A 57671-nucleotide genomic window follows, 5' to 3' on the forward strand; every position below is an offset into this window, starting at 1 on the left:
TCCCTTATATGATAAAGAAGGTAGATTGACTCACAGCCTCGATCCATACTATCCCCAGACGCAAGGTAAAGGTAAAACCGAAACCATAAAAAAATTTATACAACAACATTACAAAAATACCGGGCCAATATTAGTTGCTGGCGATAGCGAAGGAGATCAAAACATGATGTCCGACTTTAATGACACAAAGTGTGTTCTTATTATTAATCGGCTACGCGCATCTGACACTATTATCGGTGAGTTATCAGCTAAAGCCGTTCGTGACTATAATAAAGATGATGCAAAAATATTATTACAAGGAAGAGATGAAAATAAAGGGGAATTTTTATCATCACAAAGTAGCATACTGATGGGCACTAATAACGAAGTATCTTTACCATAGGTATCGACTTACAGCAATGCCTCTTACTTGAAACGGGGGCATTGCTAGTGAAATGATATTAATTACTTTAAATATAAGATCATGACCTTGTCATAGTACATTATTTATAATAACGCCTTACATTGATACTTTTAAAGGATTAAAAACCATAATACTGCGCAGTATAATCAAACATTCCTTTTTAAGCATGAACATATTAAATCCAGCAACTTTAATAACAACATTCAAGTTATGACATAAGCACTCTATACAATATCCATTGTTTTGTCATCAAAACCTGAGGTCAAAGAATAACCATTTTCATCCAGATTATTAAACACATCCAAAATTCCGTTAGTTGTATAAACCAACAAATGTGTAAATACTTCTATTTTATTATTTTCAATAACCAAATAATCCACACCAAGTTTTACCGATGATATCCTATTATTTAGACATCCACTGATTTCTTTTGGACTATTTGTCACCCAGCGAACTTGATTATACTCAATCGAAAACGGAAGTGTTAGATCATTACTTAACCATAGTTCATCAAATTTAGACCAGGCAATAGAGATTACCTCACCACCATCAAAGTAGATTCTTATGGGTAAATCATTCCAGGGTTCCCAGTCATCAAAATAAATCTCGGCCGTTTCATACTTGATAATTTTTTTACCAAGCAATTTAAAAAAACAAGTATATATATTGTTAACTTTATTCATACCTTGAGCCTCATATCCTGAAGACTTAAAACCAGGCTGATATTAAAACATACTCATCCAGACACGCTGGCCTTTACAATCATCTTAACGAATTTTTGGACGTCCCATTCTTTAATATCTGAAACTTGCCCATCGCCGATTTCGATCAAACGAAGATTGGATGAAGCTGTCTCAACCATATCTATTGAGAAAAAAGGGGAGCTTATATGCTTCGCTATTTCATGAACAATAGCAGGGATAACATCATCAGCAGAGTAGACATTTCCATAGAATGAAAAATATCTACGTTCTGTTTCGGGTTTTAGGTCCTCAACCTTTCTAAGCACGACACCACCCTCTATTTCTCCGCGATATTGTTTAATATGGGCTAAAATCCCCTGTATTTCCTCGGCATTTTTCGCTATCGAACCACGCGATGTCGTAAGTGATTTAACATAGTCTTTAACAAAATATGAAGGCCATTTTAATCGGGATGTAATTTTTTCGAAATCATCATTCTCAGTAAGTAAAATAGTTTCAGGTGTATAATCACTACATGTTCCGTACCAGCCCGTAATATAGTGGCAAGAAGCGTAATCATCAGGAGAAACTAACATTTCCGCACTATGGCTTTTAACAGTATTGTATAATGTTTTATATTCTTTCTGTTTAAGCATCCAGCCTCGCCAAATAACTGGCGCATGCGCCTCAAGGTTTCCTGAAAGTTTAATTTTGCTATCTAATAAATGCTGTGATGATAGCAAAACACATTTTACTCCGTTATCACTTGCACAGTTGAATTCATCCTCATAATTTTCATCAACTCTATTCAGATTAAAGTAATCACTTGGGTAAATTATTTGCATGGAACCTATCCTTTTCTCAATATTTGTCTATATTATGGGTAACGTAACACTCTATTGGCAGTAATGTATATTTATATACTCCCCTGTTTATCTGCTCGGAGCGTGTTAAATGACTCAACGCCGGGAGGATTATTCACTGACGTCTTTACAGAGCCCACTTCGAAATGCATTAGCCCTCACCTGAACGATGAGTATTTGAAAGGATATTTATTGAGCAAAGGACGGACTTTAGATGTAAAAAAAGCCCGTATAAACGGGCTTTTTTGTACTACTTTATGCACTATAAAATCAAAACCATTCTTCAAGCTATTGATTTTATTTAGAATTTGGCGGAAGCGTAGAGATTCGAACTCTAGAACCCTTTCGGGTCGCCGGTTTTCAAGACCGGTGCCTTCAACCGCTCGGCCACGCTTCCAATGAGGCGCACTATAAACACCTCTGTTCCGGCTGTAAAGCACCAATTTATTCAACTGCCTTAAAATTAAACAAAAACGCGTTATTCGACTGAAATTCAGGCAGTTTGCGCAGATTTTCAGCGCAAAATGCCCTCTGCAGGTTAATGTTTTTTGATGTACATATCTTTGCTGTAGTAATACCCCAGCTTATCCGGCGTAAATCCGCCTACCCATGGCTTGACCAGATGGGTGCGCACGTAGTGATAGACCGGAATGGCCGGGACATCCTGACCTAACAGATCCTCCGCCTGCTGGTAGAACTTGCCCCGTGCCGTCGTGTCAGAAGCTTTTGCCGCATTGCGCAGCGCCTCATCGTAGACCGGGTTGCTGTACTGGCTGGTATTTTCACTGTCGCCGGTGCGGAAGTTGTTGAGAAACGTCGCCGCATCGTCATAGTCAGCGATCCACGCGTAGCGCACGGCGTCAAAATTATGCGTATGCATGGCGTCGAGCATCGTTTTCCACTCCTGGTTTTGCAGCTTCGCCTCCACGCCAAGATTCTTTTTCCACATCGAGCTGGCGGCGATGGCAATTCGCTGGTGCGATTCCGACGTGTTATAGAGCAAATTAAAGACCAGCGGGTGGGACTCGTTATACCCGGCCTCGCTCAGCAGCTTTTTCGCTTCGGCGATACGCTTATCGCGCGGCCAGCTGGCGTACTCGGGATTGTGCAGCTTCACCCCGCCGATGTCAGGCTGGCTGATAAGCCAGGCCGGACGCTGCCCCTGCCCCATCACCTTCTCCGCGATAATGTCTTTATCGAGGGCCATATTGAGCGCCCGTCGCACGCGGGGGTCGTTAAACGGCGGCCGGGTGGTGTTGAATTCGTAATAGTAGGTGGCCAGCTGCGGCGAAACATCCAGCTGATCGCCCATGGTTTTTTTGAGCTGGGCAAACTGATTAATCGGCACCGTATAGACGATGTCGATCTCCCCCGCCTTATAGCGGTTGACGTCGGCAGTTTCAGAACTTATCGGCAGGTAGGTCACCTTATTGATGACCGTATGCGCGTTATCCCAGTAGCGCGGATTGCGCTCGGCCACAATGCGCTCATTCACCACCCACTGCGACAGCTTATAGGGCCCGCTGGTCACCATATGCTCCGGTTTGGTCCACTTGTCGCCGTAGCGCGATATCAGCACTTTATCGAGCGGAACCAGAGACGGGTGCGCCAGCATCGCCAAAAACGCCGCATTCGGCTGAGTTAAGGTCACCTCAAGGGTGGTATCATCCAGCGCCTTGACGCCCAGCGTCTCGGGCGCTTTTTGACCCTGCGCTATCTCCGCGCCGTTGACGATATGCATATTGCCGGGATAGCTCGCGTAAGGGGACGCCGTAAGCGGCGACACCAGACGCTGCCAGCTCCAGACGATATCCTGCGCCGTAATCGCCGTACCGTCGGACCAGGTCACTCCGGGGCGCAGATGGAACGTCCAGACGGTGTTGTCTTTATTCTCCCACTTCTCCGCCAGCCTGGGCTGAATTTCTCCTGCTGGCGAAACGCTGACCAGCCCTTCGAAAAGATCGCTGATAATGTTGTTTTCAACGTCGCTTTCCACTTTATGCGGATCCAACGACGACGGCTCGCTGCCGTTATTTCTGACCAGCTCCTGCTTCTCCGCCAGCACCGTTCCCGGCGGCACCTGAGCGGCCAGCGCCGGAATAGCCATGGAGAAAAGGCCGACGGCCAGTAGTACGCGTGTGATGTGATTATATTTTTGTGATTTCATATCCCTTGCCTTTGTTACGCTTCGTTTGTACCCTCTCCAGAGTTAGTCGCAGAATGGCATTAACGCAATATTTTTCAGTTAGTTATCAGATTTCGATCTGGCTTCAGAAGGCGAACAAATAAACATACCGCGCATTTTCATTTTTCTGGAATAAAATGCTGCATTCAGCCCGCATGCCTTGAGTAAAGATGGGTAAAAGCACTATGGCTTCGGCCTTGATTTTTTTATGCTTCGTTATTAATTACATCTGTCATAAGAGAGTGACTCATGGATCGTATCATTACATCGTCGCGTGACCGTTCATCGCTGCTTAGCACGCACAAAGTTCTGCGGAACACCTATTTCCTGCTTAGCCTGACGCTGGCATTTTCGGCCATTACGGCGACGGCCAGCACCGTGTTGATGCTGCCTTCTCCGGGTCTGATTCTGACGCTGGTCGGTATGTACGGCCTGATGTTCCTGACCTATAAAACGGCGAATAAGCCAACGGGTATCATTTCCGCGTTCGCCTTTACCGGTTTTCTGGGCTACATCCTGGGGCCAATGCTTAACGCCTACCTGTCTGCGGGCATGGGAGACTTAATCGGCCTGGCGCTGGGCGGTACCGCGCTGGTGTTCTTCTGCTGCTCGGCCTACGTGCTGACCACCCGTAAAGATATGTCCTTCCTCGGCGGCATGCTGATGGCGGGCGTGGTGGTCGTGCTAATCGGTATGGTCGCCAACATTTTCCTGCAGCTGCCGGCCCTGCATCTGGCTATCAGCGCGGTGTTTATCCTGATCTCTTCAGGCGCGATTCTGTTTGAGACCAGCAATATCATCCGCGGCGGTGAAACCAACTACATCCGCGCGACCGTTAGCCTGTACGTCTCGCTGTATAACATCTTCGTCAGCCTGCTGAGCATCCTTGGGTTCGCCAGCAGAGACTAATTCTCTCCCCCGGTCGTTCTGAGGCCCCGCTTATGCGGGGCCTTATTTTTTGCTACACTGCCGCCATTTTCAGCGGTATGTGAAGAATCATGTTTATCTTTGACGGTAATGAAATAGAAACCGATAGCGAAGGCTATCTGAAGGACACAACCCAGTGGAACGAAGCGATGGCGGCCGTTATCGCCGAGCAGGAGGGCATCAGCCTTTCCGTTGAGCACTGGGAAGTGGTGCGCTTTGTGCGCGACTTTTATCTGGAATTCAACACCTCACCGGCGATTCGTATGCTGGTGAAGGCGATGGCGAACAAGTTCGGCGAAGAGAAAGGCAACAGCCGCTATCTCTACCGCCTGTTTCCGAAAGGCCCGGCTAAGCAGGCGACGAAAATCGCCGGTCTGCCCAAGCCGGTAAAGTGCATCTAATACAAAATGGCGAATTTCTGCCACTCTCTGGTGGGCTGATGGGGCTCGGTCAGAACCCTGTCAACTCGCGCGCTGCGCGGCCCGCCGGCTTTCAGCCAGGCGATGAGCTTCTCCACCTGTTCAGCCTCTCCGCAGGCCAGCACTTCCACGCCGCCGTCGTCGAGGTTGCGCGCGTATCCGGTTAATCCAAGCTGCAGCGCCTCGCGCTGGGTCGAATAGCGAAACCCGACGCCCTGAACGGAACCGTAGACCCACGCCATCGTGCAAACCGTTGCCATATTCTCTCTCCTTTCCGGACAATGACTCACTACAGAGGATAGCAAATTCTTTCAGCGTACATGCTTTGGCAGTACGCCGTAGTGCTGGCGAAAACGGGCGGTAAAGCGCGATCCGCACTGGTAGCCGCTGTTTTGCGCAATTTCGCCAATGGGCCGCGACGTCGACTGTAATTGTCCCAGCGCGTAGGCCATACGGACCTCTTCCACGATCTGGCGGAAACTGCGGGACTCCTGCTGCAAACGGCGGCGCAGCGTCGACTCTCCCAGAAACAGCATTTTAGCCACTTTCGCTACGCTCCACGCATCGCCAGGCGACAGCATAATAATTTGCCTGACCTGGCCGGTTAGATCCTCGCGCCGTTCGTTGAGCAGCGGCCCGGCGTATCCGGCCTGATACAGCGCCAGCAGCAGCCCCATCGCCTGATGATGCTGCAGTTCGCCGCTGAGCCCCTCCCGTACCGCCTGCAGGACGCTTTGCCACATAAACGACAGTTCCGCCCCCAGCGGCGCGCAAAGCGACGTCAGACGGCCAGCCTGTGGTTCGCTCATATAGCGATTCTTAAAATCCGCCAGCAGCTCCGGGGTTAATGAGAGCAGATCGGAGCAAAACAGCCCGTTTTCCGGCTGATTAATCACCTCGAGCTCAACCTCGGCGGGCAAAATGATCAGCTGCTGCGGCGTTGCCAGCATCTCGCTGGCGCCCTGCACAATCACTTTGCTGCCGCGGTTTACCCGGCAGATCGCAGGCGCGAACAGCGTGACGCGGTGCAGTTTGCATAATCGTCGGGTGGTAATTTCCGCCGCCGTTAACGCGTTATGGTGAAAATTAATGTTCCGCATCAGGCTGCCCTTATTTTATCTTCCGGCCATCGCCGTTATCTGCGCGCTGGCGATGGCGTGGCTATGTAACATAAATCCGACTAACGCCCCGCTGGACTCGCCGTCAATGGGCAGCGTCGGGATATCCAGCGCCCATACCGTAAAGCGGTAGCGATGCGGTTTATCGCCGGCGGGCGGACACGCGCCGCCAAAGCCGGCATAGCCAAAGTCATTGCGCCCCTGTACCGCCCCGGCGGGCAGTTTAGCGTTATTTTTGTCTCCGGCGCCAGCGGCTAAGCTTGTCGCCTGTTGGGCAATATTCACCACCGTCCAGTGCCACCAGCCGCTCCCGGTTGGCGCATCAGGATCGTAAGCGGTCACCGCGAAACTGCGGGTACCCGCCGGGGCATTTTGCCAGGCGATCTGCGGTGAGATATTGCCGCCGGTGCAGCCAAAGCCGCCAAACCAATGCCTCTGCGCCAGAGCGTCTCCTTCGCGCATATCCGCGCTGCTGACGCTAAACGGCGCGGCAATCGCCGTTCCACTTATCATGACCATTATCGCGGCAGCGACTTTCAATCCTGTTTTCATCGTATTTTCCTCCGTCAGGTGAGGAAATACTGTAAGATCGCGGCGTGATTTTTATTGTGCCAAAGCGCCTGCGTTTTGTGCCGAAACGCTCACCTGTCGATACCGGTGGAATGGTGCTTGCCGCAGCCACTTGTGCTAACCTACGCGCCATTTTTTCGGTGCCGACATTCCCGTTGCTTAAAGGTAGCCCATGACAGACTCCATTTTCCCCCGCTTAGTGTTAACCAAAGGACGCGAGAAATCCCTGCTGCGTCGCCATCCGTGGATTTTCTCCGGCGCCGTCGCCCGAATGGAAGGTAAAGCCCGTTCAGGTGAGACCATCGATATCGTTGATTCGCAGGGAAAATGGCTGGCCCGCGGCGCCTATTCACCGTCTTCGCAGATCCGCGCCCGCGTCTGGAGCTTCGATCGCGATGAAGCCATTGATAACGCCTTTTTCGAGCGTCGTCTTCAGCAGGCGCAAACCTGGCGCGAGTGGCTGGCAGCCCGCGACGGGCTTGATAGCTATCGCCTGATAGCCGGTGAATCCGACGGCCTGCCGGGCGTGACCATCGACCGTTTTGGCGACTTTTTTGTTCTGCAGCTGCTGAGCGCCGGTGCCGAATACCAGCGCGCGGCGATTGTCAGCGCGCTGCAAACGCTGTTCCCGAACTGCGCTATCTACGATCGTAGCGACGTCGCGGTACGTAAAAAAGAGGGGCTGGAGCTGGCGCAGGGTCCGGTTGTCGGCGAGCTGCCGCCTGCCCTGCTGCCGATTACCGAGCACGGTATGCAGCTGCTGGTAGACATTCAGGGCGGCCATAAAACCGGCTATTACCTTGACCAGCGCGACAGCCGTCTGGCGACGCGTCGCTACGTCGCCGATAAGCGCGTGCTGAACTGCTTCTCCTATACCGGCGGTTTTGCCATCTCCGCGCTAATGGGCGGCTGCCGCCAGGTTGTCAGCGTTGATACCTCCCAGGAGGCGCTGGACGTCGCCAGACAGAACGTTGAGCTGAACAAGCTGGACCTGTCAAAAGCGGAGTTCATCCGCGACGACGTCTTCAAGCTGCTGCGTAAATATCGTGACGCCGGGGAAAAGTTCGATGTTATCGTGATGGATCCGCCGAAGTTTGTGGAAAATAAAAGCCAGCTGATGGGCGCCTGCCGCGGCTATAAGGACATCAACATGCTGGCGATTCAGCTATTGAATCCCGGCGGCATCCTGCTGACCTTCTCCTGTTCCGGCCTGATGACCACCGATTTATTTCAGAAAATCGTTGCCGATGCCGCCCTGGATGCCGGACGTGATGTACAATTTATAGAACAGTTCCGCCAGGCTGCCGATCATCCGGTGATAGCAACCTACCCGGAGGGGCTGTATCTGAAAGGGTTTGCTTGCCGCATCATGTAACTTGAAAAATGGAGAATCGGCCCGCATATAGCAGGTAATCATGTCTCCCGGGAGGTGCTTATGATAGCCAGCAAATTCGGTATCGGCCAACAAGTTCGCCACACGCTTCTGGGCTACCTGGGCGTGATCGTCGATGTCGATCCAGAGTACTCGCTCACGGAGCCGGAGGAGGACGAAATCGCCGCTAACGACGAACTGCGTCTTGCGCCCTGGTACCACGTGGTGATGGAGGACGATGATGGTCAGCCGATTCACACTTATCTTGCAGAAGCGCAGCTGAGCAGCGAAGCCAGCGATGAGCATCCGGAGCAACCGTCGCTGGACGAACTGGCGCGAACCATTCGCCAGCAGCTGCAGGCTCCCAGATTGCGTAACTGATCTCAAAAACCCGCGTTGCGGGTTTTTTATTGCCCTTTATCTCTGCGCGGCATTTGACAGCGCCTGGCAAATCAGACTATTGAATTGTCCGTCACGCTGCTGTTGTTCACTCCAGCGGTCGTTTGCCCGCTTCATTGCGCGGGAAATCCCCTCGCTGGTAAGCGCAAGCTGCTGAAAAAAAGGCGCCAGCATCGTACCGCCGGGCAAAACCAGAGTTTTAAACACCGGACTCCCGTCAGCGTAACGGTACGTTAGCGCTTTTTCAGGCAGTATTGTTGGCGCAAAATACTGCTGCGCATAGCTGGCCCAGAAGTTCGCCGCCCCATAGCCGCGCGAGAAATTACTTTCACACCCGGAAGGCTCAGCCAGCGGCGAAACTCTTTTCTCCGGGGCTCTGAAGGCATTTTCCATCCAACGCGCCATTCCCTCCAGGTACCATCTCTGTTTAAAAACCGCGTAACCGTACTGGTATAAATGGAATAATTCATGGGCTGGCGTAACGTTGCGCGCGGGCTGCAGCCCGGCGTTAAGCACGATTTTTAAGCCGCAGGGCAGCGCCGTTCCGTCGCTCATCGTTTCCGCCGCCACGCGATCGAAGGCAAGGCCATGACCTTTAGGAAGCGCCAGCAGATAGAGGTTAATCTGTCGGGCCTGGGCATAAATCTTCTGCCGCAGAGGCGAGCGCAGGCCCAGCCGCGACGTGTAGAGATATTGCGCCGCCTGTAGCTGACGACCAATATCTTTTATAACGTCCGGCACGCCATCGCCGGTACTGTCCTGCGGATATCGCAGGGCATCTTTGCCCTGCAGGCTGTAGTAAATATGAAAGTCATCGACCACGTGCGTTTTTTCCAGACGATGCTCATGAAGCAGGGAGCCGGGAACGCAGCGCGAAACCTGCACGACATCGCGCGCCAGCAGCGGCGAACTGCAGCAGGACGCCAGCAGTAGCGCGATGACTCCCCTCATCGCCGCTCCAGGGGGCCAGGCAAAGGGAAAAGGCGCTGACGGTTATCCAACGTTAGCCGCCTGATGACGCTTTTTTTCCGGCCTGCTCTCCAGCTCCGTCCCGGTATCCAGCTGACGTTCGCTTGCCTGCCGCCATGCCGCCCATCGTCCGGCGATCGCGCTGGCGTAGTAGCGTTGCGCGTTGCGCAGCGCAGCCTGCTGCATACTTTGCTGTAGCGTCTTGTCGGAGATAACCTTGATCATCGCCGCCGCCAGCGCGCCCTCATCGCCGCAGGGCACCAGAATCCCCGCCTGCCGGTCCTGCAGGATGTCGCGCGGGCCATATTTAATGGCAAAGCTAATCAGCGGCGTACCGTATGCCATCGCCTCGACGGCGGAAATGGACTGCCCCTCCTGAGTCGAACAAAGCACCGTGCAGCAGGCCGTTTTATGCGCCTGCGCGATGTCGGAGGTGAAGCCGTTGATATGGATAGCCTGCTCCAGCCCCCACTCCGCCACCTGCGCGCTTAAGCTGCGCCGCAGCGGCCCTACCCCGTAAGTGTGCAGCTGCGCGTCGGGGATCGCCTTCACCACCTGACGAAACGCGCTCAGCAGTAAAGCGTGCTGCTTCTCTTCCGAGTAGCGCGCCAGGTAAATGACCGTTTGCGAAGGCGTCTTCTGCGGGTTCGCCGGTATAGCGCCGTTATCGAGATGGTTGGGGATCACCGCCATCCGGGCGGCCGGAAATCCCTCCTGCTGCAGGTCCTGCCACTGTTCATCGGTCAGGACAATCAGCTGGTCTACGAGTTCCGGCTGTTCCAGGATATGCCGGTATGAGCTTTTCAGCGCCCCGTTAGACAACTGATGATGGGAGTGGATAATCGCGCTCAGCGTGCAGGCCATACGCTGGGCGGGCCGTGAGCAAACGAAGCTTTTCCACGTTTTATTTTTATCGACGATAAAGTGCCAGCGCCCTTTTTCCGCCAACCGGGTTTCCAGCATCCACGCATAAAACGCCTCTTCCTGAGCAAAGCGTTTAACGTCCCCTCCCGGCAGAGCGATTTCAAGATGGCTTAGCTGCACGTTGCCCTTTTTTTCGTCAAAGCTTTTGCGCAGCAGAATATTGCCGGCGCGATCAATATAGTCTTCGATGATTCTCCCCTGCGGACGCAGCAGGAAGTTGTGTTTACCCACCGGTAGATCCGCGGTGGGATTCACGGCATGTCTGAGCTCAATATTGCCCACCAGCGGCGCCAGCGCAGAGATCGCATTCAGCTCAAGACAATCGCTTAGCCAGGCATAAAGGTTATAAACCGGCACCTCTTCGGGCAGCGCGCCGCGGGCTTTCAGCGCCTTAACCGCCGTGGAGAGTTCGGGATTCCACGTCGCGGTAATCAGCCAGGGTACGGTGCGCAGATGTTCGGTGAACAGTTTCGCCCGGCGCATGGCCGCCACCTCAATACCGTTGCCGACGTCACGCAGCGTCTCCAGCAAAAACACGGGGGTCGCGCTATTCGCCGGCTGCGTGTCGTCCTGCTGGAGCGGCGGCTTTTTTGCCGCTAAATGGTATTTCTGGTAGGCGATAAAGCCGGAAAGATAGTGCTCAACATCATCGATACGCACGCGGTAGCTGTGGTGGCGAATAAAGAAGCTGTTAACGATCCGCGCGGGATTTTTAAAGAACATCGCCAGCTCGGGCCAGAAAAAGCCGTTCAGCAGATAGCGGGCGCGGGCCTCCAGCGCCTGCCAGAACTTCTGCTGGTCAAAATCCGCCAGCAGATGACGATGCTCGGGCGAGGCGTCCAGCCGGGTCACCATTTCAGACGCCGCCATCATTAATTCCAGCAGCGTGGGATAGGTGGTGACGCGATGCAGCACGAAATCAAGATGATCGCGCACGTTATTCAGGCCAAAGCGAAAGTACTTCTCTTGCGGACGGAAGCGGGTCAATTCATTCACGCAGTAGCTCAACCAGTGGTCGTGATGCTGCCAGTGTTTATTTTTAATGAAATAGGCGAAGGCTTTCTCCACCATCTCCAGCCACTGCGGCGCGTTGGTCAGGCCGTACAGGCGCATCAGGGCAAAAGCCGCTTCGCCATCGTAATAAATGATGCGGAATTTGGCTTTCAGCGACAGATCGCGGCTATTTAATACATGAACAAACTGGCCGCTGAGCGGATCCTGCATAAAAGCAATGCCGGTCGCCAGCTGCGCCATCAGCGGTAGATATTGCCGGTCTCCGGTCGTTTCGGTGTATTTCACCAGCGCCAGGATGCTGACGGCGTTGCCGCCGAGCTTGATCTCATCGCCCACATCGCAGAGAAACGCCGCCTCGCGGCCATCGTCCAGCGTCCGCACTTCAATCAGCGTGTTAACCAGGTACGCAATCGCCCGGTCTATCGCCTGACGAACCGACAGCTGACGCGTCGCCTCCCAGCCCTCGATCAGCGAATAGGTCGAGCTGGCATGGCGCAGCGCGTTATAGGAGCGGACCGGGCGATCGAAACAGGGAAACCAGCCGTAATGGTAGAGGCCGTCTTGTTTTACCTGGCGGGCCAGATAATCGGTGCCTTTTTTAATCACCTCGGCCAGGCACTCGTCCTGCCACTCTTCCCCGATGACGCGATAGCCGGAACCCCGTCCGGTGTGTTCAATCACTTTTGCCCCAAAACGATCGCAGAAGACGCCCTGAGTTTTAAAGCGCCAGAGCGGCTGCTGCGGATCTTGCGGCCAGCTCAGCGTCTGCTTAAACCGCCGCTGGGCGTAGTTTTCCAGATTGACGCTATTCGGCGCCACGACGCCGTTATCCCCGTCATAGAGCAGCGCGTTACCGGTAATTTCTTGCTCAAGCATCGCGCAGCTAAACTGCGGATCAAACGCGAGGCCAAAGCGAAAATAGTTACGCTTGGTGACCATGAATTTTTCGTTGAGGGATTGCCAGCTGAGCTTTTCCACGCTGTCCACGATGTCAATCCGCAGCCACTGCGGTTCGCTGTCCTGTTTTTTACGCCACTCCTGCAGCGCTCTGGCCCCCGCCAGCCACGCGAGGTCAAAGCTGGTTCCGCTGGAGATATGAGTATGCGCGCGTGACTTACCATCGCTGACGCTGAAGAAGATGACCCATGCCGGATAGTCAGAGGGCAATTCGGTGGATTTTAATTTTTTCGCCTGAAAGCAGGCTTGTTGCAGTAAGTCACTTAGCGCCATCTTTCCCTCTCCGTATATTCAAGAATGCGTTGCATGTTTAAAAATTATTATTTCAACCCGTTTTGGAAATTGCGCTTATGTCTTTGCCCGGCACACTCCCCGGAGGCGGCGCTTAACGCGCCTTGTCCGGGCTACCGGCTCGCAGACGGCTGTGAATCCGTAGCCCGGCTAAGCGTAGCGCAAGCCGGGGAAGACGCTGCGCCGATATATCAGCCCGGCACAGGTCAGCCATCGAATTAACGTTCTCTTAATGCTTCTTTTGCCCGATTAAACGGTTTGACCAGATAATCCATGACCGTTTTTTCCCCGGTCTTAATATCAACGGTGGCAATCATTCCCGGGCCGATTAAAAAGCGCTTGCCGCTTTTATTTTCCAGGTAATCGTAGTCAGTTCGAATAAACACCCGGTAGTAGTAAATATCGGGTTTAGCTTCGTCCTGGGTTGTATCCGGCGATATGGTTTCCACCACGCCGTTAAGCGCGCCATAGATGGCATAATCATAGGCGGTAATTTTCACCAGCGCCTGCTGGTCAGGATGAATAAAAGCGATATCGCGCGGTGAAATCCGCGCTTCGATTAATAACCGGCCATCTACCGGAACAATTTCCATCAGCTCACCGTTGGGCGCAATAACCCCACCAATGGTGTTGACCTTGATATTTTTTACGATCCCCTGCACCGGCGAGCGAACGGTTAAGCGCGTGACCGAATCGGCGCGGCCTTTAATCACTTCCGCCAGGCTGGCCACGTCGGCATTGGCTTTTGACAGCTGTTCACGCGCGTCAACAAAATAGCGGGTATTAAGATCGATCTTTTTAAAACTGATATCCGCGACCTGCTGGCGAAGACGCAGCACTTCAACGTTGCTCGCCGCCCCGGTTTTCGCCAGCCTTTCGGTGATGGCCAGTTCGCTATTGACCAGTTTTAGCGACTCGTCCAGCTGGCGCGTCGATTTGCTCAACTGCTCCTTGCGGCTATGGTAGAGGCGAGTCTCTTCCGCCAGCAGCGCGGGCCAGGCTTTCAGGGAGTCGGGAAACGCCAGCGGCTGATTGTTGACCTCGGCAGTTAAACGAATGCTCGCCGCCAGCGAGGCGCGATATTTCGCCTGGCTTTCGCCGACGTTAGATTCGCTGCGGGTGGGGTCGAGGCGGGCCACGACCTGTCCGGCTTGTACCTTGCTACCTTCCCGCACGTTCAGCTCGGTTAAAATACCGCCGTCGAGGGTTTGTATTACCTGCTCCCGGGAGCTGGGGATCACTTTCCCGGTGCCCGTTGAGACTTCGTCCAGCACCGCGAACCATGCCCAGACGCCGCCCACCAGCAGCATCACGGCCAGCAGGAGAATCAGCCGCCGCGATTTTACGATCTGCGCTTCGTCTTGTTCGCTCTCCGGAAGCAGCGCCACCGGGTCGTTGTCGGCCAGTAAGGGAAATTTACTCATATATTCACCACCTGACCGCGGGCTTTCTCTTGTTCAAAGACCGTCGCTTTGGGTTTATCCAGCGCCAGCTGCCCGTCCTGGATAACCAGGATCCGGTCAACGATATTGAGCACCGCCGCTTTGTGCGTGGCGATAATCATCGTTCTTTCACCGGCCCACTGCGCCAGCTGTTCCACAAAAGCTTTTTCCGTTCGCTCGTCGAAAAACGAGGTCGGCTCATCGAGCAGGATAATGTTCGGATCGCGCAGCAGCGTTCTGGCCAGCAGCAGCGACTGCCGCTGGCCGCCTGACAGCCCCAACCCGCCTTCCATAACGACGTGTTCAAGACCAAGAGGCAGTTTGCGCACGAACTCCAGCGCGCCGCACAGGGTAAGCACCGAGAAGATTTCATCATCCGTCGCCGCCGGACGCCCGAGGATCAGGTTCTCGCGCAGGGTGCCGTGGAACAGCCGCGCCTCCTGGGTCAGCAAGGTGGCGTTGCGGCGAATATCGGCGAGGTCGATCTGCGGCAGGCTTAAATCATCCAGCCGCAGCTCGCCGGAGACCAGCTCGATGTTGCCCATCATCGCCTGCAGCAAGGTCGATTTACCGGCGCCGATTCGTCCAAGAACAGCGATTCTCTCCCCGGCTTTTATCGACAGTTGATTAATCCGCAGCGGGATGGCGGCGTCGTTAAGGCCGTAGCGGAATTCCGCCTGGCGGAACTCGTAGTTGCCGTGCAGCACGGCGCGGTGAACCCGGGGTTCGTCCTGCCCCCCTTCGACCGGCAGCGCCATCAGCGTATCGAGGCTGGCCTTCGCCGTTTTCACCTGCTGCCAGCGGGCAAGTACCCCGCACAGCGCGGTCATCGGCGCCACCATGCGGGTCGATAGCATCGATGCCGCCACCATCGCCCCGGTGGTGATGTCGCCATTAATCACCAGCGGCGCGCCGACCACTACCACCGTGGCGTACAGCAGGTTTTGCACCGACATTCCCCAGCTGACCAGGCCGTGGGTGAGCCTGCGCGTTTTGACCCCCGACTCGGCGGTAATCGCGATATAGCTATTCCACTGATGCAAGAAACGGCTTTCCGCCTGCATCATTTTGATGTCCTGCAATCCCTGGATGCTTTCCACCAGGATGGCGTTACGTAAGGTATTTTCGTGCTGGTTTTTATTGGCCAGCGCCGCCAGCTTGCGCTGCAATAGCAGGCCGGGGAGGATCATCAGGACCGTCGCCACCGGCGCAATCCAGCTTAGCCACGGCGAGACAATAAACAGCACCACCTGAAACAGGAGAAAGAACGGTAAATCCGCCACGATGGTCATCATCGTCGAGGTCATCATTTCTCGCACCTGCTCCAGCTCGCGGATTTGCGAAATAAAGCTCCCCGTCGAGCGCGGCACCGCGCTGTTTTTCAGGCGCAGCGCGTGGCCGAAGACCCGGTCAGAAACGCGAATATCCCCGCGTTTGCCGAGCAGATCCGTGACGTGCCCGCGCATAATTTTCAGCACAAAAGCAAAGACCGCCGCCAGCAATACGCCGCTGAACAGAACATAAAGCGTGGGATAAGACTGCGCCGGGATCACCCGATCGTAAACCTGCATCGAAAACAGAATTCCGCTCAGCGCGAGAACGTTGATAGCGAAAGACGCCAGCATCACGTGCATATAGGGGCGAATATCTTTCAGTACAATTTTGCGTAGCCAGTCCGGCTGAAAGCGGGCCAGATAGCTCTCGGTGCGAATATCCCTTTCCGGCGCCGCCGGGCGAAAAGCAATGGTCTTTTCAATTTCCGGCAGCAGGGTTTCCAGCGGGCAGTAGCTGAGCAGCGCGAGCTCCTTCACAAACCGCACCCCAACGGCGTTATTGACGTCAACGCTTTCAACCACGGCGATTTGGCCGTCGCGCAGCTGGATGACTAGCGGTAGCCGCCAGGCCGACATTTTCTGATCGGCGGCGGATAAAATCTGGCAGTTTAGCCCGGCGTGGCGCGCCAGGTGCCGAAGCGCCTCCGGCAGGGTTTTCTGCGTCGCCCACTCGGCGGCGGCATGCAGCGTTCCGGGCGAAAAGCTTTGTCGATAGTGGTTGGCAATAAAGGCTATCGCATTGGACCAGTCGATCAGATGCGGTATCCCGGCGCGTTCATCTTGTGGGGTCATGGGCGGATCTCCACGCCCTGGATATTTTGTTTTTCCAGCGCGAACACCGTGCGCATCTTGCCGGTGCTGAACAGGCAGTCCAGCTCCAGAGAGCGCAGTTGCGATTCCGTCAGGACCTGGCTAAATCTGGCCTGGTAAATTTCCTGATCGACGTTGAGCAGATCCAGCAGCGGGCGCGAACCGAGCTGAAGGTACTGATCCTGATACAGCGCCCGGGTTTGTTCGCCCAACGCCTGCTGGCGCTTCTGAATACCCAGCGACTGAGTCAGATTAACCGCTTCATCGCGCGAGGCGTTGAGCTTCTGGCTGGCGTCCAGTTGCGCGGTTTTGATCGCCGCATTCGCCGCCGCCAGGCTTTGCTGGGCGGCGTCGCGGGAGGCGGTCATCGCCCCGCCCTGATAGATAGGCATCTGCACTTTCACCCAAGCGGAATATTGCGTTTTATTGAGCACCGCGCTGTTGGCGTAGTTATCGTTGAGGTAGTGGGTAACTTCCGGCTCAAGGGAAATCGTCGGCAGCATTTGCGCGTTGGCGTTATCCAGCTGCGCCTGCGCCTGGCCGGCCTGGGCCAGCGCCGCTAATACCGCAGGCACTGAGCGGTAATCGATTTTGACTACCGCGCAGGCGGCATCCATCCCCTGCGGGACGTCATCCGTTACCGTGGCGATTCCGCCGATGCCAATGTAGGTCGCGAGCGTGGCTTTCCAGCGCTCAAGGGCCGCCTGATATTGCAGGAGCGTGGATTGCGCGCCTTCCACGCGAGTGTCGGTCTGCACGACGTCCGATAAAGACGACGCCCCCGCATCGTTGCGCTGGCGAATAAGATCGCCAATCTGTTTGAGCGACTCGACCTGCGCTTTGGCGATGTCCACCAGCTTTTGATAGCCCTGAACCTGGACTACCGCCGCCGCGGTGTCATGAGCGACCTGATCGATGCTCAGCATGACGGTGGCCTGCTGTTGGGCAACGCCGGAGTCTGCGGCTCTGACCGAGCTGGACACTTTGCCGAAGTCGTAAAGCATTTGCGATACCGAGACGACCAACGATGGCGTATATCCGGCATCAGAATAGGTATTACTATAACCATTATTCATACCCGCACTAACTTGCGGGTAATATTTGGCTTTCGCCACGTCGACTTTCTGCGCCATCTCCTGGAGTTTACTCACCTCCTGGGTTATAGATGGATGCCAGTTTACCGCATTTTTTACCGCTTTTTTAATATCCAGCGGGCCGGATATTCGGCTTTGGCTATTAATAATCTCTTCGTTATACCCCGCCACCAGTTGGCTATCGGTTAAGCGCTGGCTGCTAATATCATTCGGCATCAAATATGAATTTTCCGCATGAGCAAAAAACGCCGGATTCAAAGAAATAAAGAGGGCTGTATAGCCGCAGGTTATGACATTCCTTTTTTGTTTAAATAGACGCATCAAATTTACCCTTCAGAAAACACGCACTGAAAAAACGGATATAATCATTTCCGCATCATTATTTTTATTAAATGATAGTCGGCTATCTCCCGGTTCACTGACCGATTCATTCCTCCCCTATTAAATAACCTCGACGGCGCGTCCCTGCGCCATCAGCGTTATAACGCCTGTTAGTTGGAGTTATTCGTATCAATCAGCTCGTTGAGCGAATTGATATGCACCCCTTCCAGCGTAATTAAGGTTGTTGATTGATGGTCTCCGGCCCCGCCGTCGCGGTCGATGGATACCACCGTGTTATTGCCAACGTAGCTCAGGGTCACATAGTTGCCCAGGCTGCTGCTGTTACCATCCCAGTCAACCAGCAGCGCCGACACATCGATATGATCCCCTTGCGCAACCGAGAAATCCTTCCAGGTATCGCCGCCGTTGCCGCCGCTATTGTCATCAGCCAGCAGGTTGTAAACCACCGTGTCGGCCCCGATACCCAGGGTGAAGGTATCGTCATAAGCGGTGCTGTGAATATCGTCGCCGTTCACGCTGCCGGTAATCTGCGGATGCAGATCGATGGTCAGCGTCGCCGCGGAAGAGCCGCCATTGCTGTCGTTCACCGTGTAGGCAAAGACCTCCTTATGGGTGATTGTCGACACATCCAGACCTGCATTCAGACTGTAGGTATAAGAACCATTATTCGCCATCGTCAGGTTGCCATAGTCACCGTAAATTGTGACGCTGGTTGCGCTTACGCTACTACCGTCGCTGGTGGTGATACTGCCGTTGCTGTGGAAGGTCCATGATTCGGCACTGCCAGAGGAAGTATGTCCGGCGACGGTGTATGAGGCATACAGCACGCCATGGAAATCTTCCGTACCGCCCGAGTTGTTTCCGTTCTGGATATTCCCGCTGACGTTGGTTCCTGCCACCGTATAATGCGTTGCGGTATCGATCGTCGTACCGGCGATCGTTGCACCTACCGTATAGTTCGGTGGTGTGGTGACGAAATTATCCAGAGTGGCAGTAGCTTTAGAAGCCAGGACCATCTCGTAATTTCCTTCGCTCAATGCCACACCCGTTAGCGTTAGCGTATCCGTAGCGCTAGCTGTGGCGCCGATAATCGTGGTCAAGCTTTCTGTCGGCGTCCCTTGCCATACCAGGACCTTACTGCCATCGCTGAGTACGTGATAAATGCTGACCGTGCTGTCAATCCTGACGGTATTGACCACTGAGCCACTCGCGGTGTAGTTCACATTCACCGAGAGGGTATCCATTTCGCGATCGGCCCCCACGCTAAAGTTAATCAACTTACTCGCTGATACTCCGCTCCCGCTCGACTTACCGCTGGTGTTCAGCCCCGTGGTGTCAATCGCCGGAACATTCACCGTTGCCAGCGCCGTTGCCACGTTCAGCGCAACCACGTCATTCACCGCCAGCGAAGCCGGGCTGTCGATATCGAACGTCAGCGTCGTGCTCGCCGTGTGGCCCAGACTGTCGGTTATGGTGTAGGTAAAGACCTCCGATTGGCCGACGCTATTCACTCCGCCATAAGGCTGATAGGTATAGCTACCGTCGCTGTGAATGGTCAGCGATCCCCAGGCACCGGCTATCGTCGTTCCGCTGCTGGTGACCGCCACCGGATCGGCGTCGATAACCGAGGTGGCGGTGACGCTGGTCACCTTAATATTTACCCCGGAGTCCGCCACGTCGCCGTCGCCATCGCTTTGCAGGACGTTCCCCGTCAGGCTGTCGGTGTGATAGCCCTCAGAGTCGGTGACCGACACGTTGATAAAGGTGCCCAGGTTCAGGTCCAGCAACGCGCCCAACAGGCCGCCGGTATTCGGTGAAGAGACCACCGCCGTGTACGATCCTGAAGGTAACATTGAGGACCAGCCGCCGCCGCTGTAGCCCAGGCTGAGACCCAGTCCGTCAACATTAATATTGACGGCGTTGGTCAGAACCTGCACCACTTCGCCGGTCGCCTTATCGACGATTGAGAGATCCGCCGTAAAGGACGATGCCCCGCCCAGCAGGCTCAGCAACGTGCTCAAGGCCGCGCCCAGGCTCAGGCCAGTGCTCCCCGAGACAGTGAGCAGCACTTTTTCGTTCGCGCCGGCGGCGACGTCAAAGTCAAAACTATTGCCGTTAAGCAAACCTACATTGACGTTACCGAGTAACGAGACGCCGACCAGTTGTCCGACGGTACCGCTTTCGCCATTAAGATTATCGAACGTCGCGGTCAGGTCCGTCTCCTGCGCATCCGGATTGGCCTGCGCCGGTTCGATATTTCCTCCGATATTGATCGTCAGAGAAGTGGTCGATGTATTCCCCGCTGCATCGGTAATGGTGTAGCTAAAGACATCCGATTGACCGACAGCGGCTCCGCCTTTGGTCAACTGGTAGCTATAGCTGCCGTCAGAGTGAATGGTCAGTACGCCATAAGCCCCCGTGACGTTGACGCCAGCGCTGGTCACGGTCACTGCGGTCGATCCGTCAACGGAGTCCGATACCGCGCTGGTGACCGTGATGCCCTGGCCGCTGTCCTGCATATCGCCGCTGGCGGTGTTGTCCAGCACGTTTCCTTCAATGGCGCCGACGCTATAGCCAACGGAGTCCGTCACGTCCACGTTGACGAAGCTTGCTACCTGAGCCTCCGCCAGCGCGTTGATCAGCGATACCAGGGCGCCGTTACTTTCCGGTGCAGAGATAATCATGGTGTAGTCGCCCGCCGGCAGATTGGCAAAGGACGCCGTGCCGCTATAGGTGAGCCCGCCAAGCAGGCTCGCCGAGATAGAGACGCTGTTTTCCGCAATCGCCACGACTTCGCCGGTGACCGTATTCACCACCGACAGATCGGCGCTCAGGGTGTTTCCAGCCCCCAGCAGGTTGACGATGGTGGTCAGCAATCCGCTCGCCGTGAGCAGCGAGTTGCCGTTCACCGACACCGTCATATCCTCAACGGTTCCGGAACCCACGCTAAAGCGCAGATTATTGCCCGACAGCAGCGAGACATCGACGGTGCTGAGTAGCGTCAGGCCAACCAGTTGACCGCTGGTGCCGCTGACGTTATTCAGGTTTCCGTCCTGAGTCACCACATCCGGGCTGTTGCTATCCGGTACAGCCTCGATATCGCTATCGGAGTCGGAGTCGCTGTCTGAATCCGAATCGCTGTCAGAATCCGAATCGCTGTCGGAATCAGAATCGCTGTCGCTATCCGAGTCGCTGTCGGAGTCAGAGTCGCTGTCAGAATCGGAGTCACTGTCGGAATCCGAGTCACTGTCAGAATCGGAGTCGCTGTCAGAGTCAGAATCGCTGTCCGAATCCGCATCGCTGTCGGAGTCCGAGTCACTATCCGAATCAGAATCGCTGTCGGAATCCGAATCGCTGTCGGAGTCCGAGTCACTATCAGAATCCGAGTCGCTGTCCGAATCGGAATCGCTGTCAGAATCCGAGTCGCTGTCAGAGTCCGAATCGCTGTCGGAATCCGAGTCACTGTCAGAGTCAGAATCGCTGTCCGAATCGGAATCGCTGTCCGAATCCGCATCGCTGTCGGAGTCCGAGTCACTATCCGAATCAGAATCGCTGTCGGAATCCGAATCGCTGTCGGAATCCGAATCGCTGTCGGAGTCCGAGTCACTATCAGAATCCGAGTCGCTGTCCGAATCGGAATCGCTGTCAGAATCCGAGTCGCTGTCAGAGTCCGAATCACTGTCGGAATCCGAGTCACTGTCCGAATCCGAGTCGCTGTCGGAATCGCTGTCAGAATCCGAGTCGCTGTCAGAGTCAGAATCGCTGTCGCTATCCGAGTCGCTGTCCGAATCCGAATCGCTGTCAGAGTCGGAATCACTGTCAGAATCCGAGTCGCTGTCGGAGTCAGAATCACTGTCGGAATCGGAGTCGCTGTCAGAGTCCGAATCGCTGTCGGAATCGGAATCGCTGTCAGAATCCGAGTCGCTGTCGGAGTCGGAATCGCTATCGGAATCCGAATCGCTGTCAGAGTCGGAATCGCTGTCGCTATCCGAGTCGCTGTCCGAATCCGAATCGCTGTCAGAGTCGGAATCACTGTCAGAATCGGAATCGCTGTCAGAGTCAGAATCGCTGTCCGAATCCGCATCGCTATCCGTATCATCAGCCAGACCAATATTGATAGTCAGCGTCGTGGTAGCCGTATCACCATCCGCATCCGTAATGGTGTAGGTAAAGACCTCCGTTTGGCCGACAGAATCAGCGTCCCCGGTCGCGTGATAGGTGTAAGAACCATCGGCATAGATCACCAGCGTACCGTAGGCGCCCTCGACAATCGTTCCACCTGAACTAACCGTTTCCGCCGTTGCCCCCGGCACCGAAGTCGCAATGATGCTAGTCACGGTAATATCCGTACCGATATCACCAACATCCCCGCCAGCATCCGTCTGCAGGACGTTACCGCTGATAATCGCGGACTCGTATCCTACGGAATCGGTTACCGCAACATCCACCGCGGTCACCACGCTGATATTTGCCAGGAAGTTCACCAGCGTCGGCAGCAGTCCGGTATTCGTCGGCGACGAGATCACCACCGTATAGTTACCTTCCGGCAGATCGCTGAAGCTGGCGCCACCGCTGTAATCCAGGCTGACGCCTCCCGCCGTGATAGTCACCGCATTCGACGCCAACGCAACCACTTCGCCGGTCGCCGTATTCACCACCGCGAGATCGGCCTGGAAGGTATCGGTACCGCCCAGCAGAAGCAGCAGCGTATTGATCAGTGCCGCCGAACTCAGCGTTGTCCCGCCGGAAATATCCAGCACCACATCCTGAGTCGTTCCACTCGCGACGGTAAAGTCAAAGTTGTTGCCGCTAAGCAGCGAAACATCAACTACGCCAAGCAAGTTCACGCCAGTCAACTGGGTAATCGTACCGTTTACACCATCGAGATTGTCATGGTTCTCAGAGATCAGCGCAGTATTGGTATCCGCGTTGGCCTGCGGAATATCCGAGTCGCTGTCAGAGTCGGAATCGCTGTCGGAATCGGAATCGCTGTCTGAATCCGAGTCGCTGTCCGAATCGGAATCGCTGTCGGAGTCCGAATCGCTGTCCGAATCGGAGTCGCTGTCGGAGTCAGAATCGCTGTCAGAATCGGAGTCGCTGTCGCTATCCGAGTCACTATCGGAATCGGAGTCGCTGTCGCTATCGCTATCGGAATCGCTGTCGGAGTCAGAGTCGCTGTCAGAATCGGAGTCGCTGTCGGAATCCGAGTCGCTGTCGGAATCCGAGTCGCTGTCAGAATCCGAGTCGCTGTCAGAATCCGAGTCGCTGTCAGAGTCCGAGTCGCTGTCAGAGTCCGAGTCGCTGTCGCTATCCGAGTCGCTGTCAGAGTCTGAGTCGCTGTCGGAATCCGAATCGCTGTCCGAATCCGAGTCACTGTCCGAATCCGAGTCACTGTCCGAATCCGAGTCGCTGTCAGAGTCAGAATCGCTGTCAGAGTCAGAATCGCTGTCGGAGTCAGAATCGCTGTCAGAGTCCGAGTCGCTGTCGGAATCGGAGTCGCTGTCAGAGTCCGAGTCACTGTCGGAGTCTGAATCGCTGTCAGAGTCTGAGTCGCTGTCGGAGTCAGAATCGCTGTCAGAATCCGAGTCGCTGTCGGAGTCCGAGTCACTGTCGGAGTCCGAATCGCTGTCCGAATCCGAGTCACTGTCCGAATCCGAGTCGCTGTCAGAGTCGGAATCGCTGTCTGAATCCGAGTCACTGTCAGAATCCGAGTCGCTGTCGGAATCCGAATCGCTGTCGGCATCGGAATCGCTGTCCGAATCCGAGTCGCTGTCAGAATCCGAATCACTGTCCGAGTCAGAATCGCTGTCGGAGTCAGAGTCGCTGTCGGAATCCGAATCGCTGTCAGAGTCCGAATCGCTGTCGGAATCGGAGTCGCTGTCAGAGTCGGAATCGCTGTCAGAGTCCGAGTCGCTGTCAGAGTCCGAGTCACTGTCCGAATCCGAGTCGCTGTCGGCATCGGAATCGCTGTCCGAATCCGAGTCGCTGTCAGAGTCCGAGTCGCTGTCAGAATCCGAATCACTGTCCGAGTCAGAATCGCTGTCGGAGTCAGAGTCGCTGTCAGAGTCTGAATCGCTGTCGGAGTCAGAGTCACTATCCGAATCAGAATCGCTGTCGGAATCGGAGTCACTGTCCGAATCAGAATCGCTGTCTGAATCCGAATCGCTGTCGCTATCAGAGTCGCTGTCGGAATCGGAGTCGCTGTCCGAATCCGAGTCACTGTCGGAGTCCGAATCGCTGTCGGAATCCGAGTCATCGCTGAGATCGACAGTCAATTCAAATATCGGGGAACGCTCGCTGACGTTCCCGGCCTTGTCGGTCACCGTCGTGCTCAGGCTGTGGCTACCTTCGGTCAGCGCTCCCGGGGTAAAGCTCCAGCGGCCATCCTCGCCCGCTATCGCAGTGCCCAGGACGGTATCACCGTCATAAATTGTGACCGTGGCACCCGCTTCCGCCGTGCCGCTCAGGGTCGGCGTATCATCATCCGTTACGCTGCCGTTGTTGAGAATGCCTGTTTCTTCACCTGCATTATCAGTCACCTGCAGATCGCTGACCGGCACCACCGTAGTGTCCACCGTAAGTTCAAACGCCGGTGAACGCTCGCTGACGTTCCCGGCTTTGTCGGTCACCGTGGTGCTCAGGCTGTGGCTACCTTCGGCCAGCGCTTCCGGAGTAAAGCTCCAGCGCCCGTCAACACCCGCAATCACGGTGCCCAGCACGGTGTCGCCGTCATAGATCGTGACCGTAGCGCCCGCTTCCGCTGTGCCGCTCAGGGTCGGCGTGGTGTCGTTGGTCAGATCTCCGCTCTGCAGCGGACCAGTGTGCTCAGCTACGTCATCGGTTACCTGTGGAGCGCTGGCAGCGGGCGCAGTGGTATCTATCGTCAGCTCAAACGCCGGTGAACGCTCGCTGACGTTCCCGGCTTTGTCGGTCACCGTCGCGCTGAGGTTGTGGGTCCCCTCGCTCAGCTCCGGTAAAGTGAAGCTCCAGTTGCCATTCTCATCCACCACGACAGTACCTAGTACGGTATCGCCGTCGTAAATCGTTATTGTTGCCCCTGCTTCTGCCGTTCCTTTAATCTCTGGGGTCGTATCGTCGGTTACATCTCCAGAATGCAGAACGCCGGTGATGGGACCGACATTGTCATTCACCGTAATATTCTCTGCCGCGGTAGGTAACTCGGTATCTGAGTCGCTGTCAGAATCCGAATCGCTATCGGCATCGGAGTCGCCATCGCTATCAGAGTCACTATCTGAATCTGAATCTGAATCTGAATCGGAGTCGCTGTCAGAATCCGAATCACTATCCGAATCGGAGTCGCTGTCGGAGTCCGAATCGCTGTCCGAATCCGTATCACTATCGGAGTCCGAGTCACTATCAGCATCTGAGTCGCTTTCAGAGACCGAAGAGTGGTGGTCTTTGTTTGAGGTGCCGGCGAACATCGCCGCAATGCCCAGCAAAGCCGCGCCCGCCATGACCCAACCAGCAATACTTTGTCCTGCGCCACCGGTCGCGATGACTTCTGAAAGATCGCTAATCAGCGAATAGTGTGCTCCATCGGTACCCGCGCCTTCCAACCACCATAATGCGCCGGTCTCATCATCCATAAGAACCAAATCACTGTGCTGCCCATGCTCATCCACAACGAAAAAGTTTTTAATTGTAACGGTGTCACCGTTATGGAGTTTTAGAACAAGATCATTACCTTGGCGGGTATACGAACTTATATCCTCACGTTTAACGTGCAGGAGAACCACTGACTGCGTATTGAGATTAATTTGATTGCCATCAACGGTGTATTCAACACCTGTTTCTTTCACTGTCACATTTATATTTTTCATCAGGTTGCACCCTTGAGATGAAGACGCAGTCAGAGGTATGAGATAATTCTTAATTATGCACCTTATTAGATATACCAGTTCCCGGCGTCCCGCAAGGTTAAAGGAAAACAGATGATTTACATTCTGAAATAAATAAAAAACATTAAATTACAACCAGTTAAAATAATAAGCTTACATTTTAAAATGTTAATTAAGGCTATAATTAAAATCGTTACTCACGGTTATTACAATGAAGATAAAATTATGGATAATACATTTCCTATATCACCAAACCTGCTTTCAAGCGCTACCCGAAAAATATCTGTGATATTAGTCATATAAATGACATGAGAAAAAACAATTATTTTTTTAAACTTTAAAATATTTTACAAGGATTCCCCATGTATTTTCTATGGTTTATTTATAAAAAATAAATTATCTGTCGGAGAAGATTTTTCGTAATAAGGGAGATAAAGTCAGGAAGGTGTCCGTTAAACCCACAGAGATAATGTGATTTATTTTTAAATAAAGAAACGTTTCGATGTAGTTTTAATTAAAATTCTGCCCCTATATAACTTAATTAATATTGATAATAAAAAACCCCGTCAGGCGGGGTTTTAGGTTTATCGGGCTAGTCCCAATCGAGGGATCTCAATCGCCGGACAGCGATCCATCACCACGTTAAGTCCAGCATCCCGAGCGAGGACAGCAGCCTGTTCGTTGATTACCCCCAGCTGTAGCCACAGCGTTTTCGCACCGATAGCCACCGCCTCCTGGGCAACGCCCCAGGCCGCTTCCGAGTTACGGAAAACATCGACCATATCTACTTTTTCCGGCACGTCAGCAAGCGTGGCATATCCCTTTTGCCCCAGAAGAGTAGTACCTGCCACCTTAGGGGAAACGGGAATAACGTGATATCCCTGATCCAGAAGGTACTTCATCACCCGGTAGCTGGGGCGGTCAGGTTTGTCGCTTGCTCCCACCAGGGCGATAGTCCGCGTCGAGGTCAGAATACCTGCGATATCATTCTCTTTCATCATCATCCTCCTGCTATTTAGCCCAAGTGTATGCTAATCCGGATGAATCAGCATGAGTCCTGACCTACAGATGCGTCAAATTTTTTCATCCTGACGCTTGCAGCAACAATCACTTCCAGTAATCTGTCTACAGGCCAAAATGTGGAATGAAATGATGGAACTAACAACACGTACATTGCCAGCGCGCAAGCATATTGCACTGGTCGCTCACGATCACTGTAAAGATATGCTGATGAAATGGGTCGAGCGCCACCAGCAACTGCTGGCGCAACACACGTTATCAGCAACAGGAACGACCGGAAATCTGGTGTCACGCGCAACCGGGCTGGAGGTGCAGGCGATGCTGAGTGGTCCCATGGGCGGCGACCAGCAGGTAGGAGCGCTGATTTCAGAAGGTAAAATCGATGTATTGATTTTTTTCTGGGATCCGCTGAATGCCGTGCCGCACGATCCGGATGTGAAAGCGTTATTACGTTTGGCAACGGTATGGAATATTCCCGTCGCCACCAACGTTTCGACCGCCGACTTTATTATCCAGTCCCCGCACTTCAACGACCCTGTTGATATCCTGATCCCTGATTATCAACGCTACCTTGCAGAGCGTCTGAAATAAAACCTGCTGGCGGCCATGCCGCCAGTCATTATGGTTTTCTTGCTACCGGGACACCCAGCGCCTCTAACATTTCAACAAACGGCGAAGGTTGTTCTTTATTAAACAATAACCATACGCGCAGACGTGCGCGGGTGATGGCGACATACAGTAAACGCCTCTCTTCGGCATCGGGAAAATCCTCCGGCTGTGGTAATAGCGCCTGCTCCATAATCGACTCGCGCGCCGGTGCGGGAAACGCGTCATCCCCCTCCTGAAGGCCAAGAATAATGACGTAATCTGCCTGTTGCCCTTTGCTGGCATGAATAGTCATAAAATCGAGATGCAGATGCGGCCAGCGCGTAGCGGCTTTCTCCAGCACTGCCGGCTTCAAATGATGATAGCGAGCTAACAACAAAATCCGCTGTTCTCGTTTGACGTAACCGCTCATTTTATCAAGCAGATCGTCGAGTTTGTCCTGCGCTAATAACGTCACCGCTTTTTTGTCCCCTGCGACCAGGCTGTTTAGCGGTTTCGTTAACTGATGCGGATTTTGTTGGATAAACCCGTTGGCGACCTCTCCTATCCGACTATTAAATCGGTACGTCGTATCCAGCGCGCAGCAATCTCCTTCGCCAAAATAGTGATTAAAGGCCGTTGTTAAAGAGAGCTGAGCACCGCTAAAACGGTAGATAGCCTGCCAGTCATCGCCAACGGCAAACAGCGTAGTCTGTGTGTTTTGCCGACGTAACGCAGCGAGTAGGGATGCCCGCTGCGGTGAGATATCCTGAAACTCATCCACCAGAATATGCTTCCACGGGCTGACAAAGCGCCCCTTATCCAGAACATTAATCGCCTGATGAATCAGGCCGGAAAAATCGACGGCATTTTCATCTTTTAACGCCGTTTTCCACGCTTTTAGCAAAGGGGCCATCAGCTTGACGCGCTTGCCAAAAAGATCACGTACCTCTTCAGGCGCTCCGGCAATCATTTCCGCCTGCGAGCCGCCATGCATACGCATCAGGCTAACCCAGCGATCAAGGCGACTGGCAATACGACGCTGCAGCGTTTTATCCTGCCAAAAATCCCCTTCTGGGATCTGCCAGTCCATTTCTTCTTCCAGCCACAGTCGCCAGCCTTTCGCCTGCGCTTTTTTCTCCTGGCACTGCTGCTGCCAGCTCTGAACTAAGAGTTTTTGCCGCGCGGCGCTGTCGTTCTCCAGCTTGCTGATCGTCGGAGCTTTTTTACTGCCCTGCTGAATAATATACAGAGCCAGGGAATGAAAAGTGCGCGCAGAGATCTCTTCAGTACCCAGGCGCTCGCGGATGCGCTCATCCATCTCCTGCGCGGCTTGTCGACCAAATGCCAGGAGCAGAATTTGCTCGGCCGCCGCTTCGCCACGAGTCAATAGCCAGCCAGCGCGCGCCACTAATACGGAAGTTTTACCGCTTCCGGCACCTGCCAGCACTAACAACGAACGCTCGCCGTTCACCACTGCGCGCGCCTGAGCCGGATTCAGTGGCGATGATTCTACCGCGGCAAAAAAGCCGCGGTATTGTTCCAGCATTGATTCAGTAAACGTTTGATTATGTTCGAGCCTGGCTTTTTCGGTATTACTCAACCAACTCTGACATTGCCGCCATAACTCGCGGCAGTTATCGAAAGCATCAAGACGGGCTGTTGGCACAGGTAATCCGCCAAGCGCATGGCGTATTTTACGCTGGATATCGGTCACCTGCTGACGCGTCAACCACTTCCCCTCTGCGCTGGAACGCGCCACGTCAGCCAGCTGCTGGCGAAGGACATCAGCGGCGATATCGCTCATTTCCTCGCTCCACTGCTGCCAGAGCGTGTTCAAATGATGGTAAAAACGCTGGGTTTCATTCCATTCGGTGCCATGCAAACGCACAACTTTCTCGCCCGGCAGGATAAATTCCAGTTCCCCCCATACCAGACCACGCTTGCAATGAATTGATAATAACTGATTGAAAGGTATAAGATATTCATGACTGTCGCCGGAAACCTTTACTCCGGCATTAAGAAGTTGCACCCTATCATAAGGATGCTGAGCCATGCGCTTGCCCAATGTTGTCGCTCTAAGTTCCATATAATGTCGAATTTCAATCAGGTTGGATGTTTTTAAGTTTAACCGCCAGCGACCGGGTGCTCCAGCGTAAAAAACGCTACAATGGCCGGGCCTTATTATCCACGGAATTAAACAGAGGGTTTATGCGTACCGTTCTGAATATTTTAAACTTTATCCTTGGCGGATTCGCCACCACGCTCGGCTGGCTTCTGGCGACGTTGGTCAGCATCGTGCTGATCTTTACGCTACCTCTCACCCGCTCCTGCTGGGAGATAACAAAACTCTCTCTTCTACCCTATGGTAATGAAGCCGTTCATGTTGATGAACTCGATCCTCAGGGAAAGAATAGCCTGCTAAACGCGGGCGGGACACTATTGAATATTTTATGGTTTATTTTCTTTGGCTGGTGGCTGTGCCTGATGCACATCTTTTGTGGTATCGCACAATGCCTGACCATCATCGGCATTCCGGTTGGCATCGCCAATTTCAAAATCGCCGCTATTGCTTTATGGCCAGTAGGCCGTCGAGTCGTCTCCGTCGAGACCGCTCGTGCTGCGCGTGAAGCCAATGCGCGCCGCCGCTTTCAGTAACTGAATGGAACACAGAAATGCTCACCCCCCTGCTACGCCGCTATACCCGGAACAGCGCCTGGTTATATAACATCAGGATTTTTATCGCCCTCTGCGGCACGACCGCGTTTCCCTGGTGGCTTGGCGAAGTAAAACTCACGATTCCTTTAACGCTTGGGGTCGTGGCAGCGGCGCTGACCGACCTTGATGACCGCCTGACAGGACGTCTGCGTAATCTGGCCATTACCCTCGTGTGCTTTTTTATTGCCTCGGCCTCGGTGGAACTGCTCTTTCCCTGGCCGTGGTTATTCGCAGCAGGATTAACCGTTTCTACCATCGGCTTTATTTTGCTCGGCGGGCTGGGCCAGCGCTATGCCACAATCGCCTTTGGTGCCTTGTTAATCGCCATCTATACCATGCTGGGGGTAACGCTTTATAGCCACTGGTATCTCCAGCCGCTGTTTTTGCTGGCCGGGGCGGTGTGGTACAACTTACTCACCCTCGCAGGGCATCTTATTTTCCCCATCCGTCCCCTTCAGGATAACCTTGCACGCAGCTACGAGCAGTTGGCGCACTATCTGGAACTTAAATCGCGCCTGTTCGATCCGGATATTGAAGATGAAAGCCAGGCTCCTCTGTATGACCTGGCCATAGCCAACGGCCAGCTAGTGGCAACCCTGAATCAGACCAAAGTTTCCCTGCTGACGCGCCTGCGCGGGGATCGCGGGCAGCGCGGAACGCGTCGCACCCTGCAGTATTACTTCGTGGCGCAGGATATCCACGAACGCGCTAGCTCTTCGCATATTCAATACCAAACGCTGCGCGATCGCTTTCGTTACAGCGACGTGATGTTCCGCTTCCAGCGAATGCTGTCCATGCAGGCGCAGGCCTGCCAGAAACTGTCTCGTGCCATCCTGCTGCGCGAACCCTACCTTCACGATACTCACTTTGAGCGCGCTTTTATGCACCTTGACGCCGCGCTCGATCGCGTAAAAGCCAGCGGCGCGCCGGCAGAACAGATTAAGGCGTTAGGGTTTTTGCTTAATAACCTACGCGCAATTGACGCCCAGCTGGCGACAATTGAATCTGTCCAGACCACCGCGCAGTTCAGTAACAACACGGAAAACCTGCTGGCTGACGACCAGCCTGGCGGTTTTGGCGATGTCTGGCTGCGCTTACGCAGTAATATGTCCCCCGAGTCCGCCCTGTTTCGCCATGCGGTTCGTATGTCGTTGGTCCTGTGCGCTGGCTACGCTTTTATCCAGCTGACCGGGCTGAATCATGGTTACTGGATATTGCTGACCAGCCTGTTTGTTTGCCAGCCAAACTATAACGCGACTCGACACCGGCTGGCGTTAAGGATAATCGGTACTCTCATCGGCGTGGCGATAGGTCTCCCGGTGCTGCTTCTCGTTCCGTCCGTTGAAGGCCAGCTGTTTTTAATTGTTTTAACCGGCGTGCTGTTCTTCGCTTTCCGTAATGTGCAGTACGCCCATGCGACAATGTTCATTACCCTCCTGGTTTTACTTTGCTTCAACCTCCTGGGTGAAGGTTTTGAAGTCGCCCTACCGCGCATATTTGATACGCTGATCGGCTGCGCTATCGCCTGGGCCGCTGTCAGCTTTATTTGGCCTGACTGGAAATTCCGCAATCTGCCGCGAGTACTCGAACAAGCAATCAACGCTAACTGCCGGTATTTAGACGCCATACTTGAGCAATATCATCAGGGACGCGACAACCGCCTTGCCTATCGCATTGCGCGAAGAGCCGCGCACAACAGGGACGGTGAATTGGCATCAGTAGTCTCAAACTTATCAACTGAACCAAGAGCGGGCTCGCAAATTCGAGAAACCGCGTTTCGTTTGTTGTGCCTGAACCACACTTTTACCAGCTATATTTCAGCCCTGGGCGCCCATAGGGAAAAGCTGACAACGCCAGATATCCTGGCGCTGCTGGACGATGCCGTTTGTTATGTTGATGACGCGCTGCACCACTCGCCGGCCGATGAGCAGCGGGTACAGCAAGCTCTAGCAAGCCTGCAGACCCGGATACAGCATCTCGACCCCCGTGCCGAGAGCAAGGAGCCGCTGGTGCTTCAACAAATCGGACTGCTTCTGGCGCTGCTGCCAGAGATTTGTCGGCTACAGCGACAGGTTGAGATTCAACCTGAATAGGCCTCCCTCTCCTGCATCTGTTCCGCCGCCCACTCCTCAAGCTCCTGACGCTGTTGCGTTGGGAGCGTGGCCGCATGTACGCCGGCAATGGCTCCCTGTAGGCAATAAAGAATATTAACCGTTAGCGCTTTATTCATTTTCCGTAACCTCAGCCAGGCTTCTTTTGCCCCAATCTTACGCAGCGTTAATTCATCGGTGATGCCTGAATTAATCAACTGTAGCTCCATGTGAAAACTGATATTTGGCAAATTTTTCAATCTCCCGGAATGCCGCTGCCGATGTTTTTCATAGCGAGCGCTCTGTAATGACAGCGCTGATAAATGAAAAAGCATATTGCTATCCTGCCAAAGCCCTTCATCAATATGATAATACTTCAGCGCGACCAGACGACCATTCTTCTGCATTTTCAAAAGCGGGTTTTTATGCGCCACGCGGTACTCCGCGCTCTGCTCACAAACCCGAAGATAGATTTCCCCCTCGGCCATCATGGCAAATACGGTGTTGTCTATCGCCAGGCTATAGCCACCAAATAAGGGCCGACAGCTTATTTTTCCTAATGGAGTCAAACATGCCCGAAACTGATGGATCCTAAAACATACAAGTTTCTTCATGATTATTCCTTTGTTAATCATGTAAATAAGACATAAATTTGCTAACGGATCCGTTAATAAAGAAAATAAGTGACTTCTCTTCATGCGGCAACATGAATTATCTCTTTATTTTAATCAGCTTGTTTTTTTGCGAGCGGCTTTCAGAAAATAGCCTTTTGATGAAGTCAAAAGCAGGAAAAGTAAAATGCTTAATTAATATTAATCACATTAGAGCACAAAGTGTCAGGTATCTCTGGTCACTCGTAGACGGTTAACGTCATCATTTTTGAGAAAAATTTATCCAGGTAAAAAGCGCGACAACGATGAATTCACATGATGTACGCGCTGACATCCGACGCTATCGGCGCTTACTTACCCCCTGAGATGTACAAATTTCATCCAGAAACAGAGAAAATAGAGTTGATCTTTCACCCTGTCGCATATACTGTATATGCATACAGTAACCCACAGGCGGGATAGACTATGTTTACATCAGCTCACGCAAATCGTTCACCACTGACTTCTACTTCAGTACGTCGTCGCTCTCATGACGCTGCCGAACAGCCAGCTAACGGGCTGATCAGTGAAATAGTCTATCGCGAAGATCAGCCTATGATGACGCAGCTACTATTGCTTCCTTTATTACAACAGCTTGGTCAGCAGTCCCGCTGGCAGCTCTGGCTGACTCCACGGCAGAAGCTAAGCCGTGAATGGGTGCAGTCATCCGGTTTACCGCTGTCCAAGGTTATGCAGATCAGCCAGCTCTCCCCCGCTAATACCCTGGAGTCAATGGTTCGCTCACTGCGCACCGGAAATTATAGCGTCGTTATTGGCTGGCTATCAGAAGAACTGAGCATTGAGGAACATGAACGACTGGTTGCCGCTGCAGAAGAGGGTCACGCGATGGGCTTTATCATGCGCCCGGTAAGAAATACCGATCAGCCAGGCAGACAACTTTCCGGGCTAAAAATTCACTCAAATCTGTATCATTAACCGAGTTTAGGATTAATCCTGGAATTTTTTTTGCCCTGACGCGAGATGGGCTTTCTTGATGGGCATTTTTGTTAAAATGCTTGTCTGATGCGGCTTCGCGACTTTTTTTGCCCCGAACAAGTTCAACCGTATTTGTTAAACATAGCGTACACAACCCTTTTTTTTCATATGCCTGACGGAGTTCACACTTGTAAGTTTCGAACTAAGTTGTAGACTTTACATCGCCAGGGGTGATCGGCTTACGCTGCATGTATCAGCATAGTTAACAACAAGTCACGCCCCGGGTGAAGGATTTAACCGTGAGGTCTTCTGAACCTTCATGGCGAATTTTGGATGATAATGAGGCGCAAAAAATGAAAAAGACAGCTATCGCGATTGCAGTGGCACTGGCTGGCTTCGCTACCGTAGCGCAGGCCGCTCCGAAAGATAACACCTGGTACGCAGGTGCTAAACTGGGCTGGTCCCAGTATCACGATACCGGTTTCTACGGTAACGGTTTCAAAGGTAACAATGGTCCGGTTCGTAACGATCAGCTGGGTGCTGGTGCGTTCGGTGGTTACCAGGTTAACCCGTACCTCGGTTTTGAAATGGGCTACGACTGGCTGGGCCGTATGGCTTATAAAGGCAGCGTTGACAACGGCGCTTTCAAAGCTCAGGGCGTTCAGCTGACTGCTAAACTGGGTTACCCGATCACTGACGATCTGGATATCTATACCCGTCTGGGTGGTATGGTTTGGCGCGCAGACTCCAAAGGTAACTACGCTTCTACCGGCGTTTCCCGTAGCGAACACGACACTGGCGTATCCCCGGTATTCGCGGGCGGCTTAGAGTGGGCTGTTACTCGTGACATCGCAACCCGTCTGGAATACCAGTGGGTTAACAACATCGGCGACGCTGGCACCGTTGGTACCCGTCCTGATAACGGCATGCTGAGCCTGGGCGTTTCCTACCGTTTCGGTCAGGACGATGTTGCTCCGGTTGTAGCTCCGGCTCCGGCTCCGGCTCCAGAAGTGACTACCAAGCACTTCACCCTGAAGTCTGACGTTCTGTTCAACTTCAACAAATCTACTCTGAAACCAGAAGGCCAGCAGGCTCTGGATCAGCTGTACACCCAGCTGAGCAACATGGATCCGAAAGACGGTTCCGCAGTTGTTCTGGGCTACACCGACCGTATCGGTTCTGATGCCTACAACCAGCAGCTGTCTGAGAAACGTGCTCAGTCCGTTGTTGATTACCTGGTATCCAAAGGTATCCCGGCTAGCAAAATCTCCGCTCGCGGTATGGGTGAATCCAACCCGGTTACTGGCAACACCTGTGACAACGTGAAAGCTCGTGCAGCTCTGATTGACTGCCTGGGTCCGGATCGTCGCGTAGAGATCGAAGTTAAAGGCTACAAAGACGTTGTAACTCAGCCGCAGGCTTAAGTTATATCGTCAATAAAAAACCCCGCAATGCGGGGTTTTTTTTGGCTTAAATTCCGCGTTCAAAAAACAGCAGCGGAATCCCGGTGCCTGCATCGCTACTCTTTACCTAACAGCACCTGCAAATCATGCTTCAGGCTGGACATCTTGCTGGCATACTTCTCTTTATGCTCAGCATCCTCAATCAACTGCACGATAGTTTCCGACAGCGTTTTACCCCGTCTTTGCGCCAGACCTGCAAGGCGCTGCCAGACCACGAATTCAAGGTCGATAGACTTTTTACGCGTATGCTGATGCTCCGCGTTGAAGTGACGCTTACGTCGGGCGCGGATAGTCTGCTTCATGCGGTTCACTAGCTCTGGATTCATATGCTGCTCAATCCAGGTATTCACCAGCACGGGTTCATTTTCGAGCGTCAGTAATAAATCGACCGCGGCTTGCGCAGCGCTGGCTTCAATGTAGCGGGTAATAAGCTCACCTTCCCGATGCTTTTTTACCAGATAAGTCCATTTCCAGCCGCTTTCAAGATTTTCCAGTTGTTGATATTTCATTGCGATCTCAATGTGACCGTGTAACTCATTTCAGGATATCAGTTTTTTCCTGATGTGCTGAGAATAAATCATCTTTCGTGATGTTGGTAGATTCGTTATCACCACGACAATCGCAATCCCCCGTGTGCTCAGACGCTGCATAATGTATAATCGCGCGTTTTACATCTGACTAAAAAACAGCGACTTTGACCATTACGAAACTTACCCGAAACGACCTTGCTCCTGATACGGAAAGTTATCAGGCGCTGTTTGCACAAGCCGACCTGGCTCACGCAGAGGAATCCCTCTCAGGCGAACTGCAACCCCGTCTCTTTTATGCCCTGGAGCAGCTACTGGTCACTCCAGCCATTTCGCCATTTATGCTGGTTAAAATTCCGGAAGAACCGGAGTACCTGCAATGGCTAGCTAATGAAACCCGAACTTTACATCAACCGGCAGCAACGCTCTGTGGCGTTCACTATCAGGTTGATGGCGGAAAAATCTCTCTTACGCCAGCGCAGACTGCTGAAGATAATTTCGCCAGCGTTGCTCCGGTCGAAGCCGCTGACTGGATCGAAGCAGAGCAGCTGTTTGGCTGCGTGCGCCAGTTTAATGGTGAGATCACCTTACAACCCGGTCTGGTCCATCGCGCCAACGGCGGCGTAATGATTCTCTCCCTGCGCGCCTTACTGGCTCAGCCCCTACTGTGGATGCGGCTAAAAAATATGGTGGCCCGCCAGCGTTTTGACTGGCTGTCATTCGATGAATCTCGCCCTCTTCCGGTGAGCATCCCTTCTATGCCCCTGAGCCTGAAAGTGATCCTCGTCGGCGAGCGGGAATCCCTGGCTGATTTCCAGGAGATGGAACCCGAGCTTTCTGCGCAGGCTATCTACAGCGAATATGAAGATAACCTGCAAATTGCTGATGCAGAGACGCTGAAGCAATGGTGCCAGTGGGTCTGGCAAAATGCTCAACAGCTTGAACTTCCGGGACTGTCCGCTAACGCCTGGCCGCTGCTGATTCAGGAAGGCGCGCGTTATACCGGCGATCAGGAAACTTTGCCGCTGTGCGTTCTCTGGATTGCCCGCCAGCTTCGAGAAGCTGCCGCGTTCTGTGATGGTGAAGAGATTAGCGCCGAAGAGATACAAACCATGCTGGAGCGTCGTCTGTGGCGCGAGGGCTATCTTGCTGAGCGCATCCAGGATGAAATCCTGCAGGAGCAAATCCTGATCGAAACCGAAGGCGAATGCGTAGGACAAATCAACGCACTTTCTGTCATTGAGTTTCCGGGTCACCCTCGCGCGTTTGGCGAGCCTTCGCGTATCAGCTGCGTCGTGCATATTGGCGACGGCGAATTCATCGACGTTGAACGTAAGGCCGAGCTGGGCGGTAACATTCATGCAAAAGGTATGATGATCATGCAGGCGTTTCTGATGTCCGAGCTGGAGCTCGAACAACAGCTTCCCTTCACCGCCTCCCTGACCTTCGAGCAGTCCTACAGCGAAGTGGATGGCGATAGCGCCTCCATGGCCGAACTGTGCGCGCTGATCAGTTCGCTGGCCAATGTACCGATTAATCAGAGCATCGCCGTTACCGGCTCTGTCGATCAGTTTGGTCGCGTACAGCCGGTTGGCGGGCTCAACGAAAAAATTGAGGGCTTCTTCGCTATTTGCCAGCAGCGTGGGCTGACCGGTAAACAGGGCGTCATCATCCCCTCCGCCAACGTTCGTCATCTGAGCCTGGCGCAGGAACTGCAGCAGGCCGTTTCGGATGAACAGTTCTTTATTTGGGCAGTCGATGACGTGTCGGAAGCGCTGCCCATTCTGACCCAGCTGCTCTGGGACGGCGAAGGACAAACTTTACGGCAAACCATTCAGGAACGAATTGCGCAGGCGACACAGCAAGAGAGTCGTCATCGCTTTCCGTGGCCGCTACGCTGGTTAGGCGGTTCAGGTTCGAACTGATCGGACTTGTTCAGCGTACACGTGTTAGCTATCCTGCGTCCCGAACTCAAAATAAGGCTTACTGAAAACATGGTAGATAAACGCGAATCCTATACAAAAGAAGACCTTCTTGCCTCTGGTCGTGGTGAACTATTTGGTGCGAAAGGCCCACAGCTGCCGGCGCCAAGTATGCTGATGATGGACCGCGTCATCAAAATGAGCGAAACCGGTGGTAACTATGACAAGGGTTATGTTGAGGCAGAACTCGATATTAACCCGGACCTGTGGTTCTTCGGTTGCCATTTTATTGGTGACCCGGTAATGCCGGGCTGCCTGGGTCTGGATGCCATGTGGCAGCTGGTTGGCTTCTACCTGGGCTGGTTAGGCGGCGAAGGTAAAGGGCGTGCATTAGGCGTCGGTGAAGTTAAACTCACCGGCCAGATACTGCCAACGGCGAAGAAAGTGACCTACCGTATTCATTTCAAACGCGTGATAAACCGTCGTTTGATTATGGGCCTGGCGGATGGCGAAGTGCTGGTTGACGGGCGTCTGATTTACACCGCGACCGACCTGAAAGTGGGCCTGTTCCAGGACACTTCCGCATTCTGATAAGCAGTGACGCATTAGAAAAGGCGAAGCCCCCGCGCAGCGGAGGCTTCTTTTTAAAGAGACAGTCAGGCAGTTTGTACCCTGTCCTCCATGGCTTCTCGCCAGCCTCCTAGCCAATAAGACCTTTGGTTTAAGGTCTGGTAAGGACACATTTCCTTCGACCTTCCGGTAATACCGGCCTGGTACCCACGCTGATGTGCCCGTTCCAGGCGATCTCGTTTTTGTCTCTTCATGCCTCGTTTCCCTCATTCTTTGATCTGGTGGAAAAGAAAACAATGGTCACTTAATACGCAACCACGGTTAACGAATACCGCGAATCAGGGATAGCGTCAATGCGCAAAATTCACGCCATTGTCATATTTGTGAGCTACAAGAAAGTTCGTTTGTACAAAAACTGTGAACCAGCACAAGTAACAATCTGATGAGACAAACAAAAAAGCCGCTGCGATTTTCGTTCTCGCAGCGGCTTTTTACTCTTATGAATTTTACTTATGGCAGGCGGTTTAGCTCGCTGGCAATTGCGGTTGCTTCCTGAGTCCAGGCCTGAGCTAAGGTTTTCACCATCGCGTCGTAGCCATCCTCTTGCTGCTTAAGCTCAATATGGAACGGCCGCTTGATCAGCTGCCCCTGATGCTTCAACAGCCACTCGCCGCTGACGATTACCCGGCCATCGTAACGACCGTGAAAACCACTAACGGAGACGTTCAGCGTATCCTGCTCGCTACCCAGTGGTTGAGAAGCGACAACCCATCCCGGTAGCTGGTTGCTAAGGTTCGCCACCAGCGTCGTTCTCAGCTGTTGATCGAGCGGGCTAGCCCACAGATTGTTGTTGGCAATCACATACTGGACATCGGTGGTCTGATAAACCACCCCGTTACCGGCCAGATAATCTGGAATGCTCACCTGCTCGACCCACAGCAAATTTTTGCTTTGGTGGGCGGCGCTTTGCGCGCCTCCCTGCGCCACCGGAAGCTGATAGTAAGTTTTACTGTCGCCGCCGCTGCTGCATGCCGTCAGCGCGCAAACCGCCGCCGCTATTAGCCATTTCTTCATTATTTCGCTCCCTTCGGCTGCGGATCTTTTTTATCCTTCGCCTCAAATACCAGCGCATTGCTCTTATCATTGAGCGTTTTCAGTACCGGCTGCAGTTCACGAAGAACCTGATCGAGACGCTGCATATCCGCAACCATCTTATTGTATGCCGCCGATCCCGGCTGGAAGCCCTGCATACTACGATTAAGTTCACGCAACGTATTCTGCATATCGCCCGGTAGCTGCTGCATCGACTGACTTGACGTTATCTTGTTCAGACTATCCAGCGTCGCCTGTACGTGCTGCATCGTTTTTTCACTTTGCGCCAGCGTACTGGTTGCCTGCTCCAGCAGCGGGTTAATGGGCAGATTATTAATCTTATCCAGCGCGTCCATCAGGCGCTGCTGAATCTGCGCCAGGCCACCGCTCACGGTTGGAATAATCGGATAACCGCCAAACTCCTGGAACTTGCCGCGCGCTGGCGCTTTCGGGTAGAAGTCGAGATCGATATACAGCGCCCCGGTGACCAGGTTACCGGTTTTAAGTGAACCACGCAGTCCACGGTTCATCAGATCATCGATATGCTTACGAATGTCAGGATCGGCGCCTAATTGATTGATCAGGCGTTCAGGCTCAATCCGCACTTCGACCGGAATACGATAGTCGTCGTTTAAGTTCTGCTTCAGGCCAGGAATAAAGAACGGTACTTTACCCACGGTCCCAAGGCGGATACCGCGGAACTCAACCGGCGCGCCGGGCTGCAGACCGCGAATCGAATCTTTAAAGAACATTACGTAGTCAATATGCTGAGTAAACACCGAATCCTGAATGCTGCGCTGATCGTCAAACAGATGATATTCGGTTTTATTCGCCACCGGCTCACCTAGCGGCAGCCCTTCGGGAATATCAAAGCTGACGCCGCCGCCAAACAGGGTCGACAGCGATCCCATTTCAACGCGCATACCCGCAGCGGTTAGATCTACCGCAATACCGCTATCCTTCCAGAAGCGCACGTTATTGGTTACCAGCCGATCGTTAGGCGCGCTGATAAACAGTTGATAAGTAATGTTCCGTTTTTGCGCATCGAAGGTGCTGGTTTCTACTGAACCTACGCGATAGCCGCGGAAAAGCACCGGATCGCCGGGAGAAAGCTGACCCGCTTTACTGCTTTCCAGCAGGATACGAATACCTTTTGCATCAGGGGATGCCAACGGCGGTGAATCCAACAGCGGGTACTGCGCCGGGACAGAACCTTTGGTACCCGGCTGCAGTTCGATATAGGCGCCGGATAGCAACGTCCCCAGACCGCTAATCCCTTCACGACCTACCTGCGGTTTAACCACCCAAAATACCGAATCCTGGTGCAGCAGTTTTTCCATGCCTGAATTCAACCGGGCTTTAACTTCCACGTGGGTCAGGTCATCCGTCAGCGTTGCGCTTTCAATCACGCCGACATCAACGCTGCGGCTTTTGATCCGGGTTTTCCCCCCTTCAATTCCCTCTGCGTTAGTCGTAATCAGGGTCACTTCCGGCCCCTGGTGACTATAGTGATAAAAAAGAATCCAGGCGCCAATGAGCGCCGTTACTATCGGGAAGATCCACACCGGTGACCAGTTTTTCACCTTTTGCACCTTCGCTTCTCCGCTCTTATTTTCCATGCTGCAGTCTTTCCTCACGGCTTGAATCTGGCTCACGATCCCACAATAAACGAGGGTCAAACGTCATGGCCGAAAACATTGTCATTACTACGACCAGCGCAAACATCACTGCTCCTATCGCCGGATAGATATTCATTAATCCACCAATGCGTACCAGAGCGGAGAGGACTGCGATAACAAACACATCAATCATTGACCAGCGGCCAACAAACTCGACGACTTCATAGATCAGATGCATGCGCTCCGAGTCGCGCTCTCCCTTGCCGCTGGCGTTCCAGCATAGCCAGCCAATGGCAATCATCTTTAACGTCGGCACCATAATACTGGCGATAAATATCACCATAGCGACCGGATACGATCCTTCACTCCACAGCAGGATCACCCCCGCCATAATAGTTGAGGGCATTTTATCGCCCAGCAGGTCGGTAATCATGATCGGCAAAATATTGGCGGGCATGTAGAGGAGCAACGAAGTCACCAGCAGCGCCAGCGTCCACTGCAGGCTGTTTTTACGCCGGGCGGTTCCCCTGGTACGGCAGCGCGGACAAACGGCCTCATCCATAGGCAATACCGCCGTGCAGCATGAACACGAGCGTAGCCCCTGACGTAGACCGGAAACGCCGACTTTTAGCGGCTGTTTAATCGGCGGCATTGGCGCAATGTCATCCCATAACCAGCGGCGATCCACGCACTGGAACGTCCGCAGCTGTAACAGGCAGAACATACACCAGGGAATAAAACTCAGGCCAATGCCAATATCGCCGTAGGCCATCAGCTTAACGAAGCTGACCAGTACCCCGGCGAGGAAGATCTCCGCCATCCCCCAGGTTTTAAGGTGAAACAGGATCCGCGCCAGGAAGGCTTTCAGTCCGGAAGGCATGCCCACCCGGTTGACCAGCAGCAGTATCGTGACCAGGCAGAAAGCCGGCACCAGCTGTACGAACAGTAAAAAGAAAGTCCCGAGGCTGGCGTAATCCTCGGTAAACAGCACATTTGGAATTTCCAGTAGCTCAATTTCGCTGCTGATCCCCCCAACCTTCATATAGATGAAGGGGAAAAGATTGGCCAGCAGCAGCATGAACAACGCGACCAGCGCGTAGGCTGTGGGACGCTGCCGGGGCGCGTCCCATGACGTTGTTAATGTCGTTCCGCAACGCGGACACGTAGCTTTCTGGCGATGCTCCAGCTGCGGCAAAGCCACCAGCAGATCACATTGTCGACACAGGATATGCCGCGCAGCATGATGATGATCGCACATGAAAACTCCTCAGCTTATGCGCCGTTTTTTAATCCTTCGAGATATTCCCAGCGTTCGAAGGCGGTTTCCAGCGCCTGCTCCGCTTCACTCAGCTGCGCAAGCACCTGCTGCGTATGGTCATGCGATTGCCCAAAGAAAGAAGGGTCGGCAACCTGCTCCTGCAACTTCTGCAGCTGGGCTTCCAGCTCTTCCAGTTTCTGCGGCAGCTGCTCCAGCTCGCGCTGCAGGTTATAGCTTAGTTTGCTGGCAGCGCGTTTGACACTTTCTGCTTTCGGTTGAGCAACTTCAACAGACTTTTTAGAAACCGACTGCTTTTTCGCCAGATACTGGGCCTGCTGACCGCGGGCGTCATGATAGCCGCCGACGTATTGACCAATTTGTCCCGCGCCTTCGAAGATCCAACACTCCGTAACCGTGTTATCAACAAACTGACGGTCGTGGCTCACCAGCATCACGGTTCCCTGATAGCCGTCAACCAGCTCTTCCAGCAGTTCCAGGGTTTCGACATCCAGATCGTTTGTCGGTTCATCGAGAATCAACAGGTTGCTGGGCTTGAGGAACAGACGCGCCAGCAGCAGACGGTTACGCTCACCGCCCGACAGCGCGCGCACCGGCGTCATCGCGCGTTTTGGATGGAACATAAAGTCCTGCAGATAGCCCAGGACGTGGCGCGGCTTGCCGTTCACCATCACTTCCTGTTTACCTTCCGCGAGGTTATCCATCACCGTTTTATCCGGATCAAGTTCCGCGCGGTGCTGGTCGAAGTAAGCGACCTCCAGCTTGGTACCCACGTGAATGCGTCCGCTATCCGCCTGCAGCTGACCAAGCATCAGCTTCAGCAGCGTGGTTTTCCCGCAGCCGTTGGGGCCAATCAACGCAATTTTGTCGCCGCGCTGGATTTGGGCGGTGAAATCTTTCACCAGCACCTTGCCATCAACCTGGTAGTTGACGTTCTCCATTTCGAACACGATCTTGCCCGAACGCGCGGCCTCTTCGACCTGCATCTTCGCGCTGCCCATCACTTCACGGCGCTCACCGCGCTCGCGACGCATGGCTTTTAACGCCCGTACGCGCCCTTCGTTACGGGTACGACGCGCTTTGATCCCCTGGCGGATCCACACTTCTTCCTGCGCCAGCTTGCGATCGAACTCCGCGTTCTGCAATTCTTCCACGCGCAGCGCTTCTTCTTTATCCAACAGATACTGATCGTAGTTACCTGGATAGGTCACCAGCTTGCCGCGATCGAGATCGACGATTCGCGTCGCCATATTGCGGATAAAGGAACGGTCGTGCGAAATAAAAATAATGGTGCCTTTGAACATCTTCAGGAAACCTTCCAGCCAGTCGATAGTTTCAATATCGAGGTGGTTGGTCGGCTCATCGAGCAGCAGCACGCGCGGCCCGCTGACCAGCGCGCGGCCAAGGGCCGCTTTACGCAGCCAGCCGCCGGAAAGCGAGGAGAGCTCGGCGTTAGGATCGAGATTGAGCTGTTCCAGCACTTCATTAATGCGGCTATCGAGCTGCCACAGGCCTAAATTATCCAGCTGCTCCTGCAGACGCGCCAGTTCGTTCAGATTCTTATCACTCGGATCGGTCATCACCAGCTGCGAAACATCGTGATAACCCTTGAGGTAAGCCGCTTGTTCCGCAATCCCTTCGGCCACAAAGTCGTAAACGGTGCCGGTAACATTACGCGGCGGATCCTGCTGTAAACGTGCCACAACCAGATCCAGTTCATAGATAATGCGCCCGTCATCGAGACCCTGTTCACGATTGAGGATCTTCATCAGGGTCGATTTACCCGCACCGTTGCGTCCAACCAGGCAGACGCGTTCGTTATCTTCGATATGCAGTTCAGCATTATCCAGCAGCGGCGCATCGCTGAAAGAGAGCCAGGCGCCGTGCATACTAATTAAAGACATTCTTTATTCCTTTCAGGCTGCGGTAATCAGCCAGCAGTTGTGAATCTGACGGTTACGGGCAAAATCCTGAGACAGCGTTTTTTGCGTGATCTCCTGCGCCTTCAGGCCCAGCTGCGCCAGCCCGTCATGATCCATACGGAAACCGCGTTTGTTGTTCGAGAACATAATCGTGCCGCCTTTACGCAGCAGACGTTTTAAATCGGTCATCAGACGCAAATGGTCGCGCTGAACGTCAAACGCATCATCCATACGCTTGGAGTTGGAGAAGGTTGGCGGATCGATAAAGATCAGGTCGAACTGTTCGGTCGTCTCACGCAGCCAGCCCAGCACATCGGCCTGCATCAGGCGATGCGCGCGGCCGGTTAAGCCATTGAGGCGCAGGTTACGTTCAGCCCATTCAAGATAGGTACGGGACATATCGACCGTCGTCGTGGAGCGCGCGCCGCCAAGGCCGGCGTGAACGCTGGCGCTGCCGGTGTAGGAGAACAGGTTGAGGAAGTCTTTGCCTTTGCTCATCTGCCCCAGCATGCGGCGAGCGATACGGTGGTCGAGGAACAGGCCGGTATCCAGGTAATCGGTCAGGTTGACCCACAGACGCGCATTATACTCCTGCACCTCAATGAATTCGCCTTTCTCGCCCATTTTCTGATACTGGTTTTTACCTTTCTGCCGCTCGCGGGTTTTCAGCACCAGCTTGTTCGGCGCAATCCCCAGTACCGCAATGGTGGCGGCAATAATATCAAATAAGCGCTGGCGGGCTTTATGCGCGTCAACGGTTTTCGGCGGCGCGTACTCCTGCACCACCACCCAATCGGCGTAGCGGTCGATGGCGACGTTATACTCCGGGAGGTCGGCATCATACAGGCGATAGCATTCAATACCTTCCTGACGCGCCCACTTCTCGTATTTTTTCAGGTTCTTGCGCAGGCGGTTGGCGAAATCTTCCGCCAGCATCGCGGTTTTGCCGCCTTCGTTTTCTGCAAGATGGTAGTTCTTCTGGACGCAGTCGAGCGGGCCATTTTTCGCTTTAAACTGTTTATCAGCACGAAGCTGCAGGCAGCTCAGCAGATCCGGCGAGGCGCTAAACAGCGACAGGTTCCAGCCGCCAAACTGGTTATTCATAATCCGCCCCAGCAGGCTATGCAGGGCAATCAGCGCCGGTTCACTCTCCAGACGCTCGCCGTACGGCGGGTTGCTTATAACCGTGCCGTATGGGCCCTTCGGCAGCGGATTGCTCAACTGGGCGACATCTTTCACTTCGAAGGTAATCAGTTCGCCAATACCGGCGCGGCGGGCGTTACGCTGCGCGCGTTCGATAACGCGGGCGTCAACGTCGGAACCGTAAAAGCGCGACTCATACGCCGCCAGTCCCTGACGGGCGCGGGTTTGCGCTTCGGCTTTCACTTCTTTCCAGATAGCATCGTCATGCTGCGCCCAGCCGCCAAAACCCCAATGACCGCGGTGTAAACCCGGCGCACGATCGGTGGCCAGCATCGCCGCTTCAATCAGCAGCGTACCGGATCCGCACATCGGATCGAGCAGCGGCGTACCCGTGGCCCAGCCGGAACGCATCACTATCGCCGCGGCCAGGTTTTCTTTGATTGGCGCCATGCCGGTCCCGTCGCGGTAGCCGCGCAGGTGCAGGCCCTCGCCGCTGAGATCCAGGGAAATATGCGCGGTCTCTTTATTTAGCCAGACGTTAATACGCAGATCGGGGTTTTCGCGATCGACGTTGGGACGCGGCAGGTTCTTACGCGTAAAGCTGTCGACGATGGCGTCTTTAACCTTCAACGCCCCGTACTGGCTGTTACGAATCTCTTCGTTCAGCCCGCTAAAGTGCACGGCAAAAGTGGCATCCTGGCTGAAAATCTCGGTCCATGGAATAGCCTGTACGCCAAGATACAGATCCAGGTCGCTGTAGACGCTGCACTGCCCCAGCGGCAGCATAATCCGCGAAGCCAGCCGGCTCCACATCAGGCTTTGATACAGCAACCGCGTATCTCCCTGAAAATGGACCCCGCCCTGGACCAACTGGCAGTCCATCGCGCCCAGTCCTTCCAGTTCAGTTTTTAACAGCTCTTCCAGCCCACGAGCCGTACTGGCAAACAGAGAATTCATATCGTCACTTTTACTAAAAGAAAATTGGTGCGCATTATAGCCAATATGCGCCCCATGTCATAAAGTTAAAGGCTTATTTTTAAAGCCAGGGGCAGCGTATGGTCACCCTTTCGCGTCTTTTTATTCATCCCGTCAAATCAATGCGGGGAATTGGCCTGAGCCACGCTTATGCAGACATCAGCGGGCTGGCCTTCGATCGTATATTTATGGTGACGGAAACCGATGGCACCTTCATCACCGCCCGTCAGTTTCCGCAAATGGTCAAGTTTATTCCGGCGCCACTCCATGATGGTCTGCATCTGACCGCGCCGGACGGCAGCAGCGCGGTGGTCCGCTTCAGCGATTTCTCGACGCAGCAGGAGCCTACCGAAGTCTGGGGCAACCACTTTACCGCCCTGATTGCCCCGTCCGCGGTCAACCAGTGGCTAAGCGGGTTCTTTAACCGCAACGTTCAGCTCCGCTGGCTGGGGCCGCAGCTTAGCCGCAGGGTGCAACGCCACGATGCCGTTCCCCTCTCCTTCGCCGACGGTTTTCCCTATCTGCTGGCCAATGAGGCTTCACTACGCGATTTGCAAAAACGTTGTCCGGCCAGCGTAAGCATAGAACAGTTTCGCCCGAATCTTCTGGTGACCGGCGCGGCCGCCTGGGAGGAGGATACGTGGAAAGTGGTACGCATTGGCGAGGTCGTTTTTGATGTCGCTAAACCGTGCAGCCGCTGCGTATTGACCACCGTCAGCCCGGAGCGCGGGCAAAAGCATCCTGCCGGCGAGCCCTTAAGCACGCTGCAGCGTTTCCGCACGGCGCTGGACAACGGCGATGTCGATTTCGGCCAGAACCTGATCGCGCGAAACAGCGGCGTAATCCGCGTTGGCGATGAGTTAGAAGTACTGGCCCGCGGCCCGGCGAAGGCCTACGGCGCAGGCGATAGTGACGATACGCCGGCACCTGAAGCGCAGCAGAACGCGACGGTGGAAATAGCGTGGCAGGGAGTGAGTTTTACCGGTAATAATCAGCAAATCCTGCTGGAGCAGCTGGAACAACAGGGAATTCGCATTCCTTACTCCTGTCGGGCAGGAATCTGCGGCAGCTGCCGCATCCGGCTGGAAGAAGGGGAAGTCAGCGCGCTGAAGAAAAACGCGGTAGCCGCCGATGGCACGATTCTGTGCTGTAGCTGCGTACCGAAAACCGCGGTGAGGCTGGCGCCTTAAACCGCCTGGCCCAGGCTGTAGCTGGCGACGCCTGGCGCTGGCTGCAGTCTGTCATTCATAATTTTAATCACGTCGCCCAGCTGCATCACGCGCCCGGCAAGCGTCAATCCGGGCTGCGCTAACAGGCATAGCGCGGCGTTTTCGCCGGGTTCAACCACCAGCAGATTGACCTGCTGGCCAGTATCGCTGAGCCATGCGCTGGCGGCATCGCCAACGCCGGGCTGCCAGCTTTCTTCATGAGTATTGAAGTGCCAGCTTTTCGGCATTTGCGGTTTGAGAAAACGAATGGCGACCAGCGCATTAAGTACTAATTCTGCGCGCTGTTCTTTTGTTAATTCGAGGTCGCGGCATTTTTCTTCAAATGAGAAATAGAGCGCAGCGTCATCAACGCAAAATCCGGAAGGCGCGAAGGCGTCGGGCGTCAACATCCGTCGGGCAAAACGCGACCTGAATAACATGCCATTGGCCAGATCGAGCATCATACGGTCATGCTCTTCATCGTAATACCAGCGCCAGTTATCGTCAGGTTTGATCCGCATTTCTACCCCCGTCCTCTTCCACTTCCATCTGTAATAAACAGGTAAACTGCTACAGAATATTTCCAAAATTAAGAAAAGACTAAAATGTTTAAATAAGCAACAATGAAGGAATATAAAACAACCAGGGCTATAAATAAAGCCCTGGTGAAGTATCAGAAGGGGAAAAGATTAGATATGGGTAACAATTTCTTTAATCAGCGGCGGACCTTTAAAAATAAATCCGGAATAAATCTGCACCAGCGTCGCTCCGGCGGCTATCTTTTCCCGGGCGGCAATCACCGAGTCAATACCGCCGACTCCGATAATGGGCAGACGGCCATTTAATTCCGCAGACAGCATACGGATAATTTCCGTACTCTTTAGCTGCAACGGACGTCCGCTAAGCCCACCGGTTTCATCACAATGTTTCATCCCCTGTACCAGCGATCGATCCAAAGTTGTATTGGTGGCAATCACGCCATCTATATTATGCCGGACTAAACTGTCCGCCACCTGGATCAATTCTTCGACGGAAAGATCCGGGGCGATCTTCACGGCCACAGGAACATATTTCTGATGCTTCTCTTGTAGCTCACGTTGCTTATTTTTAATACCAGAGAGCAAATCATCCAGCGCGTCTCCGTATTGTAAAGTACGCAAGCCTGGGGTATTCGGCGAAGAGATATTAATGGCGATATAGCCGGCATAAGCATAGATTTTTTCCATACAAATCAGATAATCATCTTTGCCTTGTTCTACCGGGGTATCTTTATTCTTGCCAATATTAATCCCCAGAATGCCGTCAAAATGCGCCTTTTTTACGTTCTCAACGAGGTTATCAACACCGTGGTTATTAAAGCCCATGCGGTTGATCAACCCTTCAGCATCGACCAGGCGGAAGATCCTTGGCTTATCGTTGCCCGGCTGCGGGCGTGGGGTCACGGTGCCAATTTCAATGGAACCAAAACCCATCGCGCCGAGCGCATCAATGCACTCGCCGTTTTTATCCAGCCCGGCGGCCAGGCCCAGCGGGTTCTTAAATGTGAGTCCCATACAGGTCACCGGTTTTGTCGGCACCTTCTGGCGAACCAACATTTCCAGTGGGGTACCCGAAACACGGCGTAATTGTTGAAAAGTGACTTCATGAGCGCGCTCAGGATCGAGCTGAAAAAGGGCTTTACGAACGAAGGGGTAGTACATGAACTCTCCTGGATTCCCGGTGTGCAAACCGGGGGCGTATTATGTGCGATCCACCCCGGAAAGGGAATTGACCTACGACAAAAAATCTTACCTCCGACGCAAACGTTTACTTTCGCCCCTTCCGTTATGCACTTTCTGACAATCCAACGCCGGATAAATCATTTAGGGAAATAAAAGCGCTCTGTCACACTGCAGCTAAATGTTATCAATTATAGATAAATGCGAATATTTAGTTATAAGGAGTGAGTATGCGAGTCATCACACTTGCGGGCAGCCCGCGTTACCCTTCCCGCTCCAGCGCGCTTCTGGAATACGCCAGAGAGACGCTCTCCGCGGCGGATATTGAAGTCTGTCACTGGCACCTGCAGAATTTTGCCCCGGAAGACCTGCTTTACGCTCGCTTTGATAACCCCGCCCTCCATGCGCTGAATGAACAGCTTGCCGGCGCCGATGGGCTGATCATCGCGACCCCCGTCTATAAAGCCTCTTTTTCCGGTGCGTTAAAGACGCTTCTGGACCTGCTGCCGGAACGCGCGCTGGAGGGAAAAATCGTTCTGCCGCTGGCTACCGGCGGAACCATCGCCCATATGCTAGCGGTGGATTACGCCTTAAAACCGGTACTCAACGCGCTGAAAGCCCAGGAGATCCTGCACGGCGTTTTTGCTGATGATAGTCAGGTCACGGATTATCAGCATAAACCGCAATTTACCCCGAATCTGCAGGGTCGCCTCGACCAGGCGCTGGAAACCTTCTGGCAAGCGCTGCATCGTCCCAGCAGCCGCGCGCCGGCGCTGAAAAATTTACAGCGGGTTGCGCATGTTTAAAAACCCGCGTTGATGCCCCTATCCAGGCAAAACGGTCAAGAATAAAGGAACACTTTATGGCGACGCTTTCGCAAAAATTCCTGATCCGCGTAGCCCCCTGGCTTTTGCCGGTCGGCAGCGTGATCGTCTGGCAATTCGCCTCCTCCGTCGGTTGGCTATCGACCCGTATTTTACCGTCGCCGGAAGGAGTGCTAAAAGCCTTCTGGACGCTCTCCGCCAGCGGCGAGCTCTGGCAGCATCTGGCTATCAGCTCATGGCGGGCGCTTATTGGTTTTAGCATCGGCGGTTCTATTGGCCTGGTTCTCGGGCTGATTAGCGGCCTGTCGCGCTGGGGCGAACGCCTGCTGGATACCTCCATTCAGATGCTGCGCAACGTGCCGCACCTCGCGCTGATTCCGCTGGTGATTTTATGGTTCGGCATCGATGAGAGCGCCAAAATCTTCCTCGTGGCGCTGGGAACCATGTTCCCGATTTATATCAACACCTGGCACGGTATTCGAAATATTGACCGGGGACTGGTCGAGATGACCCGCAGCTACGGCTTATCGGGTTTTGCTCTCTTCCGCCACGTGATCCTGCCCGGCGCCCTGCCCTCCATTATGGTCGGCATCCGTTTTGCGCTCGGCCTGATGTGGTTAACGCTAATCGTGGCCGAAACCATCTCGGCTAACGCCGGTATCGGCTATCTGGCGATGAACGCCCGCGAATTTCTGCAGACCGATGTCGTGGTCGTCGCCATTATTCTTTACGCTATTCTCGGCAAACTGGCCGACTTCAGCGCCCAGCTGCTTGAACGCGTCTGGCTGCGCTGGAATCCGGCCTATCACCTTCAGGAGGCCAACGCATGACCACCGCGCGTCTTAATCCGGGGATCCCGCTGCTGCTTAACGGCGTAAGCAAACGTTACGGCAGCAAGACGATTCTGAATGAACTCGATCTTCATATTCCCACCGGGCAATTCGTCGCGGTGGTCGGGCGCAGCGGCGGCGGTAAAAGCACCCTGCTGCGTCTGCTGGCCGGGCTGGAAAAACCCAATGCCGGACAGCTGCTGGCGGGTTCGACCCCGCTGGCGCAAATCCAGGACGATACCCGGATGATGTTTCAGGATTCCCGCCTGCTGCCGTGGAAAACGGTGATCGATAATGTCGGCCTCGGGCTGAAAGGCCAGTGGCGCGAGGCCGCGCTCAGGGCGCTGGCGAGCGTCGGCCTTGAAGACCGCGCCGGTGAATGGCCCGCAGCGCTTTCCGGCGGGCAAAAGCAGCGCGTGGCGCTGGCTCGCGCGTTAATTCATCGCCCCGGATTATTACTGCTTGATGAACCGCTGGGCGCGCTGGACGCGCTCACTCGCCTCGAGATGCAGGATCTGATTGTCTCGCTGTGGCAGGAACATGGATTTACCGTCCTGCTGGTCACCCACGACGTCAGCGAGGCGGTGGCAATGGCCGATCGCGTTTTGCTGATTGAAGAGGGGAAGATAGGGCTGGATCTGCTGGTGGACATTCCACGTCCGCGGCGCACGGGTTCGGCGAAGCTGGGCGAACTGGAAGCGGAAGTTTTGAATCGGGTAATGCAGCGCGGTCAGAACGAGTCTGCGCCGCGCTTAGCCAGACACGGCTGAACCGCCGTCGTTTTTATAACATCCGGCCACAGCGCAGCTGCGCCATGGCCGGAAATCACATCACTGTTACGCCAGCGCTTTGCTGATTTTCTCGAACAGATCCCCGGAAAGATTCTCCAGACCTTTCAGCTGCTCCAGCGCCCCGCGCATCAGCGCCTGACGCTTCTCGTCGTAGCGCTTCAGGCGAATCAGCGGTTCAATGAGACGCGAAGCGACCTGCGGGTTGCGGCTGTTCAGTTCAGTCAGCATCTCGACCAGGAACTGATAACCGCTACCGTCTTCGGCGTGGAACGCCGCCGGGTTGCTGCCGGCAAAGGCGCCGATCAGGGAACGGACGCGGTTCGGGTTACCCATGCTGAACGAGCGATGATTCAACAGGCCGCGAACCGTCTCCAGGGCGTTATCCGCCGGGCTGGTGGACTGCAGGATAAACCATTTATCCATGACCAGACCGTCCTGGTGCCATTTGTCGTCATACTCCTGCATCAGCGCATCACGGCACGGCAGCTGGGCCGCTACGGCCGCCGCCAGCGCCGCCAGCGAGTCGGTCATATTGTCCGCTTGATGATACTGCGCGCTAACCAGTTTATCCGCCAGTCCGGCATCGCCAAACGCCAGGTAGCGCAGGCAGGTGTTACGCAGAGAACGCTTGCCGATATCGGCATGCTCAACGCGGTAGCTGTCGAGCTTATTGGCGTTGTAAACCGCCAGGAACTCGTCCGCCAGCTCTTTCGCCAGCGTGCGGGTCAGCGCTTCGCGCACCGCGGCGATGGCGATCGGATCGATAATCGCAAACAGCTCCGCCATTTCATTTGCCGAAGGCAGGGTCAGGATCTCCGCCGCCAGCGCCGGATCGATCTTCTCATCCAGCAGAATCGCACGGAACGCATCGGCTACGTGGATCGGCAGCGACAGCGGCTGCCCCTGCTGGTGACGGTTGACGTTGAGTTTGATATAGGTCGCCAGCAGGCTCTGTGCCGCGTCCCAGCGGGAGAAATCATTCCGCGCGTGGCGCATCAGGAAGGTCAGTTGCTGATCGCTCCATTTGTACTCCAGCTTCACCGGCGCGGAAAACTCGCAAAGCAGCGCCGGGACCGGCTGGAAGTAGACGTTGTCGAAAACAAAAGTCTGCTCCGCCTGGGTCACGTTCAGTACGTGATGCACCGGATGGCCGCCCTTCTGCAGAGGGATCACTTTGCCTTCGTTATCGTACAGCTCGATATCGAACGGGATATGCAGCGGCAGCTTCTCCGCCTGCTCTGACGTCGGCGGCGTGCGCTGGCTGATGGTCAGGGTGTACTGCTCCGTTTCCGGATTGTAGTCGTCATGGACGGTGACAATCGGCGTACCGGACTGGCTATACCAGCGGCGGAAATGGGACAAATCGACGTTGGAAGCGTCTTCCATCGCCTGGACAAAATCATCGCAGGTCGCGGCGCTACCGTCGTGGCGTTCAAAATAGAGCTGCATTCCTTTCTGGAAATTCTCTTCGCCCAGCAGGGTATGCAGCATGCGGATCACTTCCGCGCCCTTCTCATACACCGTCAGGGTGTAGAAGTTGTTCATTTCAATCACGCTGTCCGGGCGAATCGGATGCGCCATCGGGCTGGCGTCTTCGGCGAACTGCAGGCCGCGCATGGTACGTACGTTATTGATGCGGTTGACCGCGCGAGAGCCGAGATCGGAGCTGAACTCCTGATCGCGGAAAACGGTCAGGCCCTCTTTCAGGCTAAGCTGGAACCAGTCGCGGCAGGTGACGCGGTTGCCGGTCCAGTTATGGAAATATTCGTGACCAATGACGCGTTCGATATCCAGATAGTCTTTATCGGTCGCGGTATCGGTACGCGCCAGCACGTATTTGGAGTTAAAGACGTTAAGCCCTTTGTTCTCCATGGCGCCCATATTGAAGAAGTCGACGGCGACAATCATATAAATGTCGAGGTCGTACTCGAGACCAAAGCGGGTTTCGTCCCACTTCATTGAATTTTGCAGCGAGGTCATCGCCCATGGCGCGCGGTCAAGATTGCCGCGGTCAACGTACAGCTCCAGCGCGACTTCACGCCCCGAACGCGTTTTGAAGGTATCGCGCAGGACGTCGAAATCGCCGGCCACCAGCGCAAACAGATAGCACGGTTTCGGGAACGGATCCTGCCACTGGATCCAGTGGCGGCCGTTTTCCAGCTCGCCCTGGGCCACGCGGTTACCGTTGGAGAGCAGGAACGGGTATTTTGCTTTATCGGCGATGATTCTGGTGGTGAAGCGCGCCAGAACGTCCGGGCGGTCCAGATACCAGGTAATATGGCGGAAGCCTTCCGCTTCGCACTGGGTACACAGCGCTTCGCCGGACTGATACAGTCCTTCCAGCGCGGTATTCGCCGCGGGGCTGATTTCGTTGACGATGGTCAGGGTGAAATGTTCCGGTAAACCGCTAATGACCAGTTGGTTATTTTCTTCCTTGTAGTCGCTCCACGGTTGGCCGTTAACCTGCAGAGAGACCAGCGTCAGGTCTTCGCCATCCAGACGCAATGGCACATCAGACGTAGCCGCCTGGCGGGAGACCTTGCTCTCAGCCGTCACTACGGTTTTCGCGGCATCCAGGTCAAAGGTCAAATCGATATCGCTAATCAGATACTCCGGCGCACGATAGTCGTGGCGGTATTTGGCTTGGGGCTGTTGTGTCATAAAAAACCTTTAGCGTGTCCTGTAAAGTGTCGACTCAGTCTATTCCTGTTGCGCAAATCTCGCTATGCAGAATCTTCATCTTTTCAATGCTAAACATGAAAATTGCTACATTTTGATAACACAAGAGGCACGAAATGCGCTCGACCAGGCGCAAAGCTTGTGGTGTGATGCGTGTTCAATATATTAAACTAGGCCTCGCAAATGACCGTCAGCGTCGCCATCAGCCGTCGCCGCGGGACAGAGTCGGGTATTACAGGTATACTCCGCCTCCTTTTTACCGCTTTGGTTTTGATGGAAACGCTCCAGTGAGAGGATGCTACTGCGCACCATGACCCAATTCACTTCTCCTGTACTGCACTCGTTGCTTGATACGGATGCCTATAAGCTGCACATGCAGCAGGCTGTCTTCCACCGCTACAATGATGTACAGGTTGCGGCGGAGTTCCGCTGCCGTGGGGATGATTTGCTCGGCATCTACGCCGATGCGATTCGCGAGCAGGTTGAGACGATGCGCGACCTGAGGCTACAGGACGATGAATATCACTGGTTGTCGAGCCTGCCCTTCTTTGCGCCAGACTATCTTGAGTGGCTACGCAGCTTCCGCTACGACCCGCGCCAGGTTACCGTCATTAATGACAACGGCAAGCTGAATATCCGCCTTTCCGGGCCCTGGCTTGAAGTCATTATGTGGGAAGTCCCGCTGCTGGCGGTGATAAGCGAGTTGGTGCATCACTATCGCTCGCCGGAAATCAGCGTCAATCTCGCGCTGGACACGCTCGAGCATAAGCTAACTGACTTTAACCGCCTCACGGCTGATATCGATATGTCGGGCTTCCGCCTGATGGATTTCGGTACCCGCCGCCGCTTCTCGCGCGAGGTGCAGCAGGCCATTGTTCAGCGTCTTCAGCAGGAACCCTGGTTCACCGGCACCAGCAATTACGATCTGGCGCGTCGTCTGAATCTGACGCCGATGGGAACCCAGGCGCACGAATGGTTCCAGGCGCATCAGCAGATCAGCCCGAACCTGGCAAGCAGCCAGCGCGCGGCCCTCGCGGCCTGGCTGGAAGAGTATCCCGATCGGCTGGGGATTGCCCTGACCGACTGCATTACGATGGATGCTTTTCTGCGCGATTTCGGACCGGAATTCGCGACCCGTTATCAGGGACTGCGCCACGACTCCGGAGACCCGGTCGAATGGGGCGAGAAGGCTATCGCCCACTACAAAAAGCTGGGCATCGACCCGCTGAGCAAAGTGCTGGTATTTTCCGATAATCTCGACCTGACAAAAGCGCTTGATCTCTATCGCCACTTCTCCTCGCGGGTGAATCTGAGCTTCGGTATCGGTACGCGTTTAACCTGCGATATTCCCCAGGTGAAGCCGCTGAATATTGTTATCAAGCTGGTGGAGTGCAACGGTAAGCCTGTCGCTAAACTCTCTGACAGCCCGGGTAAAACAATTTGCCACGACAAAGCGTTCGTCCGCGCTCTGCGCAAAGCCTTCGATCTGCCGCCGGTTAAAAAAGCCAGCTAGGTCATATAAAGACAAAATGCGTCCGCCAAAACGGACGCATTTTTATTAGCCTCCACTTATCATCCCGAGACTTTATCAAGCGTTAAGAATCCCGTTCGCCCTGCATGGGATAATCGCGATGAACGAATCCCTCTTAATATCAGGCTCTCCCGCAGCAAAGAAGGCGATCTCCTTATTTATTTCCTAAAAGCCCCCTTTCTTGTGCGAAATCTACTTGTCTGATGGAAGATGACAGGTAACATAGATATCCCCCTGCTGAAGGGGAATACAGATTTTTCTATTGGACTAACAAGAGAGACTATTATGAGCGTTGTGCCTGTAGCCGACGTACTCCAGGGCCGCGTTGCCGTTGACAGCGAAGTCACCGTGCGCGGATGGGTGCGTACCCGCCGAGATTCTAAAGCTGGCTTTTCTTTCCTCGCCGTCTATGACGGTTCCTGCTTTGATCCTGTACAGGCCGTTATTAGTAATTCTCTTCCCAATTACAATCAGGAAGTCCTGCGCCTGACTACCGGCTGCTCGGTCGTGGTAACCGGCAAAGTCGTTGCGTCTCAGGGACAGGGCCAGAGCTTTGAAATCCAGGCCAGCCATGTTGAAGTCAGCGGCTGGGTGGAAGATCCGGATACTTATCCGATGGCGGCTAAACGCCATAGCATTGAGTATCTGCGTGAAGTTGCCCACCTGCGTCCGCGCACCAACCTGATTGGCGCGGTGGCGCGCGTTCGCCATACGCTGGCGCAGGCGCTGCACCGTTTCTTCGACGAGCAGGGTTTCTTCTGGGTTTCTACTCCGCTGATTACCGCTTCCGACACTGAAGGCGCCGGCGAGATGTTCCGCGTTTCAACGCTGGATCTGGAAAACCTGCCGCGCAACGACCAGGGCAAAGTCGATTTCGATAAAGACTTCTTCGGCAAAGAGTCGTTCCTGACCGTTTCCGGCCAGCTGAACGGCGAAACCTATGCCTGCGCGCTGTCTAAAATCTACACCTTTGGCCCGACCTTCCGCGCGGAAAACTCCAACACCAGCCGCCACCTGGCGGAGTTCTGGATGCTGGAGCCGGAAGTCGCCTTTGCTAACCTGAACGATGTGGCAAGTCTGGCGGAAGCGATGCTGAAGTACGTTTTCAAAGCCGTTCTCGAAGAGCGCGCTGATGACATGCAGTTCTTTGCCGAACGGGTTGATAAAGACGCTATCGACCGCCTGCAGCGTTTCGTTTCCGCTGATTTTGCCCAGGTTGATTACACTGACGCGGTCACCATTCTGGAAAATTGCGGTAAGCAGTTCGAAAACCCGGTGTACTGGGGCGTGGATCTCTCCTCCGAGCACGAACGCTATCTGGCGGAAGAGCACTTTAAAGCGCCGGTTGTCGTGAAAAACTATCCGAAAGATATTAAGGCGTTCTATATGCGCCTTAACGAAGACGGTAAAACCGTCGCCGCTATGGACGTCCTGGCGCCGGGCATCGGTGAAATCATCGGCGGCTCCCAGCGTGAAGAACGCCTGGACGTGCTTGACGCGCGTATGGCGGAAATGGGCCTTAATAAAGAAGACTACTGGTGGTATCGCGACCTGCGCCGTTACGGCACCGTGCCGCACTCCGGTTTCGGTCTGGGCTTTGAACGTCT

General features: G+C 54.1%; 43 protein-coding genes and 1 tRNA gene (2 of these 44 running past the window's edge). 18 read left to right on the top strand and 26 right to left on the bottom strand.

The window, feature by feature from the left end:
* Positions 1–382, top strand: partial view of a haloacid dehalogenase-like hydrolase gene (locus ACE3MN_RS17235; protein WP_024359666.1) — the final stretch only. The gene continues 911 nt to the left of window position 1, outside the view; only the last 382 of its 1293 coding nucleotides appear in the window; its start codon lies beyond the left edge, outside the window; the stop codon is at positions 380–382.
* Positions 383–627: 245 nt separating this feature from the next.
* On the opposite strand, the gene ACE3MN_RS17240 is transcribed toward ACE3MN_RS17235, so the two are convergent.
* From ACE3MN_RS17240 to ACE3MN_RS17255, 4 genes are all read right to left on the bottom strand, one after another.
* Entirely contained in the window at positions 628–1086 is a 459-nt protein-coding gene (locus ACE3MN_RS17240; protein ID WP_049086019.1) for a hypothetical protein, read from the bottom strand.
* Positions 1087–1139: 53 nt separating this feature from the next.
* Positions 1140–1931, bottom strand: coding sequence for an ATP-grasp domain-containing protein (locus tag ACE3MN_RS17245; protein ID WP_024359668.1), 792 nt, complete (start codon positions 1929–1931; stop codon positions 1140–1142).
* Positions 1932–2258: 327 nt separating this feature from the next.
* Positions 2259–2346: transfer RNA gene (locus tag ACE3MN_RS17250), tRNA-Ser, on the bottom strand.
* Between the two features lie 141 nt (positions 2347–2487).
* Positions 2488–4116 carry an ABC transporter substrate-binding protein gene (locus ACE3MN_RS17255; protein ID WP_049086018.1) on the bottom strand — a complete coding sequence of 543 codons (1629 nt, stop codon included), beginning with the start codon at positions 4114–4116 and terminating at the stop codon, positions 2488–2490.
* A 267-nt stretch (positions 4117–4383) separates the two neighbouring features.
* Between ACE3MN_RS17255 and yccA the strand changes: the two genes are divergently transcribed.
* The gene (gene yccA, locus ACE3MN_RS17260; RefSeq protein WP_004100829.1) at positions 4384–5043 is read left to right on the top strand and encodes an FtsH protease modulator YccA; all 660 of its coding nucleotides are present in this window, start codon (positions 4384–4386) and stop codon (positions 5041–5043) included.
* 89 nt (positions 5044–5132) lie between these two features.
* Positions 5133–5462, top strand: coding sequence for a sulfurtransferase TusE (gene tusE, locus ACE3MN_RS17265; protein WP_004131058.1), 330 nt, complete (start codon positions 5133–5135; stop codon positions 5460–5462).
* On the opposite strand, the gene yccX is transcribed toward tusE, so the two are convergent.
* The 3 genes from yccX to ACE3MN_RS17280 are packed head-to-tail and all read right to left on the bottom strand — an operon-like array spanning position 5459 to position 7150.
* Positions 5459–5740, bottom strand: coding sequence for an acylphosphatase (yccX, locus tag ACE3MN_RS17270; protein WP_004131057.1), 282 nt, complete (start codon positions 5738–5740; stop codon positions 5459–5461). The genes tusE and yccX overlap by 4 nt on opposite strands.
* Positions 5741–5791: 51 nt before the next feature.
* Positions 5792–6580 (bottom strand): helix-turn-helix transcriptional regulator, encoded by a 789-nt coding sequence (locus ACE3MN_RS17275; RefSeq protein ID WP_004871534.1) that lies wholly within the window; start codon positions 6578–6580, stop codon positions 5792–5794.
* Positions 6581–6595: 15 nt separating this feature from the next.
* Positions 6596–7150 carry a YbhB/YbcL family Raf kinase inhibitor-like protein gene (locus ACE3MN_RS17280; RefSeq protein ID WP_004871536.1) on the bottom strand — a complete coding sequence of 185 codons (555 nt, stop codon included), beginning with the start codon at positions 7148–7150 and terminating at the stop codon, positions 6596–6598.
* Between the two features lie 190 nt (positions 7151–7340).
* Between ACE3MN_RS17280 and rlmI the strand changes: the two genes are divergently transcribed.
* Both rlmI and hspQ read left to right on the top strand, forming a co-directional pair.
* Positions 7341–8543 carry a 23S rRNA (cytosine(1962)-C(5))-methyltransferase RlmI gene (gene rlmI, locus ACE3MN_RS17285; RefSeq protein WP_004871539.1) on the top strand — a complete coding sequence of 401 codons (1203 nt, stop codon included), beginning with the start codon at positions 7341–7343 and terminating at the stop codon, positions 8541–8543.
* A 60-nt stretch (positions 8544–8603) separates the two neighbouring features.
* Complete coding sequence (hspQ, locus tag ACE3MN_RS17290) at positions 8604–8921, top strand: heat shock protein HspQ (protein WP_004871541.1); 318 nt, start codon at positions 8604–8606, stop codon at positions 8919–8921.
* Positions 8922–8957: 36 nt separating this feature from the next.
* Here the strand turns inward: hspQ and ACE3MN_RS17295 are convergent, their stop codons facing one another.
* The 7 genes from ACE3MN_RS17295 to ACE3MN_RS17325 all read right to left on the bottom strand — a co-directional run bounded on the left by ACE3MN_RS17295 (position 8958) and on the right by ACE3MN_RS17325 (position 26973).
* Positions 8958–9890: a hypothetical protein gene (locus ACE3MN_RS17295; RefSeq protein ID WP_064411183.1), complete on the bottom strand. Its 933-nt coding sequence runs from the start codon at positions 9888–9890 to the stop codon at positions 8958–8960.
* Between the two features lie 42 nt (positions 9891–9932).
* On the bottom strand, positions 9933–13076 hold the full coding sequence (locus ACE3MN_RS17300) for a glycosyltransferase (RefSeq protein WP_064342418.1): 3144 nt from the start codon (positions 13074–13076) through the stop codon (positions 9933–9935).
* A gap of 236 nt (positions 13077–13312) precedes the next feature.
* Entirely contained in the window at positions 13313–14518 is a 1206-nt protein-coding gene (locus ACE3MN_RS17305) for an HlyD family efflux transporter periplasmic adaptor subunit (protein ID WP_004131043.1), read from the bottom strand.
* Complete coding sequence (locus tag ACE3MN_RS17310; RefSeq protein WP_004871548.1) at positions 14515–16662, bottom strand: type I secretion system permease/ATPase; 2148 nt, start codon at positions 16660–16662, stop codon at positions 14515–14517. Before ACE3MN_RS17310 ends, ACE3MN_RS17305 begins: the two co-directional genes overlap by 4 nt.
* Positions 16659–18095, bottom strand: coding sequence for a TolC family outer membrane protein (locus tag ACE3MN_RS17315; RefSeq protein ID WP_102650283.1), 1437 nt, complete (start codon positions 18093–18095; stop codon positions 16659–16661). Before ACE3MN_RS17315 ends, ACE3MN_RS17310 begins: the two co-directional genes overlap by 4 nt.
* A gap of 170 nt (positions 18096–18265) precedes the next feature.
* Entirely contained in the window at positions 18266–25957 is a 7692-nt protein-coding gene (locus ACE3MN_RS17320) for a BapA/Bap/LapF family large adhesin (RefSeq protein ID WP_375364117.1), read from the bottom strand.
* Positions 25958–26559: 602 nt separating this feature from the next.
* Positions 26560–26973: a CoA-binding protein gene (locus ACE3MN_RS17325; RefSeq protein WP_004871554.1), complete on the bottom strand. Its 414-nt coding sequence runs from the start codon at positions 26971–26973 to the stop codon at positions 26560–26562.
* A gap of 154 nt (positions 26974–27127) precedes the next feature.
* Here ACE3MN_RS17325 and mgsA point away from each other — a divergent pair, with 154 nt between their 5' ends.
* Positions 27128–27586: a methylglyoxal synthase gene (gene mgsA, locus ACE3MN_RS17330; RefSeq protein ID WP_024360052.1), complete on the top strand. Its 459-nt coding sequence runs from the start codon at positions 27128–27130 to the stop codon at positions 27584–27586.
* A 28-nt stretch (positions 27587–27614) separates the two neighbouring features.
* Here the strand turns inward: mgsA and helD are convergent, their stop codons facing one another.
* Entirely contained in the window at positions 27615–29669 is a 2055-nt protein-coding gene (gene helD, locus ACE3MN_RS17335; RefSeq protein WP_102650045.1) for a DNA helicase IV, read from the bottom strand.
* Positions 29670–29791: 122 nt separating this feature from the next.
* Here helD and ACE3MN_RS17340 point away from each other — a divergent pair, with 122 nt between their 5' ends.
* Both ACE3MN_RS17340 and yccS read left to right on the top strand, forming a co-directional pair.
* Positions 29792–30238, top strand: a complete 447-nt coding sequence (locus tag ACE3MN_RS17340; protein ID WP_004871560.1) for a YccF domain-containing protein — start codon at positions 29792–29794, stop codon at positions 30236–30238.
* 17 nt (positions 30239–30255) lie between these two features.
* Positions 30256–32391 (top strand): YccS family putative transporter, encoded by a 2136-nt coding sequence (yccS, locus tag ACE3MN_RS17345; protein ID WP_024360054.1) that lies wholly within the window; start codon positions 30256–30258, stop codon positions 32389–32391.
* On the opposite strand, the gene ACE3MN_RS17350 is transcribed toward yccS, so the two are convergent.
* The gene (locus ACE3MN_RS17350; RefSeq protein ID WP_024360055.1) at positions 32379–33002 is read right to left on the bottom strand and encodes a TfoX/Sxy family DNA transformation protein; all 624 of its coding nucleotides are present in this window, start codon (positions 33000–33002) and stop codon (positions 32379–32381) included. The genes yccS and ACE3MN_RS17350 overlap by 13 nt on opposite strands.
* Positions 33003–33464: 462 nt before the next feature.
* Between ACE3MN_RS17350 and sulA the strand changes: the two genes are divergently transcribed.
* Together sulA and ompA are read left to right on the top strand one after the other, a co-directional pair.
* Positions 33465–33974 (top strand): SOS-induced cell division inhibitor SulA, encoded by a 510-nt coding sequence (sulA, locus tag ACE3MN_RS17355; RefSeq protein ID WP_004131018.1) that lies wholly within the window; start codon positions 33465–33467, stop codon positions 33972–33974.
* Between the two features lie 353 nt (positions 33975–34327).
* Complete coding sequence (gene ompA / locus ACE3MN_RS17360; RefSeq protein ID WP_004871566.1) at positions 34328–35398, top strand: porin OmpA; 1071 nt, start codon at positions 34328–34330, stop codon at positions 35396–35398.
* A 95-nt stretch (positions 35399–35493) separates the two neighbouring features.
* Here the strand turns inward: ompA and matP are convergent, their stop codons facing one another.
* A complete protein-coding gene (gene matP / locus ACE3MN_RS17365) occupies positions 35494–35946 on the bottom strand; it encodes a macrodomain Ter protein MatP (protein WP_004871567.1) in 453 nt (150 codons plus the stop codon).
* Positions 35947–36131: 185 nt separating this feature from the next.
* On the opposite strand from matP, the gene ACE3MN_RS17370 reads away from it, so the two are divergent.
* Together ACE3MN_RS17370 and fabA are read left to right on the top strand one after the other, a co-directional pair.
* On the top strand, positions 36132–37889 hold the full coding sequence (locus ACE3MN_RS17370; RefSeq protein WP_049130857.1) for a Lon protease family protein: 1758 nt from the start codon (positions 36132–36134) through the stop codon (positions 37887–37889).
* Between the two features lie 69 nt (positions 37890–37958).
* Positions 37959–38477: a bifunctional 3-hydroxydecanoyl-ACP dehydratase/trans-2-decenoyl-ACP isomerase gene (fabA, locus tag ACE3MN_RS17375; protein WP_004131011.1), complete on the top strand. Its 519-nt coding sequence runs from the start codon at positions 37959–37961 to the stop codon at positions 38475–38477.
* A 65-nt stretch (positions 38478–38542) separates the two neighbouring features.
* Here fabA and rmf read toward each other — a convergent pair whose 3' ends face one another.
* The 6 genes from rmf to rlmKL form a co-directional block, all read right to left on the bottom strand.
* On the bottom strand, positions 38543–38710 hold the full coding sequence (gene rmf, locus ACE3MN_RS17380) for a ribosome modulation factor (RefSeq protein WP_004871568.1): 168 nt from the start codon (positions 38708–38710) through the stop codon (positions 38543–38545).
* Positions 38711–38966: 256 nt separating this feature from the next.
* Positions 38967–39530, bottom strand: coding sequence for a membrane integrity-associated transporter subunit PqiC (gene pqiC / locus ACE3MN_RS17385; protein WP_004871569.1), 564 nt, complete (start codon positions 39528–39530; stop codon positions 38967–38969).
* Positions 39530–41167, bottom strand: a complete 1638-nt coding sequence (gene pqiB, locus ACE3MN_RS17390) for an intermembrane transport protein PqiB (RefSeq protein ID WP_004871571.1) — start codon at positions 41165–41167, stop codon at positions 39530–39532. Before pqiB ends, pqiC begins: the two co-directional genes overlap by 1 nt.
* Complete coding sequence (gene pqiA / locus ACE3MN_RS17395) at positions 41157–42425, bottom strand: membrane integrity-associated transporter subunit PqiA (RefSeq protein WP_049130858.1); 1269 nt, start codon at positions 42423–42425, stop codon at positions 41157–41159. Before pqiA ends, pqiB begins: the two co-directional genes overlap by 11 nt.
* 14 nt (positions 42426–42439) lie before the next feature.
* Positions 42440–44347, bottom strand: a complete 1908-nt coding sequence (locus ACE3MN_RS17400; protein ID WP_024360058.1) for an ABC transporter ATP-binding protein — start codon at positions 44345–44347, stop codon at positions 42440–42442.
* Positions 44348–44359: 12 nt separating this feature from the next.
* Positions 44360–46465: a bifunctional 23S rRNA (guanine(2069)-N(7))-methyltransferase RlmK/23S rRNA (guanine(2445)-N(2))-methyltransferase RlmL gene (rlmKL, locus tag ACE3MN_RS17405; RefSeq protein WP_375364119.1), complete on the bottom strand. Its 2106-nt coding sequence runs from the start codon at positions 46463–46465 to the stop codon at positions 44360–44362.
* Between the two features lie 98 nt (positions 46466–46563).
* Here rlmKL and ACE3MN_RS17410 point away from each other — a divergent pair, with 98 nt between their 5' ends.
* Complete coding sequence (locus ACE3MN_RS17410; protein ID WP_024360059.1) at positions 46564–47673, top strand: YcbX family protein; 1110 nt, start codon at positions 46564–46566, stop codon at positions 47671–47673.
* Here ACE3MN_RS17410 and zapC read toward each other — a convergent pair.
* Entirely contained in the window at positions 47670–48212 is a 543-nt protein-coding gene (zapC, locus tag ACE3MN_RS17415; protein WP_004130998.1) for a cell division protein ZapC, read from the bottom strand. The two genes, ACE3MN_RS17410 and zapC, sit on opposite strands and share 4 nt — an antisense overlap.
* A gap of 168 nt (positions 48213–48380) precedes the next feature.
* Positions 48381–49391: a quinone-dependent dihydroorotate dehydrogenase gene (pyrD, locus tag ACE3MN_RS17420; protein WP_004130996.1), complete on the bottom strand. Its 1011-nt coding sequence runs from the start codon at positions 49389–49391 to the stop codon at positions 48381–48383.
* A 248-nt stretch (positions 49392–49639) separates the two neighbouring features.
* Between pyrD and ssuE the strand changes: the two genes are divergently transcribed.
* From ssuE to ssuB, 3 genes are read left to right on the top strand one after another with little or no spacing between them, the layout of a single operon-like run.
* Positions 49640–50215 (top strand): NADPH-dependent FMN reductase, encoded by a 576-nt coding sequence (gene ssuE / locus ACE3MN_RS17425; protein ID WP_049087512.1) that lies wholly within the window; start codon positions 49640–49642, stop codon positions 50213–50215.
* A 56-nt stretch (positions 50216–50271) separates the two neighbouring features.
* A complete protein-coding gene (gene ssuC, locus ACE3MN_RS17430; protein ID WP_102650046.1) occupies positions 50272–51063 on the top strand; it encodes an aliphatic sulfonate ABC transporter permease SsuC in 792 nt (263 codons plus the stop codon).
* On the top strand, positions 51060–51833 hold the full coding sequence (ssuB, locus tag ACE3MN_RS17435; protein WP_049087513.1) for an aliphatic sulfonates ABC transporter ATP-binding protein: 774 nt from the start codon (positions 51060–51062) through the stop codon (positions 51831–51833). The genes ssuC and ssuB overlap by 4 nt, the downstream gene beginning before the upstream one ends.
* 66 nt (positions 51834–51899) lie before the next feature.
* On the opposite strand, the gene pepN is transcribed toward ssuB, so the two are convergent.
* On the bottom strand, positions 51900–54515 hold the full coding sequence (gene pepN, locus ACE3MN_RS17440) for an aminopeptidase N (RefSeq protein WP_101868483.1): 2616 nt from the start codon (positions 54513–54515) through the stop codon (positions 51900–51902).
* Positions 54516–54843: 328 nt separating this feature from the next.
* Between pepN and pncB the strand changes: the two genes are divergently transcribed.
* Complete coding sequence (gene pncB / locus ACE3MN_RS17445; protein WP_024360063.1) at positions 54844–56046, top strand: nicotinate phosphoribosyltransferase; 1203 nt, start codon at positions 54844–54846, stop codon at positions 56044–56046.
* Positions 56047–56349: 303 nt separating this feature from the next.
* A protein-coding gene (asnS, locus tag ACE3MN_RS17450; protein ID WP_102650048.1) for an asparagine--tRNA ligase crosses the window boundary here: on the top strand, positions 56350–57671 show its 5' portion. It continues 79 nt past the right edge of the window; only the first 1322 of its 1401 coding nucleotides appear in the window; the start codon lies at positions 56350–56352; its stop codon lies beyond the right edge, outside the window.

Origin of the sequence: Klebsiella grimontii (assembly GCF_042137965.1) — a bacterium.
In the GTDB taxonomy this organism is placed as follows: domain Bacteria; phylum Pseudomonadota; class Gammaproteobacteria; order Enterobacterales; family Enterobacteriaceae; genus Klebsiella; species Klebsiella grimontii.

Excerpts from the sequence above, each read along its gene's own strand:
- matP (WP_004871567.1), bottom strand. The coding sequence starts at position 35,946 with ATGAAATATCAACAACTGGAAAATCTTGAAAGCGGCTGGAAATGGACT.
- ACE3MN_RS17295 (WP_064411183.1), bottom strand. The coding sequence starts at position 9,890 with ATGAGGGGAGTCATCGCGCTACTGCTGGCGTCCTGCTGCAGTTCGCCG.
- ACE3MN_RS17340 (WP_004871560.1), top strand. The coding sequence starts at position 29,792 with ATGCGTACCGTTCTGAATATTTTAAACTTTATCCTTGGCGGATTCGCC.
- yccS (WP_024360054.1), top strand. The coding sequence starts at position 30,256 with ATGCTCACCCCCCTGCTACGCCGCTATACCCGGAACAGCGCCTGGTTA.
- ACE3MN_RS17280 (WP_004871536.1), bottom strand. The coding sequence starts at position 7,150 with ATGAAAACAGGATTGAAAGTCGCTGCCGCGATAATGGTCATGATAAGT.
- rlmI (WP_004871539.1), top strand. The coding sequence starts at position 7,341 with ATGACAGACTCCATTTTCCCCCGCTTAGTGTTAACCAAAGGACGCGAG.
- pqiA (WP_049130858.1), bottom strand. The coding sequence starts at position 42,425 with ATGTGCGATCATCATCATGCTGCGCGGCATATCCTGTGTCGACAATGT.
- ssuE (WP_049087512.1), top strand. The coding sequence starts at position 49,640 with ATGCGAGTCATCACACTTGCGGGCAGCCCGCGTTACCCTTCCCGCTCC.
- ACE3MN_RS17300 (WP_064342418.1), bottom strand. The coding sequence starts at position 13,076 with ATGGCGCTAAGTGACTTACTGCAACAAGCCTGCTTTCAGGCGAAAAAA.
- pepN (WP_101868483.1), bottom strand. The coding sequence starts at position 54,515 with ATGACACAACAGCCCCAAGCCAAATACCGCCACGACTATCGTGCGCCG.
- rmf (WP_004871568.1), bottom strand. The coding sequence starts at position 38,710 with ATGAAGAGACAAAAACGAGATCGCCTGGAACGGGCACATCAGCGTGGG.
- sulA (WP_004131018.1), top strand. The coding sequence starts at position 33,465 with ATGTTTACATCAGCTCACGCAAATCGTTCACCACTGACTTCTACTTCA.
- hspQ (WP_004871541.1), top strand. The coding sequence starts at position 8,604 with ATGATAGCCAGCAAATTCGGTATCGGCCAACAAGTTCGCCACACGCTT.
- ACE3MN_RS17320 (WP_375364117.1), bottom strand. The coding sequence starts at position 25,957 with ATGAAAAATATAAATGTGACAGTGAAAGAAACAGGTGTTGAATACACC.
- ACE3MN_RS17410 (WP_024360059.1), top strand. The coding sequence starts at position 46,564 with ATGGTCACCCTTTCGCGTCTTTTTATTCATCCCGTCAAATCAATGCGG.
- fabA (WP_004131011.1), top strand. The coding sequence starts at position 37,959 with ATGGTAGATAAACGCGAATCCTATACAAAAGAAGACCTTCTTGCCTCT.
- ACE3MN_RS17310 (WP_004871548.1), bottom strand. The coding sequence starts at position 16,662 with ATGACCCCACAAGATGAACGCGCCGGGATACCGCATCTGATCGACTGG.
- ACE3MN_RS17350 (WP_024360055.1), bottom strand. The coding sequence starts at position 33,002 with ATGAAGAAACTTGTATGTTTTAGGATCCATCAGTTTCGGGCATGTTTG.
- pncB (WP_024360063.1), top strand. The coding sequence starts at position 54,844 with ATGACCCAATTCACTTCTCCTGTACTGCACTCGTTGCTTGATACGGAT.
- ACE3MN_RS17240 (WP_049086019.1), bottom strand. The coding sequence starts at position 1,086 with ATGAATAAAGTTAACAATATATATACTTGTTTTTTTAAATTGCTTGGT.
- ACE3MN_RS17325 (WP_004871554.1), bottom strand. The coding sequence starts at position 26,973 with ATGAAAGAGAATGATATCGCAGGTATTCTGACCTCGACGCGGACTATC.
- helD (WP_102650045.1), bottom strand. The coding sequence starts at position 29,669 with ATGGAACTTAGAGCGACAACATTGGGCAAGCGCATGGCTCAGCATCCT.
- ACE3MN_RS17275 (WP_004871534.1), bottom strand. The coding sequence starts at position 6,580 with ATGCGGAACATTAATTTTCACCATAACGCGTTAACGGCGGCGGAAATT.
- pqiC (WP_004871569.1), bottom strand. The coding sequence starts at position 39,530 with ATGAAGAAATGGCTAATAGCGGCGGCGGTTTGCGCGCTGACGGCATGC.
- ACE3MN_RS17245 (WP_024359668.1), bottom strand. The coding sequence starts at position 1,931 with ATGCAAATAATTTACCCAAGTGATTACTTTAATCTGAATAGAGTTGAT.
- ACE3MN_RS17305 (WP_004131043.1), bottom strand. The coding sequence starts at position 14,518 with ATGAGTAAATTTCCCTTACTGGCCGACAACGACCCGGTGGCGCTGCTT.
- rlmKL (WP_375364119.1), bottom strand. The coding sequence starts at position 46,465 with ATGAATTCTCTGTTTGCCAGTACGGCTCGTGGGCTGGAAGAGCTGTTA.
- ssuC (WP_102650046.1), top strand. The coding sequence starts at position 50,272 with ATGGCGACGCTTTCGCAAAAATTCCTGATCCGCGTAGCCCCCTGGCTT.
- tusE (WP_004131058.1), top strand. The coding sequence starts at position 5,133 with ATGTTTATCTTTGACGGTAATGAAATAGAAACCGATAGCGAAGGCTAT.
- mgsA (WP_024360052.1), top strand. The coding sequence starts at position 27,128 with ATGGAACTAACAACACGTACATTGCCAGCGCGCAAGCATATTGCACTG.
- pqiB (WP_004871571.1), bottom strand. The coding sequence starts at position 41,167 with ATGGAAAATAAGAGCGGAGAAGCGAAGGTGCAAAAGGTGAAAAACTGG.
- zapC (WP_004130998.1), bottom strand. The coding sequence starts at position 48,212 with ATGCGGATCAAACCTGACGATAACTGGCGCTGGTATTACGATGAAGAG.
- ssuB (WP_049087513.1), top strand. The coding sequence starts at position 51,060 with ATGACCACCGCGCGTCTTAATCCGGGGATCCCGCTGCTGCTTAACGGC.
- ACE3MN_RS17255 (WP_049086018.1), bottom strand. The coding sequence starts at position 4,116 with ATGAAATCACAAAAATATAATCACATCACACGCGTACTACTGGCCGTC.
- yccX (WP_004131057.1), bottom strand. The coding sequence starts at position 5,740 with ATGGCAACGGTTTGCACGATGGCGTGGGTCTACGGTTCCGTTCAGGGC.
- yccA (WP_004100829.1), top strand. The coding sequence starts at position 4,384 with ATGGATCGTATCATTACATCGTCGCGTGACCGTTCATCGCTGCTTAGC.
- pyrD (WP_004130996.1), bottom strand. The coding sequence starts at position 49,391 with ATGTACTACCCCTTCGTTCGTAAAGCCCTTTTTCAGCTCGATCCTGAG.
- ompA (WP_004871566.1), top strand. The coding sequence starts at position 34,328 with ATGAAAAAGACAGCTATCGCGATTGCAGTGGCACTGGCTGGCTTCGCT.
- ACE3MN_RS17400 (WP_024360058.1), bottom strand. The coding sequence starts at position 44,347 with ATGTCTTTAATTAGTATGCACGGCGCCTGGCTCTCTTTCAGCGATGCG.
- ACE3MN_RS17315 (WP_102650283.1), bottom strand. The coding sequence starts at position 18,095 with ATGCGTCTATTTAAACAAAAAAGGAATGTCATAACCTGCGGCTATACA.